Origin of the sequence: Amycolatopsis sp. NPDC058278, assembly GCF_042881395.1 — a bacterium.
Lineage (GTDB): Bacteria > Actinomycetota > Actinomycetes > Mycobacteriales > Pseudonocardiaceae > Amycolatopsis.
This window is the reverse complement of the sequence record NZ_JBHVXZ010000086.1, coordinates 1-43,701: the sequence shown is the minus strand read 5'-3', so window position 1 is coordinate 43,701 and position 43,701 is coordinate 1. Positions and strand designations below refer to the sequence as shown.

Below are 43,701 nucleotides of genomic sequence, written 5' to 3'. Positions count from 1 at the left end.
GGCTCACCGCGGAGCAGCTGGCCCGCTACCTGGCGCCGGTCAAGCGGTTCGTCGGCAACCCGAACCTGCGCGCCAACAACCCGTCGGTGGTCGAAACCGGCGCCAACCGCGCGGACAAGGCACTCATCTCGATCGTCTCGGGCGCGATGCTCGGCGACACGGCGTGGATCAAAACCGGCATCGACGCGCTCACCGACGTCGTGGGCGGGGGTGCGGCGAGCGTCGTCGCGAAGCTGGACCGCGCGGCGGGCGACGGCTTCCACGTCGACGGTTCCTTCATCCAGCACGACACCATCCCGTACCCCGGGCACTACGGCATCGTGCTGCTGACCGCGCTCGCCGGCGCCATCCACGTCACGCAGGGCACCGCGTACGCGCTCCCGCAGCCGCTCAAGGACAAGATCTACGCGCTCGTCGCCGACAGCTTCGCGCCCTTCGTCTACGCGGGCGCGCTGATGGAGCCGGTGCGCGGGCGGATGCTGTCGCGCCAGGGGGAGACCGGCCACGACATCGGCCACCAGCTCACCGTCGCGACGCTGGTGCTGGCCCGGACGGCGGCGGGCAGGACGAAGACCGACCTCAACGCCCTGGCCGCGAAGTGGATCAAGGAAGGCGAGTACGCGCCGTTCCTGAAGATCCCGGACCCGGAGCGGTTCGCGCCCGGCCCGGACCTGGTGGCGACGCCGGGCATCGAGTTCGCGCAGGACATGCTGGCGTCGGGCGCGCGCCCGGCGCGGGTGGTGGCGGCGCACCGGATCTTCGGCCAGCAGGACCGGATGGTCCACGTCACCGACGGCTGGTCGGCGTCCCTGGGCGTCAGCTCGACGCGGATCTCGCGCTACGAATCCATCAACGGCCAGAACCTCAAGGGCTACCACGTCGGCGACGGCGTGCTCTACACGTTCCTCCCGAACGCCAAGGGCCACTACACCGACGCCTACTGGCCGACGGTGGACCCGCTGCTGCTGCCGGGCACGACCGAGCACGACGGCCCGGTCGACCCGAAGTTCGGCGGCGTGCCGGTCGGCCCGAACCCGCACACCGGCGGCGTCCGTTGGGACGCGCGGCACGGCGCGTACGGGTTCGACTTCGAGAACTGGGACGGCTCGCTGGTCGCGAAGAAGTCGTGGTTCTTCACCCCGGACGGGATCCTCTGCCTCGGCGCCGGGATCACCAGCACGTCTCCCCACGCGGTGCGCACGACGATCGAGAACCGCAACCTCGGCGAGGGCGGCCGCGGGACGCTGCTGGCCGACGGCCGGCGCGTGGCCACCGACCTCGGCAAGGCGACGGCGCTGCGGCGGCCGCGCTGGGCGCACCTGGAGAACGTCGGCGGGTACGCGCTGCTCGACGACGCTTCGGTGACGGCCTTGCGCGAGGACCGGACAGGCGCGTGGCGCGACATCGACACGGGCGCCAACACCAAGGGCACCACGACACCGAACACACGCCGGTACCAGAAGCTGATCCTGGAACACGGCGTGCAGCCGACGGACGCGAAGTACGCGTACGCGGTGCTCCCGGGTGCTTCGGTGATCGACACGCTCACGGCGTCCTGGGCGTGGCGGGTGCTCGCGAACACCCCGGTGGTGCAGGCGATCCGGACCGCCGACGGCACGGTGCTGGCGAACTTCTTCGCGGCGGGCTCGGCCGGTGAGCTGAGCGTGTCGGGTCCGGCATCGGTCGCGATCGGGCGCTGCGGCATCCGGACCCAGCTCGCGGTGTCGGATCCGACGCAGCTGCAGGACAGCGTCACGGTGACGGTGCGCGGCCGGTCCGTGGTGGTGCCGCTGAAGGGCACGTTCGGCGGGACGAAGCTGGTCGCGTTGTAAGCAGGCCTCCTCGCCGGGCCGGTGCCCCGACCCGGTCCGGCGGGGTTCTCAGCCTTCGTGTTCGCGCAGCAGCCTGCGGACCGCGTTCCGGTCGCCCTCGATCGTCAGCCTGCGGTCGGCGATGGCGTCCTCGAGGTGGGAAGGCTGTTCGAGCAAAGCGTTCAGGGTCGCGGGATCGGTCCGGATCGTCGCGTCCGGGGCGCCGGGCTCGCCCGGCTCGATCGTCAGGCGGCCCGGCTCGGTGCGGACCGTCCACACGCGGGCGTCCAGCTCGACGCGGTAGCACGCGGTGCCGCGCGGGCGGGCGGACCCGCGGAGGAACAGCAGCACGGAGGTGACGCCGAGGGACGCGGCCCGGGGGAGCGGGACTCGCGCGCCCCACGCGCCCAGCGCCAGCACGACCGGCTCCAGTTCGCGGCCCCAGTCGGTGAGCTCGTAGACGGTCGAGGCGGCCGGGGGTGGCAGCTGCCGGCGCGTCACGACGCCGTGGCCTTCGAGCTCGCGGAGCCGGTCGGTGACCAGGTTCGAGCTGGCGCCGGGCAGCGCGCGGCGGACGTCGGAGAACCGCTGCGGCCCGAGCAGCAGCTCACGCACCACGAGCAGGGCCCAGCGTTCCCCGACGACGTCCAGGGCACGCGCGATGGTGCAGGCGTCCCGGTAGCTGCGGCTCGTCGGCATGGACTCAATGTACAACTGAGTGGTTGTTTTTAACAACTGGATGCGCGTACGGTCGGCCGGGTCCGGATGTCGACGGGAAGGAACGGTCATGGGCCGGTCAGTCGTGCACTTCGAGATCATCGGCACCGACCCGGCGCGGCTGCGCGGGTACTACGGCGAGCTGTTCGGCTGGGAGTTCGACACGTCCGGGCCGGTGTCGGACCAGGTGTCGGAACCGGGTGGCTACGGGTTCGTGGAGACGGACACCATCCCGGGCGGCGTCGGCGGCGGCGCGGCTCACGAGCGTCACGTCGTGTTCTACGTGGGCGTCCCGGACGTCGCGGCGGCGCTGGCCGAGGCCGAACGTCTCGGCGGCACCCGCCGGATGGGCCCGGACCGCGCCCCGGGACGGGACCTGGTGGTCGCCCACTTCGCCGACCCGGAGGGCAATCTCGTCGGCCTCGCGGGCCCGGCCTGACGAAACGCGACCGGGTCCGGAACCACGCGGTTCCGGGCCCGGCGGCCGTCGTCCCGGTCAGCCCTGGCGGGCCTTCGAGCGCGGGTTGTCCTTGTTGATCACCAGGACCTTCGTCCCCCGGCGGATGACCTGGGCGCCCGGCTGGCGGGCGAGCGAACGGATCGAGCTGCGGACCTTCATGGCGAGCCGTCCTTCCTGCGGGAGCTGCTGTCCCACGTTCGCTTCAACCGCCGGGCTGTCAGTTTCATTCCGCAACTCAGCTGCTCTCCCGGGCCGCCCAGCTCTGCAGGTCGTCGCCGCGGATGGCTGCGGCCATCAGCTCCGGGAACTGGTCGGGCGTGCACGCGAAGGCCGGGATGCCCAGCTCGGCCAGTGCCGCCGCGTTCTCGTGGTCGTACGACGGTGCGCCCGAGTCCGACAGCGCCAGCAGCGTCACCACCTGGACCCCCGCGCCGGCCAGCTCGGCGATCCGGCGCAGCAGTTCGTCCTCGTCGCCGCCCTCGTAGAGGTCGCTGATCAGCACCAGCAGCGTCCGCTCCGGGCGTTCGACCAGGCCCTGGCAGTACGCGATCGCCCGGTTGATGTCCGTGCCGCCGCCCAGCTGGGTGCCGAACAGGACGTCGACCGGGTCGGTGAGGTGCTCGGTGAGGTCCGCGACCTCGGTGTCGAACGCCACGAACGACGTCTTCAACGCCCGCATCGAGGCCAGGACCGCGCCGAACAGCCCGGAGTACACCACCGACTCCGCCATCGAGCCCGACTGGTCGACGGCCAGGATCACGTCCCGCTGCACCGCCTGCTGCCGACGGCCGAAGCCGATCAGCTTCTCCGGGACGATCGTGCGCAGTTCGGGGGAGTAGTGCTTCAGGTTCGCGTGGATCGTGCGTGCCCAGTCGACGTCGCCGGGGCGGGGCCGGTGCGTCCGCGACGCCTTGTCCAGCGCGCCCCGGATCGCCGCGCGGGTGCGTTCGGCGAGCCGTTCCTCCAGCTCGGTGACGACCTTGCGGACCACCTCGCGGGCGGTCTCCTTGGTTTCCTCCGGCAGCACGCCGTTCAGCGACAGCAGCGTGCCGACGAGGTGGACGTCCGGCTCGACCGCCGACAGCAGTTCCTTCTCCAGCAGCATCCGGGTGAGCCCCAGCCGGTTGACCGCGTCGCGCTGCATCACCTGCACGACGGTGCTCGGGAAGTAGCGCCGGATGTCGCCGAGCCAGCGCGCGACCCGCGGCGCCGAGGCACCCAGGTTCGCGCTGCGCGGCCCGCCCGTGGTCTCCTCGTCGGGCTTGTCGTAGAGCGCGGCCAGCACCGCGTCCACCCCACTGTCCTCATCGGACAGCTGAGCGTCCGCCAGCCCGGACCCCGGCCCGGCGCCGTCCCCGCCCAGCACCAGCCGCCAGCGCCGCACCCGGTCGGTGTCTGCCGTCATGCTCCCACCCCCAAGAGCGTCGCCAGGACGGGCAGCACGCGCTCGGCCCGGTCCTCGTCCAGTTCATCGGCCATCGCCACGGTTCGCGCGGCGCCGGTGAGCCCGGCCGCCCGTTGCCCGATCGCCCGCTTTTCCGGCCCGCTGAACGCCCCGAAAGTGCGGCGCAGCAACGGGAGCACCTCGGTGAAGACGTCGGCCGGGATCGCCGCCAGCCACGCGTCGATCACCCGCAGCAGGCCTTCGTCGTGCACCAGCAGCAGTGCTCCGCCGTCGAAGAAGCCTTCGACGTAGGCCGCGCCCGCCGACGGCGTGACGCCCGGCGTGAGGGCCCGGCCCAGCCGCAGTTCGATGTCGAGCGCGTCGAGCAGCCCGGCGTCGTGCAGGATCCGGGTGAGCCGTCCGGCCAGCAGCGGGGGCAGCGACGGCCGTTCCGCCAGCCGGGCCAGCGCCGTCAGCCAGCGTTCCTTCGCCTCGTCGCCCAGCAGCGAGGTGGCGTCGTGCACTCCGTCGACGAGCTTGGCCAGCCGGGCCGCGGCGTCGTCGTCGATGCCGTGGGCGGCCGGGGGCAGGCCGGCGCAGATCCGGTCGAGCATCCGGTCGGCGACCGCCCGGAGCGCGCCGGTGTCCGTGCCGCGGACGTTGCCGTACCGGGTTGCCCTGGCCAGCGCGGGCAGGGCCGACATCAGCCGGGCGACGTCCGCGTCCGCCGCCGCCCGCGCGTCGAGCGCCGCGAGCGCTTCGGGCAGCGCTTCCGGCAGGTCGGCGAGCAGGCAGTTCTCGACGGCCGTGGTGACCTCGTCCAGCGGTGGCGTGCCTTCGACGGTGGCCCGGACCGCGGCGGTGGCCGCCGACGGCACGGTGGTGCCGTACACGGCCGCCGCGACCAGGTCCACCTCGAACGACGGTTCCCAGGCCAGCGCCCAGGTTTCGCGGAAGGTGCCCTTGTTCCGCCGCGCCGACGCCTCCCGGCTGCCCCACTCGATGCCGAGGATCCGCAGCCGGTGCAGCAGCTTCGAGCGGTCGAGCCCGCCCGGCGTCCGCAGGTCGAGGTCGAGCTCCTTGACGACCGGGTCCTTTTTGAGCCGCAGGCGCTTCGCGGTCGCGGTGAGGTCCGCGGCCAGCGGTGGCTGCGGGACGTGGTCGGGCACCTCGCCGAGCCGTTCCCCGACCACCAGCCGCCGCGTGACGAGCTCGACCTGCACCTCGTCCCCGCCGCACAGCACGGAGCGGGTGGCTTCGGTGACCTCGGCGAGCCCGGCCGACGACCGCCCCCGCAGCGTGGCCAGGGTCTCGGCCAGGCGGACCGCCTCGATGACGTGCGCGGTCGAGACGGGCAGGTCCTCCTCCCGCAGCACTCCGGCGACGCCGGTCAGCCAGCGCGTGGTGACGTCTTCGGGGGTGGTGAACAGGTGGTGGTACCAGCCCGGCGACCGCACGCCGGCGCCGTAGCCGCTCGCCGTGGCGAGGCGCCCGTGCGTCCACGGCACCCAGGTGCACGCGACCTTCCGCTTCGGGAGTCCTTTGAGGACGGCCTGGTCGTGCGACGCCGGTGGCAGCGGATCCGCCAGCGCGGGCACGTGCCAGGCACCGCAGACGACGGCGATGTTCTCGAAGCCGTCCTTGCGGGTGCGGCGCAGCACCGAGCGCATGTAGGCCTCGCGGCGGGCTTCGCTACCCTGCGGGGGTTCTTCGTCCTCCCGGACCGCGCTCATCGCCTCGGCGATCACTTCGAACGGGCTTTCGGTGTCCCGCCGCGATTCGACGACGTCGTCCCACCAGCGTTCCGGGTCGTCGTACCCGCCGGCCGAGGCCAGCAGGGCCAGGGGGTCGACCGGCGGGCCCGCGTGCTCGTCCGGCCCCGCGGCGAACGTGTGCGCGGCCGGGAGGTCGCAGAACCGCACCGGGATGCCGGCTTCGCGGGCGTAGGTGAGCGCCTGCCATTCGGGGCTGAAGACGGCGAACGGCCAGAACGCGGCGCGTGAGACGTCGTCGGTCGCGTAGGCCAGGAGCGCGACCGGGGGTGCCATGGCCGGGTCTTCGGTGAGCTCGACCAGGGCGTCGGCTTCGGGTGGTCCCTCGATGAGGACGACGTCGGGTTCGAGCTCGGCGAGCCGCGCCGCCACGGCCCTGGCGGATCCCGGGCCGTGGTGGCGGATGCCGAGCAGGTGGGTCGCCGTCACGAAAGCTCCTGGCCCGCCCGGTAGAAGTCGGCCCAGCCGTCGCGTTCGCGGACCACGGTCTCCAGGTATTCGATCCAGATCGCGCGGTCGGCCACGGGGTCCTTGACCACCGCGCCGTGGATGCCCGCCGCGATGTCGTGCGGGCGCAGGACGCCGTCGCCGAAGTGGGTGGCCAGGGCGAGCCCGCCGGTGAGCACGCTGATCGCCTCCGCGGTCGACAGCGTGCCGGACGGCGACTTCACCGCCGTGCGGCCGTCTTCGGTGCGGCCCGAGCGCAGCTCGCGGAACACCGTGACGACGCGGCGGATCTCGGCCAGCTCGGCGGCTTCCACCGGCAGCTGCAGCGACGTGCCGAGCTCGGCGACCCGCCGGCTGACGATCTCGACCTCCGCCTCGGCGCTGTCCGGCAGCGGCAGCACGACCGTGTTGAACCGCCGCCGCAGCGCGCTGGACAGTTCGTTGACGCCCTTGTCGCGGTTGTTCGCCGTCGCGATCAGGTTGAAGCCCGGCCGGGCCTGGACCTCGGTGCCCAGTTCCGGGATCGGCAGCGTCTTCTCGGAGAGGATCGTGATCAGCGAGTCCTGGACGTCGGCGGGGATGCGCGTCAGCTCCTCCAGGCGGGCGAGCTTGCCGTCCCGCATCGCGTGCACCAGCGGGCTTTCGACGAGGGCGGCGGCGCTCGGGCCCTCGGCGATCAGCCGGGCGTAGTTCCAGCCGTAGCGGATCGACTCCTCGGACGTGCCCGCGGTGCCCTGCACCAGCAGCGTCGAATCGCCGCTGATGGCCGCGCAGAGGTGTTCCGACACCCACGTCTTCGCCGTGCCGGGCACGCCGAGCAGCAGCAGCGCGCGGTCGGTGGCGAGCGTGGCGACGGCGACCTCGATCAGCCGCCGCGGGCCGACGTACTTCGGCGTGATCACCGTGCCGTCGGCCAGGGTGCCGCCGAGCAGGTACTCGACGACGGCCCAGGGCGAGAGGTTCCAGTTCGGCGGCTTCGTCCGGTCGTCGGCGGCGGCCAGCGCGGCCAGCTCGGCGGCGTGGTCCTGTTCGGCGTGCGGCCGGAGGACGGTGGCGGGGGCGGTCATGCGAGCTCCTCGTACATTTCGCGGCGGAAGTTCAGCGTTTCGGTGAGCGCCCGGCGCCACGGCCCGGCGTCCATGGTCAGGCGGGTGGTGGCGAGCGGGTGGCGCAGGCACTGCGGCGGCACCGCGCGCGCGATCACGACGGCGGCGTGCGAGACGAGGCGGTGGTCGTCCTGGCGGGCGATCCAGTCGAGCAGCGCGGTGCCGAGTTCCTTCGTCCACGGGCGGGGCAGTTCGTGCACCAGCCGCGCGAACGACTCGACGGGCAGCCGGCTCACCAGGTGCCCGACGGTGGCGGCCTGGCCGGCCGGGCTCAGCACCCCGAGCAGCGGCGGCGTGGTGCGCCCGCCGGGGTCGGCGCCGATGAGGGCCTGCGCCCAGGTTTCGTCACGCTGGCGCAGGGCGGCGGCGGCCCAGGAGTCCCGCAGCACGGCCGCGGGGCAGCCTTCGACGGCCATCCGCACGACCTCGGCCGGCGGGCCGAACTCGGCCCAGAAGGAGAGCGGCGCGGCTGCGACGAGGGTGCGCAGCCGGACGGTGCCGTCGCCGCGTTCGCCGTGGGGCAGGGCGACGGTGAGCACCCGGTTCCGGCGGTGGACCAGCGGTCGCAGCCGTTCGGCCATGCTCTGGCCGTAGCGCGTGCCCGGCAGCCGGCCGAGCAGATCGGCGGCCTGTTCGCGGACGGCGGCGGCCCGATCGGTGAGCGCGGCCTCGAGGAAGGCTTCGTCGCCGCCTCGGACGTGCCCGGCGAGGACGCCGAGGAAGTCGGCCCGGACGTCGGCGGGCTCGGTCTTCCACGACGTGGCCAGCGCTTCGCGGGCGGCGTCGGGATCCTGGACGAGTTTGGCGGCGAGCCACCGGCGGCGCTGGGCGAGGCTGCCGTACTGCCAGACGTCCCCGGATTCTTCGGCAGGTGCGGCCAGGAAGGCCCAGTCGGGGTTGCGCTGCCCGAGCCAGGCGCCGACGGGCCCGGCGACGGCGGCCAGCGGCCCGCGCAGGGCCGCCTTGGTGCGCGCGGCCTCGGCGAGCAGCGGCAGGGTTTCCGGGGGGACGCGGTAGCCGGTGCCGGCGACGATGCCGAGCCACTCGAGCAGGAGGTCGGGGTGGCTGGCGGCGAGCAGCCGGCCGAGCCGCTCCCGGGCGAGCGGCGGGACGAAGGGCCGTTCGTCGCTTGCGGCCACGGGAAGTGGCCGGACGTCGTGCAGCGGCTGCCGCCCGGCCCGCCGGTAGGTGCTGAGCACGGCCGCGGCGGCGAGCAGCTGTTCGGCGGGATCGGCGCGGCCGGCGATGAGCTCTTGGACGGCGGCCGGCTGGGCGGCGGGGTCCAAGGTGCGCCGCCGGGTGCCGAGCAGGGCGGTGCCGACGAGGTCTTCCCAGGCTTTCATCGGGACACCTCGGATTCCTGGTGGTAGTGGGGGAAAACGTTCACAGCCGCACCGCCCGGTTCTCGTGCCAGCACGTCAGCGGCCGCAACCCCGCCGGGCTCCACTCGCCGGCCACCGTCAAGGGGCGGCCCGCCGAAAGGGCCAGCAGTGACCACGGGAACGCGTACGGCACCAGCGGCATCGCCGTTCCGTCCTGTTCGGACAGACACCAGCCGCCCGCGTGCTCGGCCGGGGTGACGCCCGACAACAGCACCGGCCAGCGCTCCAGCCACGGGTCCGCCGCCATCGCCCGCGTGTGCGCCGCCAGGGCGTCCGCGATCGAACCACCTTCGGCGGCCGGGGCCGCGAGGGGGATTCCGCGCTCCGCCACCAGGGCCCGCAGTGGCGCCGCGCCCGGGTAGAACGCCAGTTCCGCCGTCAGCCGGTGGCCCGGTGGCAACGTCGCGTCCAGGGGACGGCCCGGCGGGGCGAACGACAGCACCAGCGCGTCCCGGCCCGTGCGCAGGCCCCGCAACCACGTCCGGCGGGTGAGCAGCCGGTCGTTCTCCTCGTCCGCCGCGCCCGTGATCAGCCAGTCGTCCGCGACGCGCTCGCCGGCCTCCAGCACCCGGGCCGTCTCCACCGAAAACCCCAGCCGCGTGCGGACGGTCTCCGCCAGCGCGGGTGGCAGCGACTCCAGGCGCGTTGCCGCGTCGGCGAGCAGGTACAGCTGGGACAGCTCGGCCAGCAGCGCCTCCGGCCAGTCGCGGCGGCCGACGATCCCCGCCGCCCGGCGCAAGCCGCCGGCGAGACCCGACGCCTGTGCGTCGACCATTCGCGCCGCGACCGTACGCAGCTCTTCGCCGCCGTTGCGTTCGAAGCCCGCGAACCCGGCCCCGATCCGGTCGGTCAGCCAGACTTTCAGCTCCGCGACGCCGCTTTCGACGCGCGCCACCCGCTCGGCAGCGCGCCGGGCGGCCGCCTCCTCGTCCTTCGGGCCGGCCGTCTCGGCGCGGTTCTCCGCCCGGCGGGCGCGGTCGGCGCGTTCGGACAGCCACGCGTGCACCCAGTCCGGCGCCGGACCCGCGTCGACGCGCCCGGCCGCCCAGAGCAGCAGCAGCCCCAGCGCGTGCTTGCACGGGAATTTCCGGCTGGGACAGGAACACCGGAACGCGGGCTCGGCCAGCTCGACGCACGTCTGGTACGGCTTCTTGCCACTGCCCTGGCAGAAGCCCCACACGGCGTCTTCGGACGCACCCGCGCCCGTCCACTTCGCCGGCGTGGCGAGCGCCCGGCCCGCCTTCTCCGAAGCGGGATCCGGCGCCAGCCCGGCCACGCGTTCCGCGGTCCACGGCACCGCCGTCACCACCTGTCCCCCCACTGTGCTCCCTCGCTTTCCGGTACGAGGTGAAGCATGCCAGCACCCACCGACATTTTTCGGGGGGCTCGGGTGGCGGAGCCCCCCGACCTGGGGCGAAGCCCCGGATGTCACCGCAATTTCCGGAAGCTGACTATTCTAGTGCTAGAGTACCGGCGTGCTGACCGACGCGGAACTGACCGTGCTCGGCCTGGTGGTCGAGCGGCCGAGGCACGGCTACGAGCTGGACGAGGTCGTCTCGGAGCGCGGCATGCGCGACTGGACGGCGCTCGGCTTCAGCTCGATCTACTACGTCCTGGGCAAACTCCGCGACCGCGGCCTGGTCGCCGAGGTCGCCGGGGAACGCGCGCACCCCAAGGCCAAGAAGACGTTCACGGCCACCGAAGCGGGCCGCAAGGCGTGCGCGGCGGCCGCCGAAGCCGCCGTCGCGGAGCTGCGCCCGCTGCACCCGCCGGTGCTCGTCGGACTGGCGAACAGCCCGGCCGTCCCGCCCGAACGCCTCGCGGCCGCGCTGGCCCGGCGCGCGGAAGCGGTCGGGGAGCGGCTGGCCGAGGTCCGCCGCGCCGCCGCGGCCCAGCGGACCGCCCCGCCGTTCGTCCGCGCGATCTTCGACTACTCCATCGCCCAACTCGAGGCGGAAGCCCGGTGGCTGGAAGGAATGACCTGATGCCGTACGACGTCAAAAAGGACCTGAAGCAGCTCTACGCGCCCAAGAACACCGACTGGGCCTTGGTGGACGTCCCCGGACAGCGGTTCCTCGCGATCGACGGCCGCGGCAACCCGAACACGGCGGAGAGCTACCGGAAAGCCGTCGAAGCGCTCTACGCCTTCGCGTACACGATCAAGATGACGGCGAAGCAGCGTGGTGAGGACTTCGTCGTGGGTCCGCTGGAGGGCCTGTGGTGGGCCGAGGACTACGCGGCGTTCACCGTGCGCGCCAAGGATTCCTGGCAGTGGACCATGCTCATCGCGCAGCCGTCGTGGATCGGGGAGGCCGCCGTCGAGGAGGCCAGGGAAACGGTGCGGCGCAAGAAGAAGCTTGAGGCACCGGTCCGGTTGGAGGAGCTGCACGAGGGCCGCTGCGCGCAGGCGCTGCACGTCGGGTCGTACGACGACGAAGGTCCGCTGCTGGCCCGCCTGCACGACGAATACCTGGCGGCGCAAGGCTTGAAGCCGACCGGCTTGCACCACGAGGTGTACCTCGGCGACCCGCGGCGCGTCGAGCCCGCGAAGCTCCGGACGGTGCTGCGTCAGCCGGTCGGCTGATCCGGCTCGGCGAGGCCGCGCTCCCACCGCGCCCGGCGTTGCGCGGACGTCGTCGGGGCTCTCGGATCCGTCGCGCGCCAGCGGCGGCCGTTCACGACGGTGTACCGGCCGTCCGGCGTGTGCTCGGGCATCAGTATTCGCTGGTCGCCGGCCAGGTGTCGTCGTGGAGGAGGCGCTTGAGGATCTTGCCCGTCGCGTTGCGGGGCAGGTCCGGGACGAAGTACACGTCCCGTGGCACCGCGAACCGGGCCAGGCGGTGGTGGATGTACTGCCGGATGTCCTCCGCGTGCAGCGACGCGCCCCGGCGCGGGACGACGTACGCCGCCAGGCGCTGGCCCCACTCCGCGTCCGCCACGCCGACCACCGCCGCGTCGTGGACGCCCGGGAGCGCCACCAGCGCCTCTTCCACCGGGCGCGGGAACACGTTCTCGCCGCCCGAGACGATCATTTCGTCGGCTCGGCCGGTGACGAACAGGCGGCCCGCCGCGTCGAGATAGCCGACGTCGCCGCTGGCCATCATGTCCGCCGCGCGGGCCGGGTCGGTTCCGCTCGTGTAGCCCTCGAACAGCATGTCGTTGCCGACGAAGATCTGGCCCTCGCCGCCCGGCGGCACCGGCTTGCGGTCCTCGTCCAGGATCGCCAGCCGGGTGCCCAGCGGGCAGCGGCCGGCCGTCGTCGGCGCCGCGCGCAGGTCGGCCGGGTCGGCGATGCTCGCCCAGGAGACCTCGGTCGAGCCGTAGAAGTTGTAGAGGACGTCGCCGAAGGTGTCCATGAACTGCGTGACGAACGGCCCGGACATCGCCGAGCCGCTGCTGGCCACGATCCGCAGCGAGGACAGGTCGTAGCGCGTGCGGACCCGCTCGGGCAGGTCCATGATCCGCTGCAGCATGATCGGCACGGCGAACAGCGCGTCGCACTTCTGCTCGGCGATCGTCCGCAGCGTCTCTTCGGCGTCGAACTTGCGGATCAGCGCGAGCGACGCCCGCAGCGCCATCCCGATCTGCATCGCGGCGAGGCCCCACGTGTGGAACAGCGGCGCGGCCACCAGCAGCCGGTCGCCGGCGCGCAGCGGGATCCGGTCGAGGATCGCCGCGGCGGTGCCGAGGCCCTTCGGCGTGGGGCGCCGCGCGCCCTTCGGCGTCCCGGTGGTGCCGGAGGTGAGCACGATCAGCCGGCCCGGCCGTTCGACCGGCTTCGGACGGTCGGCGGGTGCGGCGTGGATCAGCTCGTCGACGGTCGGGTAGCCGGTGTCGGCGTCCGGCCAGGTGCTGATCCGGGCGAAGTCGCCCGGCACGTTCGCGATGGTCTGCGCGAACTCGTCGTCGGCCAGCACGGCGGACGGCTGGTGCTCGGCGAGCACGTCCTTGACCGAGGCTGCGGAAAGGCCGGTGTTCAGCAGGATCACGTCGGCGCCGAGCTTGCTGGCCGCGACGAACGACTCGATCATCGCGGCGTGGTTGCGGCACATCAGCGCGATCCGGTCGCGCTCGACGACGCCGAGTTCGCTCAGCGCGTTGGCGAGCCGGTCGCTGCGCTCCTGGACCTGGCGAAAGGTGCGGACGCTGCGCTCGTCGTGCAGGGCGAGCTCGTCCGGGACACGGGCGGCGGCGGCCTGGTAGCCGCCCGCGACCGTGGCGCCCCACTGCGCGAGGGAGTTCAGCTGGCGCGCGAGCTTGTCCGGCCGCCCGGCGCTGAGCACGCCGGCGCGCAGCAGGATGCTCGTGGTGCGCAGCTTGGTGGCCTTGTTGGTCTCGCTGTCGGTGTCGGGGTCGTGTTCCCCGGCCAGGTGCAGGTCGAGGCGCCGGGCGAGGGCGCGGACGTCCTTCTTGATCGACGACACCAGTTCCAGGTGCGACGGCGGCAGCATCATCCGCACGAACAGCTCGGTCCGGCCGCCGGCCAGCGGTCTCAGCTCCAGGGAGACCCAGGTGCCCTCGTCGGGGACGCCGCACCAAACGACGTGCTCGCCCGGCCGGTAGACGACGGCCTGCATCTGCGTCTCGAGCATCGGTCCCCGCGCCGGGACGATCCGGACCACGCCCTTCGGGCCGCGCCCGCGCCCGGCCGGCTCCTGGATCTCGCACCAGCTGATCTCCGGCACGAACCGCGAGTACCACTCCGGCGATCCGACGATCTGCCACACCACGTCGGGCGGGTGTCCGACCACGGCACTCGCCTCGACCACATCGTCACGCATTGTCTGCCCTCACCGAAGTGTCGCCGAACGCACGTTCAGGTCACGGAGGCGTCACAATAGCAGCAAACGGGTGATCAGGGATACTCCGAACGGCCAGATACCGGCGGGTAACGGACACTCCGAGTGTTCTCGTCCGGTGTCCATTGTAGACCGATGAACGGCGTTCACCAAGCTGAGGGGTGATCACGGCCATTCGACATGATCGACGAGCAAGGTTCGAAAAGTGTGCAAGTGCTTTCGGGAGGCGTGGAGGCCGGACGGCGCGTTTACGACATAAGGTGTCATAGCGGGCGGCGATCACGTCCCGTAGCGGGCCACCAGCTCCGCGCCGAGCCGCGCCAGTTCCGCCTTCACCGACTCCGGGCCCTCGACCTCGACCAGCGCACCCCACCCCGCCAGCTCTTGCGCGATCATGACCGGCGCCGGCGCGGCCACCCGCGCGCGGACCCGCTCCCCGGGCAGCTCCGCGACCAGCGCGCAGTGCCGTCCGAACCGGTCCTGGAGCACCCCGAAGTGCCGGCGGCCGAGCACCACGTCCGCGCTGAGCAGCGAACGGCGCTTCTCCATCTCCTCGACGACCTCCCGCCAGACCGCCGCCAGCTCGAAGTCCGACGGGCGGTCCGCCGGTTCTTCGGTCGGGGTGGCGGAGACGATCCGGTCGACGCGAAAGGTGCGGCGGCCCTTCGCCGTCCCCGCGACCAGGTACCAGACGTCGTCCTTGTCGACCAGGCCCCACGGGTCCACGAGCCGCTCGGACCGCTCGCGCCCGGCGTAGGTGAGCCGGACCCGGCGGCGGGCGATGACGGCGTCCCGCAGCAGCGAGACCATCGGCGGCCGTTCCTTCGGGCGCTCGCCCCAGCCGGCCTGGTCGACGACGACCGCGTCCGCCGCCGCCTCGGCGTCCGCCCGGAACGTGCCCGGCAGCGCGCCCATCAGCTTCCGCAGCGCCGATTTGACCTCCGGTGCGCCCGCCGCGGCCGGACCGGCCAGCAGGAACAGCGCCTGCGCCTCTTGGGCGCTCAGGCCGGACAGATCGGTGCGCGCGCCGCCGACGAGCTGCCAGCCCCCGCCGCGGCCCGCCTGGGGGTAGACGGGCACCCCGGCCGCCGAGAGGGCTTCCAGGTCGCGGCGCGCGGTGGCGACGGAGACTTCCAGCTCCGCCGCCAGTTCGGCGGCCGTGACGCGGCCGCGCGTCTGCATCAGCAGGAGGGTGGCCACGAGGCGGTCGGCGCGCATGGGAGGAGTGTCGCAAACAAAGTGGTCACTCGGTGAGCACTTTTACCCCGCATGATGACTCCACATCGCTCGACCGAGACGGAACAGAGGAGCAGGACATGCTGCGAGGAATGGCCACCGTGACGTACTACGCCGAAGACCTCGAGGCCGCGAAGGCCTGGTACACGGAGTTCCTGGGGGCCGAGCCGTACTTCAACGTCCCCGGCTACTCGGAGTTCCGGATCGGCGACTACCAGCACGAACTCGGCATCATCGACCGCAGCTACGCCCCTTTCACGCACACCGAACCGGGCGGCGAGATCGTCCGCTGGCACGTCGACAACCTCGAAGCGACGTTCGCGCGCCTCCTGGAGCTGGGCGCCAAGGAGTACGAGCCGATCACCGAACGCGGGCCCGGGTTCGTGACGGCCTCGGTCGTCGACCCGTTCGGCAACGTCCTCGGGATCATGACGAACGTGCACTATCTCGCGGTGCTGGCGGAACGCTCATGAGCCGGTACGCCTCCTTGACGCACTTTTCGCACCGCTCGTGCCGCTCGGTCTTGCCCGCCGGATCGGTGCCGTAGAAGGGGAAGCACCCCGCGCCGCAGCTCGCGAAGTAGATCAGGCCGAGCCGCACCTCGCCGCGGCCGACGTAGTGGCTGAGCCGGCGGCGCGGCTCCGGCCCGCACTCGGGGATCCAGCCGTGGGCGGGCAGGCGGGCGGCGGCGATCTCGTCGAGCACGCCCGCGCGGCCGATCAGGTCCGCGCCGAGGCAGCTGAGACGTTCGCCGAGGTCGCGCAGGCCGTCCGCGCGCAGGGGCGGGCCGGTGAGCCAGGCGACGTCGCCGGGGAGGGTTTCGGCGAGGTCGCGGAGACGGGTCAGAAGTGCGTGGTCCGGGTCCATGACCAGCAGCGAACCTGACGCGGATCCGCGACACCAGCCGCCGGGCGGCGAAGGGAAATGTCGGGCCCCGATGACAGAATGCGGTCATGGCGACACCCTTCGCGACACCCCGGGCGAGAGCGCTCGGGTTCGGGCTGCGCACCTGCCGGGAAGCGCGGAATCTGGGCGTGCGGCAGCTGGCGCGGAAGATCGGCGTGCATGCGCAGGAGCTGTCCAACTGGGAGTACGGGAAGCGGATCCCGAAGATCGAGCAGGTGGCGCTGCTGATGGGGGCGCTGGTCGTGGAGCCGGAGGAGCGAAAGCGGTTGCTGGAGCTGGCTCGTTTCGCTCACGAACCGAGCTGGCTCGAGAAAGCGGTGCCGGGCGTCGCGTCGGGTGCTGTGACCTTTGCCGAGCACGAGCGCGAGGCAACCGAGCTGTTCGACTGGGAACCCGCGCTGATCCCCGGGCTTTTGCAGACCCCGGACTACTGTCGCGCGCTGCTGAGCACTTGGGAGGTGTCGCCGGACCGGATCGAAAAGGTCGCGCAGGCGCGGATCGCGCGGCGCCAGGTCCTCACGAGGTATCGGCCGCTCGACTACCACGTGCTCGTTGGGGAAAGCGCCTTGCGTTCCGAGATCGGCGGCGAACAGGTGATGGTCGAGCAGCTCCGCTACCTGCGGGAAGCCTCCGTGCGCCGGAACGTGAGGCTGCAGGTTCTCCCCGACCGGGCGGGATTGCACGCCGGCCTGTTCAGCAATTTCGCGTTGCTCGACTTCCCCACTCTTCCGCCGATCGTCTTCATCGAGCTCTTCCAGGCGAGTGCCTACCTCTACGATGCTGATCAGGTGGCCGGCTACCGCGCGGCGGCGAAGAACATGGCGGCGCTGGCGATGGACGAGTGGGAAAGCGGCGAGTTCATCGGGGAGGTGATCGCCGAGCTGGGAGGCAAAGCATGACCTTGTGGCAGACGTCCAGCTACTCCGCCGAGGAGAAATGCGTGGAAGTGGCGCTCGGACCTGCGGCAAAAATCCGCGACACCAAGGACCGCTCCGGCGGCACCCTCGAAATCTCCACCCGATCGTGGGACGCCTTACTCTCCGCGTTGTGTCGGCCGACCACACTGGATCTTCCGAAGGTGTAGTCGCTCCGCACATAGCTAGCGACCGGGGTCACGCTTACCGTTCCCGTCCATGACCAGCGATCTGGACGGGCGCACCGCCCTCGTCACCGGCGGTGCGAGCGGCATCGGCCTCGCCTGCGTCCGCGCCCTCGCCGCGGCCGGGGCGAAGGTGCACGTCGTCGATATCGACGCGCCACGCACCGAAGCCGCCGCCTCCGAAGTGGGCGGCTGGGCGCACGTCGCCGACCTCACCGACCCCACCTCGATCGACGCTCTGCCCGCCGAAGTCGACGTCCTGGTCAACAACGCGGGGATCCAGCACGTCGCGCCCCTCGAAGACTTCCCGCCCGAGGTCTTCACGCGGATCCAGGCCCTGATGGTCACCGCCCCCTTCCTGCTCGTCCGGCGCACGCTCCCGTCGATGTACGCGCGGGGGTGGGGGCGGATCGTCAACATGTCGAGCGTCCACGGGCTGCGCGCCTCCGCCTTCAAAGCCGCTTACGTCGCCGCCAAGCACGGCCTCGAAGGCCTCTCGAAAGTCGCCGCCCTGGAAGGTGCCGAACACGGCGTCACGAGCAACTGCGTGAACCCCGGGTACGTCCGCACTCCGCTGGTCGACGGGCAGATCGACGCCCAGGCCGCCGAGCACGACATCCCGCGTGAGGACGTCGTCGCCGAGGTCCTCCTCAAACGGGCCGCGATCAAGAAGCTCATCGAACCCGAGGACGTCGCTTCCCTGGTGGTGTGGCTGTGCTCCCCGCACGCCGGCCACATCACCGGGGCCTCCATCCCGCTCGACGGCGGCTGGACCGCCGCCTAAGTCCCGTCACCACAAGGAAGTGGAGCCCGCAGTGAGCCAACCCCAGCGGTCGGCGATCGCCAAGATCGTCGGCGCGAGCCTGATCGGCACCACCATCGAGTGGTACGACTTCTTCCTCTACACCTCGGCCGCCGCCCTCGTCTTCAACAAGCTGTTCTTCCCGACGGCGAGCCCGCTCACCGGCACGCTGCTGGCGTTCCTGACCTACGCCGTCGGCTTCCTCGCCCGGCCGGTCGGCGGGCTGGTCTTCGGCCACTTCGGCGACCGGCTCGGCCGGAAGAAACTCCTGATCGTCAGCCTCACGCTGATGGGCGGGTCGACCTGCCTGATGGGCGTCCTGCCGACGTACGCCACCGCGGGTGTGCTGGCTCCGCTGCTGCTCACGCTGCTCCGGCTCGTCCAGGGCTTCGCGCTGGGCGGCGAATGGGGTGGCGCCGTCCTGATCGTCTCCGAACACGGCGATGACCGCCGTCGCGGCTTCTGGGCGAGCTGGCCGCAGTGCGGCGCGCCCGGCGGGAACCTCCTGGCCACCGCCGTGCTGGCGATCCTTTCGGCCACCCAGTCCGACGCCACGTTCATGTCCTGGGGCTGGCGCGTCCCGTTCCTGCTCTCGGGCGTGCTGCTGCTGATCGGCCTGTGGATCCGGCTGGCCGTCGCCGAGTCGCCCGTCTTCCTCGCGGCTCAGCGCCAGGCCGAGGCACGCGCCGAGAAGCACGTGCCGGTCGTCGACGTCTTCCGCAACAGCCGGCGCCAGGTGCTGATCACCATCGGCGCGCGGATGGCCGAGAACGTCTCGTACTACGTGATCACCGCGTTCATCCTGGTGTACGTCACGACCGGGCTGCACCTGCCGAAGGGCGTCGGCCTGACCGCGGTGCTCATCGGCTCGGCCGTCCACTTCGTGACGATCCCGGTGTGGGGCGCGCTGTCGGACCGCGTCGGGCGCCGTCCGGTCTACCTGTTCGGCGCGATCGGGATGGCCTTGTGGAGCTTCGCGTTCTTCGCGCTGCTCGACACGAAGTCGTCGGCGGTGATCGTGCTGGCCACGACCGTCGGGCTGGTGCTGCACGGCGCGATGTACGGCCCGCAGGCCGCGTTCTTCGCCGAGCAGTTCCCGACCCGGGTGCGCTACACCGGCCTTTCCGTCGGCGGGCAGCTGTCGTCGATCGCCGCCGGGGCCGTCGCGCCGCTGATCGCCGTCGCGCTGTTCTCCAGCTGGGGCAGCACCGTGCCGGTGTCGCTGTACGTCGCGGCGATGTGCCTGATCACCGTGATCGCACTGCTGTCCGCCCGCGAAACCCGCGGCGAATCGCTGCACGACGACGTCGAGGCGGAGAAGGCGGCCGTCTCGCCCTAGCATGACGGCCGTGACCGCACCCTCGGACGCGCTGCGCCGGCTGCTCGACCTGCTCGCCTCCGGGGCGAGCACTGAGCAGCTGGCGCACGTCGTCGTGGCCGCCCGGGCCGAAGGCGCCCTCGACGCGGCCGACCTGGCCGCGCTGGCCAGCGCGGGCGAGCTGGCCCTGCGGATCCGCGAGACGCTGGCCGAGCACCGGCGGCGCGAGGCCCGGCTCACCGCGCTGTTCGAGACCGCGAGCGAGCTCGCCGCACTGTCCGATCCGGACACTGTGCTGCGTTCGATCGTCCGGCGCGCGCGGGCCCTGCTCGGCGTCGACGTCTCCTACCTCAGCCTCAACGACGAAGCCGAGGGCAAGACCTACATCCGGGTCAGCGACGGCTCGGTGTCGGCGGAGTTCCAGCAGATCGTGCTGGGCATGGGGGAGGGCCTCGGCGGGCTGGTCGCGCAGACCGCGCGGCCGTACGCGACCTCGGACTACTTCAACGACGACCGGTTCAAGCACACCCGGCACATCGACTCCGGCGTCGAAGACGAGGGCCTGACCGCCATCCTCGGCGTCCCGCTGGCCATCGGCCCGAAGGTGCTGGGCGTGCTGTTCGCGTCCGACCGCGCCGCCCGGGAGTTCTCCGCCGACGAGGTGGCGCTGCTGTCGTCGCTCGCCGACCACGCGGCGATCGCCCTGGACAGCGCGAACCTCCTCGACCAGACCCGCCGCGCGGTCGCGGAACTCAACGAGGCCAACGCGACGATGGAACGCGCCGAGGACGCCCACGACCGGCTCACCGACCTCGTCCTGCGCGGGGGCGACCTGCCGGACGTGGCCGACGCGGTCGCGGCCGTGCTGCACGGAGAGCTCACGGTGTACGACGCCGACGGCACGCTCCTGGCGAGTTCGGCGGATCCGACGGCACTCGACCCGGACGCGCTGGCCGCGGCCCGCGCCACCGGGCGCGCGGTGTCCACAAAGGACAACTGGGTGTGCGCGGTGCAGGCGGGACCGGAACTGCTCGGCTGCCTGGTGCTGGCCGGCCGCGCCGGGCTGAGCGACCCCGACCGGCGGCTGTTCGAACGCGCCGGCGTCGTGACGGCGTTGCTGCTGATGCTGCGGCGGTCGGTGGTGCGCGCCGAGGACGAGGTCCGCGGCGAGCTACTGACCGACCTGCTCACCGCACCCGGCCGCAACCCCCGGGCGCTGCTGGCCCGCGGCCGCCGGCTGGGCATCGACCTGTCGGCCCCGCACGCGGTGCTGGTCGCCCACGCCGACGGCGGCTCCCGGCGGCGCGTCGCGAGTGCGGCCGCCCGGCACGCGACGCTGGTCGGGGTGCACGCGGAGGAGGTCGTGCTGCTCGCCACCGGCGACCCGGACGAGCTGGCCCGCCGCGTCGCGGCCGACCTCGGCTCGGCGACCGGCCGCCCGGTCACGGTGGGCGCGGCGGGTCCGGCGAGCGGCCCTTCGGCGATCGCCGAGGCCCACGCGGAGGCGGCGCGCTGCGTGCGGGCGTTGCTGGCGCTCGGCCGGACGGGCGAAGGCGCGGCGATGGCGGGGCTGGGCTTCCTCGGCCAGCTCCTCGGCGACCGCGCGGACCTGGACGCGTTCGTCCGCCGGACGCTGGGGCCGGTCCTGGACTACGACGAGCGCCGCGGCACGGAGCTGGTCGCGACGTTGCGTGCCTACTTCGCGAACGGTGCGCAGCTGGCGCGGACGAAGGACGTGCTGCACGTGCACGTGAACACGGTGGTGCAGCGGCTGGAGCGGGTGGCGTCGCTGCTGGGGGAGGACTGGCAGGCGCCGGACCGGGCGTTGGAGATCCAGCTGGCGTTGCGGCTGCACCGGCTCGGCGTGCCGCGGTGATGCCTTCGATTTCTTCGAGAGTGCCGCGGACCAGTACCTGTTCAGCCGCTCGGCAGTCCGGTACGTCGGCCGCCCGGGTCTAGCGGACCGGGGCGCGGTCAGGCACCGTGAAAGGCGACGGATACCGCATCTGGTGGCCGAGCCGGTGACCGCGGCGACGCGGTCTGCGTGCTGTCCGAAGACGGTGCGACAGCGCTGCGCGGGCCGCACCTGGAGTCCCTGGTTCCGTTGCTGGACGGCACCAGGGACTTCGCGGCCCTGCGCAGCGAACTGCCCGCGGACGTCCCCGCGGAAGAGGCGTCCGGGGTGCTGACCCGGCTCGCCGAAGCCGGGCTGATCGGCCTGCGAAGACCTCAACCCGATGCGGATCTTCCTTTGACACTGCCGTCTTGCGGAGCCCCGGTCAACACTGCCCGTCGGCGAGGATCCAGTAACCCGGGGACGTCTCCCGCAGCGCGTGGACGGTGAAGGTGTTCCACAGGCCCATGGCCTGGTTCGAACCGTTCGCGTAGGTCTGGCCGGCGCTCTGGTGCGCGCGGCCGGCCTGCGTGTGGGCGTAGTTGCTGGCGCTCACGCAGGTGCCCGACGGCGTGGTCGTGGTGGTGGTCGTCGTCGGCACGGCCGTCGTCGTCGTGCCCGATCCCTTGTCCAGGCCGAAGAACACGCCCGTGTGGTAGCTGGAGCAGATCCCGGCGAGGAAGTACGCGCCGGTGCTGCCGCACTGCGCCGGGCCGGTGCCGGGGTCGACCGCGGTGCCGTGGCCCATGCCCGCGATCGAGTACAGCCGGACCTGGCCGGCGTAGTCGGTCAGGGTCGTGCCGCCGGGCAGGGACTGCGTGCTCGTCGGCGTCGGGGAGACACCGTGCACCGCGGTCCACTGGTCGCGCAGCTCGGTGCCGTTGACCGGGTAGACGGTGTAGTCGGCGGTGCCCTGCCAGATCGCGACCCGCGGCCACGGACCGCCGTAACCGGGGTACTGCGCCTTGACCTTCGACGCCCACTGCGCCGGCGTCAGGTGCTGGTCGTTCTGCTGGCAGTTCGTCGCCTCGACGACGCTCGTGGCGCACTGGGCGGGCAGCCCGGCGTTGATCCCGCCCGCGGCGAAGACGTCCGGGTACGCGGCGAGCAGGTCGGCGGTCATCCCGCCGCCGGCCGACAAGCCGGTGACGAACACCCGGGAGGGGTCCGAGCCGTGGTCGGCGATCGCCTTGTCCACCATGGACTTGACGGAGGCGGCTTCGCCGTTGCCGCGGGTGTCGTCGGCGGTGGAGAACCAGTTGAAGCACTTCAGCGAGTTGTTCGCCGTCGACTGCTGCGGGAACACGACCTCGAAGCGCCAGCGGTCGGCCAGCTCGGGCCAGCCCGAGTGGGCGTAGTAGTCCGCCGCGCTCTGCGTGCAGCCGTGCAGCGCGACGACCACCGGACGGCCGGTCCCGAGCCCGGCGGGGGTGTAGGTGTACATCGCCAGCGCGCCGGGATTGGCGCCGAACGACGGGATCTGGACGAGGGACGACGGCGGCGGATCGGCGGCGGCCACCCCGACGGTGGTGAGCACGGCGGCGGTGATCGCGGCGAGTCCGGCGAAAGCGAGTTTGCGCATGGTGAGTTCCTTCTCGTCGTTGAGAGGGGTCCCAGCGACGCTAGGACGGCCTCGCCGCCGGAGACCATGTGGCCGTCCACCACATCGGCTCGCCCGTTCATGGTGACCGGCGGGATGGCTCCGGGGCGCCGCACGCGGTTGGGTTCGGGTATCGCGAAGAGGCGGAGGTGAACCGTGCGGGGTTGGCTGGCTTGGGTTCTGGCGGGAGCGCTCGCGGCGGCGCTGCCCGCACCGGCGTCGGCTTCGGCCGGGCGCTGCTCGGTGCACGTGCCCGGCGCCGAGCGGTCCGTGGCCGCGTGCCTGGACGACCTGACGACGACCGGCACCGTCGCGTCCGGGCACACCGTCGAGGCCGACTGGGCCGGGCTGACCTCGGCCGGGCTGCCGGCTTTCCGCGGGGTGCCCGGCGTGCAGGTCGACGGGTACTTCCCGGACACGTCCACGGCGAACACCAACCACGGCTGGAACCACGACGCGCAGTTCGTGCTGCGCCTGCCGGACCGGTGGAACGGCGGCCTGGTCGTCTCCGGCTCGCCCGGCGTGCGGCGCCAGTACGCGAACGACCGCGCGATCGGCGACCAGGCGCTGGCGGAAGGCTACGCGTTCGCCGCCACCGACAAGGGCAACACCGGCGCGGCGTTCTTCACCGACGGCGTCCGGCCGGGGGACGCACTGGCGGAGTGGAACTCCCGCGTCACGCAGCTGACGCTCGCCGCTCGTGCCGCCGCGGCCCGGCACTACGGCCGTCCGGTCGCGAAGACCCTCGCGGCCGGGCTGTCCAACGGTGGCTACCTCGTGCGGTGGCAGCTGGAGAACCGGCCGTGGCTCTACGACGGCGGCGTCGACTGGGAAGGGACGCTGTGGCGGGCCGACGGGCCGAACCTGCTCACCTTCCTGCCACCGGCGCTGCGCGCGTACCCGGCGTACGCGGCGGGATCGCCGTCGGCGCACCAGTCCATTCTGGACGCCGGATTCGCGCCGGGGTCGGAGTTCCTGTGGGACTACCACTACCGCGTCTACTGGGACCTGACGCAGCGGATCTACCGCGAGGAGGTCGACCCGTCGTTCGACGGGCCGCTGGAGGCGGGAACCCCGTTCTGCGCTTCGGGAACGCCGTCCTGCGACGCGGACTACGCGTATGCGTCCCGGCCGCCTTCGGTGGCGCGGGCGGTCGAGCGGATCTCGCTGACCGGCCGGATCGGCAAGCCGCTGCTGACCTTGCACGGCACGCTCGACACGCTGCTGCCGATCACCCGCGACTCCGACGTCTACGACCGGATGATCACGGCCGCGGGGCGCGGAGCACTGCACCGGTACTACCGGATCGAGGGCGGCAACCACGTCGACGGGCTGGTCGACGCCTTCCCGGACCGGCTGCGCCCGCTGGGCCCGTGCTTCCGGACGGCGTTCGACGCCCTCGGCGGCTGGCTGCGCGGCACCCGCCCGCCGGCCTCGGCGACGATCGCCCGTCCCGCCGGGGCGACCCCGGCGGAGCTGGCGACGTCCTGCGACCTGGTCAGTCGCCCTTGATGAGGTGGCCGGCCAGGTCCGGGCTGAACGTGCCCGCCGGGACGCCCGAGCCGTAGCCGCAGCTGCCGTCGGAGTCGCCCGGGACCTTGATCCACAGCTGCATCTCCGGGCCGCCGCCGAGCTGGGCCGTCGCGCCCAGCTTGCGCTTCGGCGGATTGCACCACTCGGTGTCCGTGCCGTGGCCGTTGCCGTTGCGGCTGGTGTCGACCACGAACGGGGCCGCGTAACCCAGCGAAGAGCCCACGGCCTTGCCGTACGTCGTCGACTCGGCCGTGGTGTGGAAGTTGGACACGTTCAAGACGAACCCGTGGATGGACTGCACGCCTGCCGACTTCAGCCGCGCGGCCATCGTCGCGGCCGGGATCCAGGTGGCGTTGCCGCCGTCCAGGTAGGCCCACGTGTTCGGGGCCTTCTGGGCGAACTGCGTCGCGGCGAACTCCAGCAGGTCGATCCGCGTCTGGCGGGCGTCGCCGGGCAGGCAGTCGAGCTGGGCGAGCGCGTCCGGCTCGATGACCACGATCGCCGGCTTGCCGCCGATGCCGTCGGCGAACGCCGAGATCCAGTCGCGGTAGGCCTGTGGGCTGCCGGCGCCGCCGGTCGACGCGCCGCCGCAGTCGCGGCCGGGGATGTTGTAGGCGACCAGAACGGGCAGCTTGTCGGCGACGTCAGCGGCGTAGGTGTACTTGTCGACAGCGGCGCGGACGTCGCCGCTCCAGGTGCCTAACCAGCGGGCGCCGGGCTTGGCCGCGATCGCGGTCCGGATCGGGCCCGCGAGGCTGTCGCCGGGGTGGTCGCGGACCCACGTCGCCGGATTCGAGTCCGGGTCGACGTAGAAGCCGTCGGTCTTTTCGAGGGGGTTGCCGTCCGCGGCGAGGGCCGGGGACGCGGTGGCGAGCCCGGTGAGCGCCAGCACAGCGGCCACGAGCCAGGTCTGGGTGCGCATTTCCCCAGTTTCCCGCCGCGACGTACACGAATCGTACAAAAATGCGGTGAACCGGATCGAACCCGCAGCCGTATTACTGGGTGAGGGGCGCGGTCTACCCGCCGCGAAACCCACTCTGAGCTGCAGTTTTACCGTCCGGACGGCCGACCCCGTTCGGCCGCTTGCGGGAGCGCCGACCGTCATTCATGATGGACTTCGGGGTCCGCGAAAATTCGTCGAAGTCGAATATCCAGGTGTCGGCCATGTTGCGGAAGAACCGTCCGTCCGGAAGTGAACGTCATGCTCCTACCTGTGCCCGGGGCCGCCTGATGGCCGTCGACCTGCCGGGTCTCGCGATCGTCGCCGGGCTGCTGTTGCCGGCCCTCGCCGCGGCGGCCTGGGCGATCGCCCTGGAACGGCGGCCGCGCCGTTCCCCGGCCGCCGCCCCCGACCCGGAGCCGGACTTCACCGTGGCCGGGATCCAAACGCGCCTCCGCCGCGAGCTGGCCGCGCGGAAGCTGGCCGACGCGGGCACGGTCGCCCTGCCGACGATGCCGATCCCGGCGCAGACCCGCCGCGAAGCGGCCCCGGCCCGGCTGCCGTGCCGCGTGGCGGGCCTGCTCCCGCCGCCGGCCCCGGCGACCGTCGGGTTCGCGGCCCCGCGGTTCGCGTTCGCGCCGCCGGACTCGGACTTGATGCGCCGCATCCTCGACGGATTGCGCCAACTGGACTGACCGGCCGGTTGCCGGCGGTCACGAACCCAGGGCCGCCGGGGACTCGGCGTCCGGGATCAGCAGCCGGGAGGCGCCGGAGCCGTCGGCCGGGACCGACCAGACGTCCGCGTGGCCCGGGCCGCGGGGCACGCCGTAGCCGATCGTGTGGTCGTCGAGCCAGGCGGGCTGGTCGTCGACGCTGCGGGTCTCGGCCATCGGCGTCACCCGCAAGCCCGCCAGGTCGAGCACCGACAACCGCCACCCGCGAGCCGGGTCGCCGTCCACCGCCGCCTTGAACGCCACCCGCGTGCCGTCCGGGGACAGCGACGGGCACTCGACGTTCTCGCGCAGCGTGCGGATCGTGTGCGCGGCGAAGTCGCCCGCGACCAGGTAGCGGTGGCCGGCCGTCGACATCGTCGCGGAGAAGTGGCGGTCGTCGCCGGTGAACGTCACGCCCCAGAAGTTGAGGTCGGCGGCCTGGTACGGCCTCCCGTCGAGCGTCACCGCGTAGTCCTCCAGCGTGCCCGCGAGGTCGCCGGTCGCCGTGTCGAGGATGCCGGCGCGGGTGGAGAACATGCCGCCGTTGTACGAATCGCCGGTGACGAAGACCGTCCACGCGAGCATCCGGCCGCTCGCCGACACCCGCGCCCGGTTCGGCAGCCCGACCAGCGGGATCTCCCGCCGCACCGCCAGCCCCCGGTCGAGCACCGCCAGCTGGTAGGTGGTCAGGTCGCCGTCCTGGCGCAGGCAGAGCCCGGTGCCGCCGGCGGCGTACACCCGCGCGCACGACAGCGGCGACACCGTCCGCGGACCGCCGGGGTCGGTAGCGGACACCGTGGCGACGTGCCCGCGGTCGGCGTCACCGGTGCTGCGGAACAGCAGCCGCGGGCCCGGGTCGAGGCTGACGACGCCGGTCGCGGTGACGTCGTGGCTGCGCGCGCCGGCGAACCCGACGTACGCGACCGCCGCCCCGGCGAGCACGAGCACGCCGATGACCGCGACGAGGATCCGGGTTTTCACGCCGTCACCTTCCGCGGGGAAAGCACCACGAACGTGACGGCGATCGCGACCACGGCCCCGCCGGCGGCGACCGCGATCGCGAGGTCCGCGCCCCAGAACTGCCACGCCAGTCCGAACAGGACGGACGAGGTGAAGTAGGCGAGCGCCTGCGTGGTCTGGACGAGCGAAATCCCCGTGGTGCGCAACGACTCCGGCAGCAGCGGGCCGGCGAGCGCCATCAGGACGCCGTCGGTCGCCGCGTAGAACGCGCCGTACAACACCAGGGCTCCGGCGATCAGCGGCCAGCCGGACACCGGCCCGGCCAGCAGCAGGTAGACCAGCGCCAGCGCGCCGTAGCCGCCGAGCACCACCGGCAGCCGCCCGACCCGGTCGGCGAGCACGCCCAGCGGCGCGGCGAGCAGCAGGTAGCTGAGGTTCGTGCCCACCGCGAGCAGCGGGAACCAGCCGGTGGCGATGTCCTCCTCGTGCTGCAGCAGCAGGTAGACGAACCCGTCGCCGACCGTGGCCAGCCCGAGCACGCCCGCGGCCACCAGCAGCCGCCGCACGCCGCTGCCGCGCAGCAACGCGGCCGCCGCTCGCGGCGAGACCGGCGTCCCGGCCGCTTTCGGCGTCCGCCGGTCGCGGACGAACAGCACCAGCAGCAGCACCCCGATCGCGGCGATGCAGAAACTGACGACGAACACGGCGTCGAACGCTCCGGGGTCGGTGGCCCCGACGGCGGCCAGCACGGCCAGCGCGACCAGCGGCCCGGCGAACGCGCCCACGCTGTCCATCGCGCGGTGCACGCCGAAGGCCCGCCCGAGCAGCGGTTCGGGTGCCGACAGCGTGATCAGCGCGTCCCGGGGCGCCGTCCGCAGGCCCTTGCCGGTGCGGTCGAGCGTGATCACCGCGCCGATCGCGGCCGCCGACGCCCCGGCGGCGAGCAGCCCGAGCTTCGCCACCGCGGACAGCGCGTAGCCGACGCCGGCGACGACCTTGCGCCGCCGGACCCGGTCGGCGACGTACCCGCCGACGATCCGCAGCAACGCCGTCGCGCCGGTGTACAGGCCGTCGAACACCCCGTACGCGGCGGGGCTCAGGTGCAGCCCGAGGACCAGGTACACCGGCAGGACCGCGGTGACCATCTCCGAGGAGACGTCGGTGACGAGGCTGACGGCACCCAGCGCGAAGACGTTCGCGCCGACCGCCGAGAGCTTGCGCCGGGACACCGTCCCAGCATGCTCCCGGCGACCGATGGTGGACAGGTACACGCGGTTACTGCCAGACGTCGAGGATCGGCGACTTGCTCGCGGCGTTGCCGATGCCGGGCAGGCCGTAGGCCGCCTCGATGGTGCGCAGGACGGTGTAGTGGCTGATCGACTCGCTGTAGCTGCCGACCTTGACGTTTGCGCCGGTGAACGTCGTGAAGATCTGGTTGACCGAGGTGCCGCTGTCCTCGTCGAAGGTGGTGATCAGCAGGCTGTTGTGGGTCTTGGCCCACTGGGCGTAGGCGTCGAGGTTCTTCTTCAGCCAGGTGTCGCCGGTGCCGACGCCGCAGTCGTGCATGTCGTTGCACATATCGGGCGTGACGAACGAAACGGTCGGCAGCTGGGTGAAGTCGGCCGGGAAGGCCGAGAACCGGACGTTGCTCGCGGCGGGGACGTTCGAGAAGTCCACCCAGCTGTTGTGCTTGCGCCGGTAGGTGCCGCTGGAGCAGCCGGTGTAGCCGTCCGAGGGCATGGCTTCGGAGAAGCCCTTGAAGGTCTTGCCCGCGTCGATCAGCTGGCGGCCGAGGTTGGCCTTCGCGCCGAGGTTGGCCGGGCAGCTGTCGTCGGTGACGCCCTGCGTCGCGCCGGAGAAGAGGGCGACGTAGTTCGGCTGGCTGGGGTGGGTGATCGCGAAGGAGTTCGTGAACTTCGCGCTCTGCGAGGCGAGGGTGTTGAAGTAGGGCGCGCTGGAACTGCCGTTGATCGAGGAGTACTTCTTGTTCTCGAACATCACGAGGACGATGTGGTCGAACGCCGGCACGGCCGCGGCCGTCGGCCGGACGGCGGCGGACTCGTCCGTTCCGGTGACGACGGCCGCCGTGGCGGCGCCGGCGGTGACCAGGGTGGCCGCGGCGAACGCGGCGAAGATCCGCTTGCGGATCATGGGTCCTCCAGCACTGAGGGGGTGGGCGCCTCATGGTGCCCACGGCAGGGGACCGGTTCGTGAGGTGCTGTGGTCCGGTTCGTGAACACCAGGAAACCTCCGGCAGACAACGGAAAGAGTGGGTGAATGGCTTTCCGGTGTCAACCTCCTTTGGTGGGGGCGTCAGGGCTTTGACAGGTCGTTCCCAGCTCGTTCAAAGGAACGGCGCCGACACTCGGTGCCATGGAACCCACCACCCCGGCCGGACCCGCCCGCCGCGAGCAGGGACGCCGCAAGGCCGCACTGGCGACGGCGGCCGCCGCGGTACTGGGCGCGGCCGCGGTCGGCGCCATCGGCTTCGGCCTGTCGGTGGCCTCGGCCGACACGACGCAGAACTCCACGACCACGACTGATCCGCAGGACCAGCTCCAGGCGCCGGACAGCGGCCTGAGCAGCGGCTCCGGCCACGCCCACACCGGCTCGGGGGCGTCGTGACCACGGCCTTCCCGGCGCTGGGCACGACGGCGGAGCTGCTGGTGACCGACCCCGCCCGGCTCGGGGCGGCGGTCGCGGTGCTCCGGGAGGAACTGGCGGCCATCGACGCGGCGTGCAGCCGGTTCCGGCCGGATTCGGAGATCTCGCGGCTGCACGAGGCGGCCGGGCGTGAGGTCCGGGTGGGACCGCTGCTCGCGGAGGCAGTGGGGGTGGCGTTGCGTGCGGCCCGCTTGACGGAGGGCCTGGTCGACCCGACGGTGGGGGCCGCGGTGCGCGCGCTGGGGTACGACCGCGATTTCGCTTTCGTCGCCGGTGATCGGTACACGGAGGAACTCGGCGGTGCCGATGATCGGGACAGCGCGACGGGTCTCGGCTGGGTGCCCGCTGATGCCGCTGCCCGGTACCCGGCTGGTTCCGGGGCGGCCGGGCTCGGCCGTGCGCCCGCCGATGCCGCTGACCGGTACCCCGCCACCGTCCCCGCGCCCGGCTGGCACCGGATCCTCTTCGACCCCGTCCGGCGGCTCGTCGTCGTCCCCCGGGGTGTCCACCTCGACCTCGGCGCGACCGCCAAGGCCCTCGCCGCCGATCGGGCCGCCCGGCGGATCCACGCCACCGTCGGCTGCGGCACCGTCGTGAACCTCGGCGGCGATCTGCGCGCCGCCGGGCCGCCTCCGACCGGCGGCTGGCTGGTCGCGCTCGGCGATGATCACGCCGACGCCGTCACCCGGCCGGACGCCACCGTCGCCCTCCACCGTGACGGCGCGCTGGCCACCTCCGGGACCACCCGGCGACGCTGGCGCCACGGCGGCCGGACCGTGCACCACATCGTCGATCCGCGCACCGGCGACGTTCCCGAAGCGCGGTGGCGCACCGTCACCGTCGCCGCCAAGTCCACAGTGGACGCCAACACCGCGAGCACCGCGGCGATCGTCCTCGGCGCCGGCGCACCCGCCTGGCTCGAGCAACGACACCTCCCGGCGCGGCTGGCCGGCGTCGACGGCGACGTCGTCACGACACCAGGCTGGCCCGGAGAGCGAGCGGCGGCATGAGCTCCGCGGTGTGGTACTTCAGCCGCGCGACCGGGCTCGTTTCGCTGGCGCTGTTCACCGGCGTCGTCGTCCTCGGCGCGCTCGGCGCCGGCCGGTTCGCCACGCGCGGGTGGCCGCGGTTCACCGTTGCCGCCGTGCACCGGAACCTCGCGCTGACCAGCCTCGCGTTCCTCGCCGCGCACATCGCGTCGGCGATCCTCGACGGCTACGTCCCGCTCGGCTGGCTCGACGTCGTCGTCCCGTTCGGCGCCGGTTACCAGCCGCTGTGGGTCGGGCTCGGCGCCGTCGCGATCGACCTGGTGCTCGCGATCGTCGTCACCAGTCTCGTGCGCACCCGCCTGCCGGCGCGGGCGTGGCGCGCCGTGCACTGGCTGGCCTACCTGTGCTGGCCGGTCGCGCTGGTGCACGGCTTCGGCATGGCCGAGGACGACGCCGCGTACGGCTGGATCGCCGCCCTCGACGCGCTGTGCGTGCTGGCGGTGCTCGGTTCCGCCGGCTACCGCGCGGCCCGCGTCCGCAAGTTCGCTGCCCTGGGAGGCACCCGATGAGCATCCTGCCCCCGCACCGGCTCGACCTGGCCGGCCACCGGCGCCGCAACGGCGTCGTGCCGTGGGTCGCCTACCACGGTGACGACGGCCGCGACCGGCTGATCGAAGCCGTCGAGGCGGCGGACCTGCGCGGCCGCGGCGGCGCGGGCTTCCCGACGGCGGTGAAGCTGCGCGCGGCCCGGTCGAAACGCTCGATCGTCGTCGCGAACGGGTGTGAAGGCGATCCGCTGAGCCGAAAGGACGTTGCCCTGCTGACGCTTTCGCCACACCTCGTGCTCGACGGCCTGCAGCTGGCCGCGCACGCCATCGGTGCCGCCGAAGCCGTCCTCTGCGTGCACGCGGGCAGCCCGGCGCTGCCGGGTGTCGCCGCCGCCCTCGCCGAGCGCGAAGACCGGGTGCCGGTGCGAGTCGCGGAGGTTCCACGCCGCTACGTCGCCAGCGAGGAGACCGCGCTCGTCCGGTACCTGACGTCGGGGGACGCGCGGCCGCTCGGCAAACGGCCGCGGCCCGCCGAACGCGGCGTGCGCGGGCGCCCGACGCTCGTGTCCAATGTGGAGACACTGGCGCAGCTGGCGTCGGTGGTGCTCCTGGGGCCGCACCACTACCGCGCGTCCCGGACCGAACTCGTCACCGTCACCGGTGCGGTCCGGCGGCCCGGCGTCGTCGAAGTGACCGCCGGGACGTCCCTGGCCGGCGTGCTGGCCGCGGCCGGCGGCGAAGCGGAGCCGGTGCAGGCGGTGCTCACCGGCGGTTACGGCGGAACGTGGACGGCCGAGCTCGATGGTGGTGTAACGGGTATTGCGGCGGTCCACGCCTTGCCGGTGCGTGCGTGCGGGCTCGAGTACACGGCGAAGGTGCTGGCGTTCCTGGCGGCCGAGTCGGCCCGGCAGTGCGGGCCGTGCACGTTCGGGTTGCCGTCGATCGCGGCCGACTTCGCGGAGCTGATCCGCGGCGGCCCGTCGGCGCCCCGGCTGGCCCGCCGCCTCCCGCTGCTCACCGGCCGGGGCGCGTGCGCCCACCCGGACGGCGCGGCCCGCCTCGCCGCGAGCGCGCTGCGGGTGTTCGACGCCGACGTCCGCGCCCACCAGGCCGGCGGCCGGTGCCGGGTCCCGGCGGGTGTCGCATGAAGGTGACGGTCGACCCGATCAGGTGTCGTGCGCACGGGCTGTGCGCGGATCTGCTGCCGGAACTGGTGCGGCTCGACGAGTGGGGCTATCCGGTGGTCGCTCCGGGCCCGGTGCCGGCGGGACTGGCGGCGGAGGCGCGTGGCGCGGCCGCGGCGTGCCCGGCGTTGGCGTTGCGGCTGCGGAAGGACGGTAATCCGGTCGTGCCGCCGCGGCGAAGCCATTAGCCTTCGCCACCATGGACGGCAAGCTCATCGACCGGATCCGCGGCGCCCGGCGGATCGCCGCGCTGACCGGCGCGGGCATCTCCACCGCGTCCGGGATTCCCGACTACCGGGGCCCCGAAGGCGTCTGGACGCGCACGCCGAGCGCCGTGAACGCCTTCACGCTCGAGAACTTCATGACCGACGCCGGCGTGCGCCGGGAATTCTGGCGCACGTACGCGGGGCACGCTGCCTGGCGCGCCGAACCGAACGCGGCCCACCGCGCGCTGGCGGAACTCGACAGCGCGGGGGCCGCCGTCCGGGTGCTCACCCAGAACGTCGACGGGCTGCACCAGCGGGCCGGCCTCGCCGCCCGCAAGGTCCTCGAACTGCACGGCAGCATGCACACCACGCGGTGCACCGGGTGCGCGGCCGGCTTCCCGACCGTCGAGATCCTCGCGGCGGGCGACGACGACCCGTTGTGCCCGCACTGCGGTGGGATTCTCAAGCTCGACATCGTCCTTTTCGGACAGATGCTGGACGGTGACGTCCTCGGTCAGGCGAGGACCATCGCGGCGGCGAGCGGGCTCTTCCTGGCCATCGGCAGTTCGCTGCAGGTGGAGCCGGCGGCGTCGTTGTGCATGGTCGCCGTGCAGGCCAGAGCGACGCTGGTCGTCGTCAACCGCGACCCGACGCCCTACGACGACGATGCCGATTTCGTGCTGCGGGAGGACATCGAGGCCGTCGTGCCGGAACTCTGCGCCGCGGTGACCCGGTGATCCGCGAAGCCCGTGAGGAGGACTGGCCCGCGATCTGGCCGATCATCCACGACGTCGTCACCGAGCAGCGGACGTTCCCCTACGACCCGGCGATGACCGAGCAGGACGCCCGGCGGATGTGGCTGCGCGATCCGCCGGCCCGGGTGGTCGTCGCGCTGGACGGCGACCGGGTGACGGGCACGGCGAACATGTACGCCAACCGGCCGGGGCCCGGCAGCCACGTCGCTTCCGGCAGCTTGATGGTCGCGAAGGAGGCACGCGGCGCGGGCGTCGGACGGGCCTTGACGACGGACCTGATCGGCTGGGCCCGGCGGAGCGGGTTCGCGGCGATCCAGTTCAACGCGGTCGTCGACGTGAACGTGGCCGCGATCGGCCTGTACGAGAGCCTGGGGTTCGTGACGCTCGGAACGGCCCCGGGAGCGTTCCGCCACCCGGCCGAGGGCGACGTCGGGCTGCGCATCATGTGGCTGGACCTGCGGTGACCCGCCCGCCGAACCGCCAGGTGCGCACCTCGATGGCGGCGTACCCACCGGCCTGGTAGGTGGGCTCGTCGAAGGCGAATGCGCGGGCCGCGGCCAGTGGAAGCAGAAGAAGTCCATGGACCGCACATCAGCCTTCCGCCGTCGCCCGGCCGGCCGGCCGGGGAATGATCGAATGGCGCGCTTTCGTTCAACGCCGGTCCGATCCGGTCAGTTCTTCGGCGAAGATGGTGTCGATCTTCCGGGCCGCCGTGCGCAATTTCGCGACGCTCGCGACGAGCAGCGCGAATGCGGCCGCCGGCACCACGAGCAGCACGGGCGGCCACCCGAAGCCGGCGACGGCGACGGCGCAGACCAGTGCGGAGATCAGGAAGACTGCCCGGCCGGCGACCCGCGGCCACGCGGGACGGGGCTTGGCGTGCCGGCCGCGCGGGGTGCGGAAAACCGGCCGCGCGAGGGCAGCGTTGACACTCATCGAAACCTCCGGAAACATCGTCGAGCCGGCGGGAGGGGATTCCCGGCGGCAGCGCCCGGCGCGGTGCGAAGCGCAGCTGGCACGTGGTGTGTGTCGGCTCGGACGCAGCTCCGGTTACCTGTCGTTATTGGTTCGAGTCCCAATTCGGGAAATGTAATTACCGTGCGTTCCGGATGGTATTCCGCACTAGGGCCGTTGGACCCGGTTTCGCGTGCCGGAGGTCCCGGGCCGCCGCTCAGGAGTCGTGGCCGGGGCCCTTGCCTTTGCCCTTGCCGGGGTTCTCGGGTTTCTCGGGCTTGCCCTGCTTCGGGGGCTGGACGACGGTCGCCGGGGTCTCGTGGGTGACGGCGGCGGGCTCGAGGGACGCCGCCCCGCTGGTGGCCGGACCCCGGCCGCCGGCGTCGGAGTGCGGCGCGGGGGTTCCGGATTCGGCGAGCGGGGTGGACGAAGGCGTGGCGGTGGCGACGGGAGTGTGCGCGGCCGGTGGCTGGGCGGGGGAGCTGGTCCCGTCTTGCTGCTCGACCAGCAGCAACGCGGACACGGCGGCAACGGCGGCGGCGGTCAGCCCGGCCGCGGCGGTCAGCCGGCGGCGTTTCGGGCTGTCGGCCGGGGGCGCGGTGGTGGCCGTGACGGCGTGGAACTGGGTCGGCGCCTCGGCGGCGGCCCGGTCGTGGCCGGTCGAGGGGCTGCGGTGGGCGGGCGCCGGGTCGGCGAGCGCCGGGTCGGCGGCCGGTAGGCCGTAGCCCGCCGAGCCGGAAGCCGCGAGCGCCGCGTCGGCGGCCGGACTCGCGCCGGTCGCGGCCCGGCCGAGGCCACCCGGGGCCGGGGCGGAACCCGCATCCTGGCGTGCCGGGCGGCGACGCCACCGCGGGCTGCGCTCCACCCGGCTCCACGGCAGCGTCGGCGGCGGGGCGTGCAACATGTCCAGGACCTTCGCGGCCGTCGGCCGGTCGGCGGGCTCGCGCTGCGTCATCCGGCGCAACGTGTACGCCAGCGCCGCCGGTGCGTCCTCCGGGATCCGCGGCGGTCTCGTCAGCCGGGCCATGGCCGCCTCGACCATCGTGCCCGGGTACTCCCGTTGTCCCGTCAGGCATTCCAGCAGGATCAAGCCCAGCGCGTACACGTCCGCCGGCGGGCCCGCCGGCTCGCCCGACACCTGCTCCGGCGCCAGGTACGCCGCCGTCCCCGGGATCAGGCCCGTGCCCGTGATGTGGGTGGTGTCGAGGGCGTGGGCGATGCCGAAGTCGCCGATCAGGGGACCGTCCGCGGACAGGAACACGTTGGCCGGCTTCAGGTCGCGGTGCACGATCCGCCGCGCGTGGACGTGGGCCAGTGCCTCGGCGAGCCCGTCGGCCAGCGCCGTCACGTCCGCCGCCGGCATCGGGCCGCTCAGCAGGCGCTCCGCGAGGTTCTCGCCCTCGACGAGCTGCATCACCAGGTACGTCCGGCCGTTCTCGTCGCCGCTGTCCAGCAGCGCCACCACGCCCGGGTGGCTGATGCTGCCCTGGATCGTCATCTCGCGCAGCCGGCGCCGCTGGTCGAGCGCCACCGCGTCCCGGTCGTAGATCTTGACGGCGACCTCGCGGGTCAGCCGGACGTCGTAGGCCCGGTAGACGCGGGCCGTGGCGCCGCTGCCGATCAGCCTGCCGACCTCGTAGCGCCCGCCCAGCAGCCCCGGCGGCCGCTCGTCGTCCAGGGGGCTGCGCGGGGTGATGGTGAATTCACCGAGGGCGTAACGGCCACAGGTGACCCCCGCCCCGTCGCTCGTCGGCGGGTGCCCCGTTCTCCCGGCTTCGTCGGCCACGGGCGGCAGGTACCCCGGTCCCGTGACCGGCAAACGTCGGAAGATCACGAACAAAGTATCGTCCGGGGCCCCGCCGACGTGACAATCAGGGCGCGATCATCGCTGCGCGAACGCGTCCACGCCGGTGAGCTGGGCCGACAGCGTCCACAGGCGCGCGGCCTGCTCGCGGTCGACGGCGTACCGGCGGACCCCGGACTCGGCGAGGCCTTCGGCGCCGTCGGGCGCGAGCTCGGCGACGTCGCAGTCCTCCAGGTACAGCCCGCCGAGCCCGGCCAGCTGCGGCGAGGTCGCCGCCCAGACCGTGGTCGCGGCGCCCTGCTCGGGAGTCTTGAACCGCACCAGGTAGTTGCCGGCCTCGTCGATCCAGCCGCGTTCGATCATCTCCGCCCGCGGCAGGTGCCGCTGCAGCGGCGTCATGATGCCGCCGGGGTGCAGCGCGAACGCGTGGACATCCTTCTCGGCGCCCAGCTGGTCGAGCTGGACGGCGAAGAGCACGTTGGCCGTCTTGGCCTGCCCGTAGGCCTGCCACTTCTCGTAGCCGGTCTCGAAGTGGACGTCGTCCCACCGGATCGGCGAGTAGTGGTGACCGCGCGAGGACAGCGAAACCACGCGGGCGCCCTCGGCGACCGCCGGCCACAGCCGGTTGACCAACGCGAAGTGGCCGAGGTGGTTGGTGGCGAACTGGGCTTCCCAGCCCGGCCCGATGCGGGTCTCGGGGCAGGCCATGACGCCGGCGTTGGCGATGAGGAGGTCGATCCGCCGTCCGGTCGCCAGGAAGCGCCCGGCGAAGGCGCGGACGCTCTCCAGGTCGCCCAGGTCCAGCTCGTCGACCTCGGCGCCGTCGATGCCGGCGAGCGCTTCCTCGGCGGTCTCCCGGCGGCGGGCCGGGACGACGACGTGGGCGCCGGCGCCGGTCAGCGCGCGGGTGGTTTCGAGGCCGATCCCGGAGTACCCGCCGGTGACGACGGCGAGCTTCCCGGTGAGGTCCACGCCTGCGACGGCTTCGGCGGCCGTGGTGGTGGCGCCGAAGCCCGAACCGATCTTGTGCTGTGCGGTGGTCATGGATCCGACGCTACGAGCTGGAGTGCACTCCAGCGCAAATCGCGGCCGGGGCCGAAACGGGGGACAATCGGGGTGAGAGGCGCAGCCGACCCAGGAAGGCTCTGATGTCCGACTACTACGGGAACCAGCCCCAGGACGTCCGCCCGGGGATCGACGCGCGCCGCCTGTGGGCGGGCGGCGTGGCGACGGCGGTGGTCGCGGCCCTGCTCGCGGTCGTCGGGCTGCTGATCGCACGCGGGATCTTCGAGGTCGAAGTGCTCGCCCCAAAAGGCGAGGGCGTCTGGGGCAACGCGAGCACCACGACGTACGCACTGGTCGCCGCCGCGGTGGCCCTGCTCGCCACCGGGCTGATGCACCTGCTGAGCGTGGCGACGCCGGCGCCGTCCCAGTTCTTCGGCTGGATCATGGTGCTGGTGACGTTGATCGCGGTGGTGCTGCCGCTGACCCTGACGGTGGCGCCGAGCGCGAAGATCGCCACGGCGGTGATCAACCTGGTGATCGGCCTGGTCATCGCCGCGGTGGTGAACAGCATGGCGGCCAGCGCCCGCACCCTGCACCGGCGTCGCAGCCAGCAGAGCGCGGCACCCCCGCCGACCCGACAGCAGTGGACCCAGCAGGACCCGCCGACCCGGTACTACGACCGGTGACCGTCGTGGACGTCCGGGAGACCAACCGCCGGGTGATCGAGCAGTTTCGCGCGGGCGGCGAGGTCGAGGGCATGCACCGCGAGCGCCTGGCGCTGCTGACCACGACGGGCCGGCTTTCCGGCGAGCCCCGGACGGTCCCGATGATGGTGCACCGCGACGGCTCCCGGTGGCTGGTGGTGGCGTCCAACATCGGCGCGCCCCGTCACCCGGACTGGTACCTGAACCTCGAGGCCGACTCCCGGGTGCGGGTCGAGGTGGACGGCCGATCGTTCGACGCGGAGGCACTGCCCCTGCTGGGGGCGGATTACGTGCGGACGTGGACGGAGCTGGAGAAGCACTACCCGTTCCTCGCGGACCACCAGGCGAAGGCCCGGCAGGCCAGGCGGGTGATCCCGATCGTGGAGCTGTCCGAAGAGGACTGACTACGAACGTACAGCGGAGCAGAACCTTGCCCGGCGACGTGTTCTCGGCAAAAGACGAGTTCTTCTCGCCCGAGCCGCGCGGGCGTTGGACGCCGCGGCCGCGCGGATCGACTTGGCTTTCACACAGCATCCGATCGCCTCGATCCTGCGCGCCTGCAGCGGCCGGATCCATGCGTTCCTCGCGGGAACGAAGGCCCTGGCCCGGGCGTGCCCAGACGAGATGACCGCGATGCTCAAGGATGTGGTCGCCGTCCTGGCCGGTCCGGCCGATCCCCGTCTCCCGGCGGCCGTGGCGCAGGCAGTCGGGGCTTTCGACCAGGACGGCGTCCCAGTGCAGCACGCGGCTCCGAAACGGCACTGGATTTCGCTCGCCGCCCGAACTGCCGACGCCGTCGACCGGTATTCCCGGCTCGCGGCCTCCCTCTGGCTCCTGTGCTACTTCGCGGTCGCGATCACGCTCCTCCTGCTCGGCAGCCTCAGCCTGACCAAGCTCCCGCTGCAGAAGTAGCCGCGGCCTACTTGCTCGCCACCCGGCGGTAGCGCGCCGTCGCCAGTGGGGCGAAGATCGCGATGATCGCCAGACAGCACAAGATCGCGTACAGCGCCGCGTGCTCCGCCGGCCAGCCCGTCGGCGGGGCGCCGAAGCGGTTGCCGAACAAGTCGCGAGTCGCGTTGATCACCGCCGTGAACGGGTTCCAGTCCGCGATCGCCTTCAGGAACGCCGGGAGCGTGTCCGTCGGGACGAACGCCGACGAAATGAAGCTCAGCGGGAACATCCAGATCAGGCCCGCGCTCTGCGCCACCTCCACGCTGCGCGCCGCCAGGCCGATCAGGGCGCCGACCCAGGACAGGGCCCACGCGAACATCAGCATCACCAGGTAGCCGAGCAGCGCGTCCCAGAAGCTGCCGCGGATGCGCCAGCCGACCAGCAGCCCGCACGCCGACATCACGATCAGCGCCACCACGCTGACCACCAGGTCCGACGTCGTGCGGCCGAGGACCACCGCGATGCGGGACATCGGCAGCGAGCGGAACCGGTCGATGATGCCCTTCTGCAGGTCGTTGGCGAAGCCGATGACCGTGAACGCCGAGTTGAACGCCACCGTCTGGGCGAAGATCCCGGCGATCAGGAACTCGCGGTACGCCGCGCCGCCCGCTTCGCCGCCGATCGCGTTGCCGAAGACGTAGGCGAACAGCAGCACGAACATGATCGGCTGCAGCGTCGCCGCCATCAGCCAGTCGGGGTTGCGGCGGACGTTCATCAGGTTGCGCCACGTGACGATGCCGCCGTCGGAAATGCCCTTCGCGAGCGCATTCACTTCGAGACCCCCTCGGTCGACGAGGCGCCGTGGCCGGTCAGGGACAGGAAGACGTCGTCCAGCGTCGGGCGGTGCAGGCCGACGTCCTGGACCGTGATGCCGTGGGAATCGAGCCGCCGCAAGGCCTCGATCAGCGCCTTCGGCCCGGTGTCGACCAGGATTTCGGCCCGCCGCGTGTGGTCGTCGCCGGACGGCTCGCCGGTGCCCACCTCGCGCAGGACCTCCAGGGTGGCCGGCAGGTCCGCGGCCGAGGCGACGACCAGCTCCAGGCGTTCGCCGCCGATCTGGGCCTTCAGCTCGTCCGCCGTACCTCGCGCTATCACCCGGCCGTGGTCGATCACCACGATCGAGTCGGCGAGCTGGTCGGCTTCTTCGAGGTACTGCGTGGTCAGCAGCACGGTCGTGCCGTCGGCGACGAGCTCCTTGATGACCTGCCAGGTGTCGAGCCGCCCGCCCGGGTCGAGGCCGGTGGTTGGCTCGTCCAGCACGACGACGGTCGGCTCGGCGACCAGCGCGCCGGCCAGGTCGAGACGCCGCCGCATCCCGCCGGAGTAGCCCTTCGCCGGCCGGTCGGCGGCCTCCTCGAGCCGGAACCGCGTGAGCAGCTCCCGGGCGCGCGAGCGGGCCGCGGCCTTCTTCCGGCCGTAGAGCCGCCCGACCATGTACAGGTTCTCGAACCCGGTGAGGTTCTCGTCGACGGCGGCGTACTGACCGGACAGCCCGATCCGCTGCCGCACCTCGTCCGGCTCGGCCAGCACGTCGTACCCGGCCACGTGCGCCGACCCGGAGTCCGGGCGCAGCAGCGTGGTCAGGATGCGCACGGTGGTGGTCTTCCCGGCGCCGTTCGGGCCGAGCAGGCCGAGCACCTGCCCGGCCGGGATGTCGAGGTCGACGCCGTCGAGCGCGCGCGTCGTCCCGTAGGTCTTCACGAGCCCGCGTACCCGGACGGCTGGGTCCGGTCCCGGCTGTGGCATGGCGGCTCCCCCTTCAGGTGACCCCGACAAGCTAGGCCACGCTGCCCGGTTTGTCCTCCGGGTTTCTCCCTGAGCCGGCTCAGTTCGCCGAAAGCGTGACGGCGAACTCCGGGGGCGTCCGCAGCGACTGGAACACGACGCAGTAGCGCTCGGTCAGCTTCTTGAGCGTCGCCAGCTGGTCCTCGCTCGCGTCGGTGTCGAGGTCGAACGACAGCCGGATGGCGCGGAAGCCCACCGGGGCGTCCTTCGCCACGGCGAGGGTGCCGCGGAAGTCGAGGTCGCCCTCGGCCCGGACGCGCCCGCCCCGGACGGTCAGGCCCAGCGACGTCGCGACGGCCCGCAGTGTCACGCCCGCGCACGCGACGAGCGCTTCGAGCAGCATGTCGCCCGAACAGGCGAGGGTGCCGTCGCCGCCGGTGGCCGGGTGCAGCCCGGCTTCGACGACCGCGCGTCCCGTTTCGACCTTGCACGAGATGCCGAGGCCGTCGAGTTCGGCGTCGGCGTGCAGCGTGACGAGCGCGCTCTCCGGATCTTCGCGGTACTTGTCCTTCAGCGGCGCCTGGGTCGCTCGCAGCTCTTCGGTGTCCATCCGCCGATTCTGCTCCGGAAAAACGCGAAGCGGGGAGGCCGGTTCACCCGGCCTCCCCGCGTCAGTGATTCAGCGTCAGCTCAGGGTGACGGCCACGTCGTCGATGACGAACGAGGTCTGCAGCGAGCTGTCTTCGGTGCCGGTGAACTTCAGCGCGAGGGTGCCGCCGGCCGCCGACGAGACGTCGATGGTCTTGAGCGCGTACCCGGACGCCTTGTTCAGGTTGGAGTAGCTGCCCAGCGTCGTGCTGCCGTTGGCCACGGTCAGCTTGTCGTAGGCGGTGGAGGTGGTCGTCTCCGCGGTGTCGATGTGCAGGTAGAACGTCAGGCTGGCGTGGCAGCCCGCCGGGATGCTCACCGACTGCGCGATCGACTCGGTGGTGGTGGAGCCGTAGCCGTCGAGCCAGGACGAGTAGGTGCCGCCGTGCGCGGCCTGGCCCTGCGAACCCCACTGGCCGATGGAGCCGGTGGTACCGGTCCAGCTGCCGCTGCCCGACTCGAAGCCGCCGTTGACGATCTTCTGGCCGGAGCAGCCGCCGGTGGTGCCGACGGTCCAGGTGAACGACGCCGAGCCGGTCTTGTTGGCCGCGTCCTTCGCCGTCACCGTGACGTTCGAGGTCCCCGCGGTGGTCGCGGTGCCCGAGATCGTGCCGGTGGAGGCGTTGATCGACAGGCCGGCCGGCAGGCCGGTGGCCGACCAGGTGTAGGGCGCGGTGCCGCCGGAAGCCGACAGCGGCAGGTTCACCGAACCACCGGTCGTGGTGGACTGGTTGCCCGGGTTGGACACGGTGACCGTGCCGGTCGCCGAGCACGTCGGGTCGGCCGACTGCGCCGGCACGCTGATCGCGTCCCACGCCGCCTTGACGGTGTTGAACTCGGTGCAGCTGCCCGGGAACAGGTTCTTCGCCGCGGTCAGCGTCCAGGTGCGGTACTTCAGGTACGAGCTGCTGGAGGTCTTGAGCAGCATCGCGTTGTAGAAGATCTTCACCGCGGTCTGCACGCCGAGGCCGGTGACGGTGGAGCTGTTGCACGTGCTGCTGGTCGGCTGCCCGTTGGTCGGGTTCGTGCCCTCGGCCAGCAGGTAGAACCAGTGGTTGCCGGGGCCGGCGGCCGCGTGCACCTCACCGTTGGGAACGCTGCTGTCGTAGCAGTTCTTGTCGCCCAGCGCCGACGGGTTGTACATGTTGCGGATCGGGCCGGAACCGACCAGGTTCACCTGCTCGCCGACGAGGAAGTCCGGCTGGTCGTAGGGAGCGGGCTCGTTCGCGAACCACTCGGTCGAGGCGCCGAAGACGTCCGCGACGAACTCCTGGGTACCCGCACCCGAGATGCCACCCGGGGTGTGGTCGTCGATGCCGTGGCCGTGCTCGTGCGCCACGACGTCGATCGAGCCGATCCAGCCGCCGGCGGTGTTCTTGCCGATCTGGACCTGGGTGCCGTCGTAGTAGGCGTTCTGGTCGTTCAGGCCGACGCGGATCGGCCAGCCGCCGCCGTTGCCGTCGAAACCGTTGCGCCCCAGCCACTGCGAGAGCATCTTGTTCTCGGTCTGGGCCGCGTACAGCGCGTCGACGCAGCCGGTTTCGCGGTTGCTGGCGGTGCCGTTGCCCCAGAGGTCGTCCGGTCCGCTGAAGGTCGTGTTGTTGGCCGCGTCCTGGCAGGACGTGTTGGTGATGGCGGGGTCCTTCAGCGAGTACGTGCTGCCCGAGTGCGTGGTGTCGAGGTGCACGGGGTTCGGCCCGTTCCACGCGCTGGTGCCGTCACCGTTGAGGACGTGCTCCTGGGTCTTGAGGACCTTCCCGGTGGCGGCGTCGACGATGACGTCGAGCCGGCTCGGCCCTTCGGCGTCGCGGCCGACGACGGTGCTCTTCCACGCCAGCGTCGGGGCGCCGAGCGCGAAGACGACCTGCTGTGCCGGGCTCACGCTGTCCACCGCGGACAGCTGCTGCCGCGCGGTCGCCTCGGCCGCGGCCTTCGAGACCTTCGCGGTGGTGTCGGCGAGGTTGATCGTCTGGTCCTGGGCGACGGAGGTGCCGAGCACCTGGCCGGTCGAGTCGGTCGCCACCACGAAGTCACCGCCCACCACGGGCAGGCCCTTGTAGCTGCGCTCGTAGGGGATGTACTTCAGGCCGTTGGTCGCGGAAATCGCCTTCTGGGCCAGGAAAACGTCGTCCGCGCTCGCGTGCAGCGCGGCGGGCCGGCTCGCCACGAGCCCGGCCGCCGCCGACACGGCCAGGGTCTGGGCGTCCGGCACGGCGTTCGGGGTGGCGGGCTGGGCCTGGGCGGCGGTGGTCGTGCACACCGCGGCGATCAGGGCGCCGCTCGCGGCCAAGACGAATGGACGTCTCAGGTGCATCGGGGGATCTCCTCCGGGCAGGGCGAACCGGCCCGGGGTCGAGCCGGGCCGAGAACGGGGACGACGGGGAAAAATGGTGCGGCTTAGCGGAAATCAGCATCCGGTGTGAAAGCCCCGTGAACAAGCGACGAACGTACGGTCTTATCGGCAAGTAGCAATACGTCCCAAATAGGACATTCAGCGCTATTGGGATCGGAGGTGTTGTGTCTGTCCATTGAGGACTTACGGTGGATCACCGCCGTTCGGACGATCTTCACTGCGTCCGAGACGACGAAGGGCCCGCTACCCGGGGTCGGGGGAGGGGGCCGTACGGGGGGGGGTGTAAGGCCGGGATGTACCGCTTCTGGCGCATCCACACCGCGCGCCCCAAA

General features: G+C 72.4%; 45 protein-coding genes. 22 read left to right on the top strand and 23 right to left on the bottom strand.

What is annotated here, in order from left to right:
- A partial coding sequence (locus ACFVYA_RS34335; RefSeq protein ID WP_387050954.1) for a polysaccharide lyase family 8 super-sandwich domain-containing protein occupies positions 1 to 1,832 on the top strand: 1,832 nt, incomplete at its 5' end.
- 48 nt (positions 1,833 to 1,880) lie between these two features.
- On the opposite strand, the gene ACFVYA_RS34330 is transcribed toward ACFVYA_RS34335, so the two are convergent.
- Positions 1,881 to 2,510, bottom strand: a complete 630-nt coding sequence (locus tag ACFVYA_RS34330; RefSeq protein ID WP_387050953.1) for a winged helix-turn-helix transcriptional regulator — start codon at positions 2,508 to 2,510, stop codon at positions 1,881 to 1,883.
- Positions 2,511 to 2,598: 88 nt separating this feature from the next.
- Between ACFVYA_RS34330 and ACFVYA_RS34325 the strand changes: the two genes are divergently transcribed.
- Positions 2,599 to 2,967 carry a VOC family protein gene (locus tag ACFVYA_RS34325; protein ID WP_285993203.1) on the top strand — a complete coding sequence of 123 codons (369 nt, stop codon included), beginning with the start codon at positions 2,599 to 2,601 and terminating at the stop codon, positions 2,965 to 2,967.
- A 57-nt stretch (positions 2,968 to 3,024) separates the two neighbouring features.
- On the opposite strand, the gene ACFVYA_RS34320 is transcribed toward ACFVYA_RS34325, so the two are convergent.
- From ACFVYA_RS34320 to ACFVYA_RS34295, 6 genes are read right to left on the bottom strand one after another with little or no spacing between them, the layout of a single operon-like run.
- Entirely contained in the window at positions 3,025 to 3,183 is a 159-nt protein-coding gene (locus ACFVYA_RS34320) for a 50S ribosomal protein L36 (RefSeq protein ID WP_387050952.1), read from the bottom strand.
- 40 nt (positions 3,184 to 3,223) lie between these two features.
- Positions 3,224 to 4,393 carry a VWA domain-containing protein gene (locus tag ACFVYA_RS34315; RefSeq protein WP_387050951.1) on the bottom strand — a complete coding sequence of 390 codons (1,170 nt, stop codon included), beginning with the start codon at positions 4,391 to 4,393 and terminating at the stop codon, positions 3,224 to 3,226.
- The gene (locus tag ACFVYA_RS34310; RefSeq protein WP_387050949.1) at positions 4,390 to 6,573 is read right to left on the bottom strand and encodes a DUF5682 family protein; all 2,184 of its coding nucleotides are present in this window, start codon (positions 6,571 to 6,573) and stop codon (positions 4,390 to 4,392) included. The genes ACFVYA_RS34315 and ACFVYA_RS34310 overlap by 4 nt, the downstream gene beginning before the upstream one ends.
- A complete protein-coding gene (locus ACFVYA_RS34305; RefSeq protein WP_285993200.1) occupies positions 6,570 to 7,658 on the bottom strand; it encodes an AAA family ATPase in 1,089 nt (362 codons plus the stop codon). The genes ACFVYA_RS34310 and ACFVYA_RS34305 overlap by 4 nt, the downstream gene beginning before the upstream one ends.
- A complete protein-coding gene (locus ACFVYA_RS34300) occupies positions 7,655 to 9,040 on the bottom strand; it encodes a DUF5691 domain-containing protein (RefSeq protein ID WP_387050948.1) in 1,386 nt (461 codons plus the stop codon). The genes ACFVYA_RS34305 and ACFVYA_RS34300 overlap by 4 nt, the downstream gene beginning before the upstream one ends.
- 40 nt (positions 9,041 to 9,080) lie before the next feature.
- Positions 9,081 to 10,388, bottom strand: a complete 1,308-nt coding sequence (locus ACFVYA_RS34295) for an SWIM zinc finger family protein (protein ID WP_353069572.1) — start codon at positions 10,386 to 10,388, stop codon at positions 9,081 to 9,083.
- Between the two features lie 166 nt (positions 10,389 to 10,554).
- Between ACFVYA_RS34295 and ACFVYA_RS34290 the strand changes: the two genes are divergently transcribed.
- Together ACFVYA_RS34290 and ACFVYA_RS34285 are read left to right on the top strand one after the other, a co-directional pair.
- Positions 10,555 to 11,064: a PadR family transcriptional regulator gene (locus ACFVYA_RS34290; RefSeq protein WP_387050947.1), complete on the top strand. Its 510-nt coding sequence runs from the start codon at positions 10,555 to 10,557 to the stop codon at positions 11,062 to 11,064.
- The gene (locus tag ACFVYA_RS34285) at positions 11,064 to 11,663 is read left to right on the top strand and encodes a GyrI-like domain-containing protein (RefSeq protein ID WP_387050945.1); all 600 of its coding nucleotides are present in this window, start codon (positions 11,064 to 11,066) and stop codon (positions 11,661 to 11,663) included. Before ACFVYA_RS34290 ends, ACFVYA_RS34285 begins: the two co-directional genes overlap by 1 nt.
- On the opposite strand, the gene ACFVYA_RS34280 is transcribed toward ACFVYA_RS34285, so the two are convergent.
- From ACFVYA_RS34280 to ACFVYA_RS34270, 3 genes are all read right to left on the bottom strand, one after another.
- On the bottom strand, positions 11,648 to 11,794 hold the full coding sequence (locus ACFVYA_RS34280) for a hypothetical protein (RefSeq protein ID WP_387050943.1): 147 nt from the start codon (positions 11,792 to 11,794) through the stop codon (positions 11,648 to 11,650). The two genes, ACFVYA_RS34285 and ACFVYA_RS34280, sit on opposite strands and share 16 nt — an antisense overlap.
- Positions 11,794 to 13,860: an AMP-binding protein gene (locus ACFVYA_RS34275; RefSeq protein WP_387050942.1), complete on the bottom strand. Its 2,067-nt coding sequence runs from the start codon at positions 13,858 to 13,860 to the stop codon at positions 11,794 to 11,796. Before ACFVYA_RS34275 ends, ACFVYA_RS34280 begins: the two co-directional genes overlap by 1 nt.
- A gap of 297 nt (positions 13,861 to 14,157) precedes the next feature.
- Positions 14,158 to 15,096 carry a helix-turn-helix transcriptional regulator gene (locus ACFVYA_RS34270; protein WP_387050941.1) on the bottom strand — a complete coding sequence of 313 codons (939 nt, stop codon included), beginning with the start codon at positions 15,094 to 15,096 and terminating at the stop codon, positions 14,158 to 14,160.
- 98 nt (positions 15,097 to 15,194) lie between these two features.
- Here ACFVYA_RS34270 and ACFVYA_RS34265 point away from each other — a divergent pair, with 98 nt between their 5' ends.
- Entirely contained in the window at positions 15,195 to 15,587 is a 393-nt protein-coding gene (locus ACFVYA_RS34265; RefSeq protein WP_285993191.1) for a VOC family protein, read from the top strand.
- On the opposite strand, the gene ACFVYA_RS34260 is transcribed toward ACFVYA_RS34265, so the two are convergent.
- On the bottom strand, positions 15,541 to 15,981 hold the full coding sequence (locus ACFVYA_RS34260) for a hypothetical protein (protein ID WP_285993190.1): 441 nt from the start codon (positions 15,979 to 15,981) through the stop codon (positions 15,541 to 15,543). The two genes, ACFVYA_RS34265 and ACFVYA_RS34260, sit on opposite strands and share 47 nt — an antisense overlap.
- A gap of 86 nt (positions 15,982 to 16,067) precedes the next feature.
- Between ACFVYA_RS34260 and ACFVYA_RS34255 the strand changes: the two genes are divergently transcribed.
- The 5 genes from ACFVYA_RS34255 to ACFVYA_RS34235 are packed head-to-tail and all read left to right on the top strand — an operon-like array spanning position 16,068 to position 21,115.
- Positions 16,068 to 16,919, top strand: coding sequence for a helix-turn-helix transcriptional regulator (locus ACFVYA_RS34255; RefSeq protein WP_387050939.1), 852 nt, complete (start codon positions 16,068 to 16,070; stop codon positions 16,917 to 16,919).
- A complete protein-coding gene (locus ACFVYA_RS34250; protein WP_387050937.1) occupies positions 16,916 to 17,104 on the top strand; it encodes a DUF397 domain-containing protein in 189 nt (62 codons plus the stop codon). Before ACFVYA_RS34255 ends, ACFVYA_RS34250 begins: the two co-directional genes overlap by 4 nt.
- Before the next feature lie 49 nt (positions 17,105 to 17,153).
- Complete coding sequence (locus ACFVYA_RS34245; protein ID WP_387050936.1) at positions 17,154 to 17,903, top strand: 3-hydroxybutyrate dehydrogenase; 750 nt, start codon at positions 17,154 to 17,156, stop codon at positions 17,901 to 17,903.
- Between the two features lie 31 nt (positions 17,904 to 17,934).
- Positions 17,935 to 19,260 carry an MFS transporter gene (locus ACFVYA_RS34240; protein WP_387050935.1) on the top strand — a complete coding sequence of 442 codons (1,326 nt, stop codon included), beginning with the start codon at positions 17,935 to 17,937 and terminating at the stop codon, positions 19,258 to 19,260.
- A gap of 1 nt (position 19,261) precedes the next feature.
- Positions 19,262 to 21,115: a helix-turn-helix domain-containing protein gene (locus tag ACFVYA_RS34235; RefSeq protein WP_387050934.1), complete on the top strand. Its 1,854-nt coding sequence runs from the start codon at positions 19,262 to 19,264 to the stop codon at positions 21,113 to 21,115.
- A 403-nt stretch (positions 21,116 to 21,518) separates the two neighbouring features.
- Here the strand turns inward: ACFVYA_RS34235 and ACFVYA_RS34230 are convergent, their stop codons facing one another.
- Positions 21,519 to 22,715 (bottom strand): alpha/beta hydrolase family esterase, encoded by a 1,197-nt coding sequence (locus ACFVYA_RS34230; RefSeq protein WP_387050932.1) that lies wholly within the window; start codon positions 22,713 to 22,715, stop codon positions 21,519 to 21,521.
- A gap of 174 nt (positions 22,716 to 22,889) precedes the next feature.
- On the opposite strand from ACFVYA_RS34230, the gene ACFVYA_RS34225 reads away from it, so the two are divergent.
- Positions 22,890 to 24,245: a 3-hydroxybutyrate oligomer hydrolase family protein gene (locus tag ACFVYA_RS34225; protein WP_387050931.1), complete on the top strand. Its 1,356-nt coding sequence runs from the start codon at positions 22,890 to 22,892 to the stop codon at positions 24,243 to 24,245.
- On the opposite strand, the gene ACFVYA_RS34220 is transcribed toward ACFVYA_RS34225, so the two are convergent.
- Positions 24,232 to 25,188: a glycoside hydrolase family 6 protein gene (locus ACFVYA_RS34220; protein WP_387050929.1), complete on the bottom strand. Its 957-nt coding sequence runs from the start codon at positions 25,186 to 25,188 to the stop codon at positions 24,232 to 24,234. The genes ACFVYA_RS34225 and ACFVYA_RS34220 overlap by 14 nt on opposite strands.
- 308 nt (positions 25,189 to 25,496) lie before the next feature.
- On the opposite strand from ACFVYA_RS34220, the gene ACFVYA_RS34215 reads away from it, so the two are divergent.
- A complete protein-coding gene (locus tag ACFVYA_RS34215) occupies positions 25,497 to 25,901 on the top strand; it encodes a hypothetical protein (protein ID WP_387050927.1) in 405 nt (134 codons plus the stop codon).
- An 18-nt stretch (positions 25,902 to 25,919) separates the two neighbouring features.
- Here the strand turns inward: ACFVYA_RS34215 and ACFVYA_RS34210 are convergent, their stop codons facing one another.
- Genes ACFVYA_RS34210 through ACFVYA_RS34200 form a run of 3 tightly spaced genes read right to left on the bottom strand, consistent with a single transcriptional unit; the run spans position 25,920 to position 29,030 of the window.
- Positions 25,920 to 26,900 (bottom strand): hypothetical protein, encoded by a 981-nt coding sequence (locus ACFVYA_RS34210; RefSeq protein ID WP_387050926.1) that lies wholly within the window; start codon positions 26,898 to 26,900, stop codon positions 25,920 to 25,922.
- Positions 26,897 to 28,150, bottom strand: coding sequence for an MFS transporter (locus ACFVYA_RS34205; RefSeq protein WP_387050925.1), 1,254 nt, complete (start codon positions 28,148 to 28,150; stop codon positions 26,897 to 26,899). Before ACFVYA_RS34205 ends, ACFVYA_RS34210 begins: the two co-directional genes overlap by 4 nt.
- 4 nt (positions 28,151 to 28,154) lie before the next feature.
- Positions 28,155 to 29,030 carry an alkaline phosphatase family protein gene (locus ACFVYA_RS34200; protein WP_285993179.1) on the bottom strand — a complete coding sequence of 292 codons (876 nt, stop codon included), beginning with the start codon at positions 29,028 to 29,030 and terminating at the stop codon, positions 28,155 to 28,157.
- A 222-nt stretch (positions 29,031 to 29,252) separates the two neighbouring features.
- Between ACFVYA_RS34200 and ACFVYA_RS34195 the strand changes: the two genes are divergently transcribed.
- From ACFVYA_RS34195 to ACFVYA_RS34165, 7 genes are read left to right on the top strand one after another with little or no spacing between them, the layout of a single operon-like run.
- Positions 29,253 to 29,504: a hypothetical protein gene (locus ACFVYA_RS34195; protein WP_387050923.1), complete on the top strand. Its 252-nt coding sequence runs from the start codon at positions 29,253 to 29,255 to the stop codon at positions 29,502 to 29,504.
- Entirely contained in the window at positions 29,501 to 30,553 is a 1,053-nt protein-coding gene (locus ACFVYA_RS34190) for an FAD:protein FMN transferase (protein WP_387050921.1), read from the top strand. Before ACFVYA_RS34195 ends, ACFVYA_RS34190 begins: the two co-directional genes overlap by 4 nt.
- Positions 30,550 to 31,101, top strand: coding sequence for a ferric reductase-like transmembrane domain-containing protein (locus ACFVYA_RS34185; protein ID WP_387050919.1), 552 nt, complete (start codon positions 30,550 to 30,552; stop codon positions 31,099 to 31,101). Before ACFVYA_RS34190 ends, ACFVYA_RS34185 begins: the two co-directional genes overlap by 4 nt.
- Positions 31,098 to 32,228, top strand: a complete 1,131-nt coding sequence (locus ACFVYA_RS34180; protein WP_387050918.1) for an NADH-ubiquinone oxidoreductase-F iron-sulfur binding region domain-containing protein — start codon at positions 31,098 to 31,100, stop codon at positions 32,226 to 32,228. The genes ACFVYA_RS34185 and ACFVYA_RS34180 overlap by 4 nt, the downstream gene beginning before the upstream one ends.
- Positions 32,225 to 32,452: a ferredoxin gene (locus ACFVYA_RS34175; protein WP_387050916.1), complete on the top strand. Its 228-nt coding sequence runs from the start codon at positions 32,225 to 32,227 to the stop codon at positions 32,450 to 32,452. Before ACFVYA_RS34180 ends, ACFVYA_RS34175 begins: the two co-directional genes overlap by 4 nt.
- Positions 32,453 to 32,463: 11 nt before the next feature.
- Complete coding sequence (locus tag ACFVYA_RS34170; RefSeq protein WP_387050914.1) at positions 32,464 to 33,207, top strand: NAD-dependent deacetylase; 744 nt, start codon at positions 32,464 to 32,466, stop codon at positions 33,205 to 33,207.
- On the top strand, positions 33,204 to 33,689 hold the full coding sequence (locus ACFVYA_RS34165; protein WP_387050913.1) for a GNAT family N-acetyltransferase: 486 nt from the start codon (positions 33,204 to 33,206) through the stop codon (positions 33,687 to 33,689). The genes ACFVYA_RS34170 and ACFVYA_RS34165 overlap by 4 nt, the downstream gene beginning before the upstream one ends.
- A gap of 187 nt (positions 33,690 to 33,876) precedes the next feature.
- On the opposite strand, the gene ACFVYA_RS34160 is transcribed toward ACFVYA_RS34165, so the two are convergent.
- The 3 genes from ACFVYA_RS34160 to ACFVYA_RS34150 all read right to left on the bottom strand — a co-directional run bounded on the left by ACFVYA_RS34160 (position 33,877) and on the right by ACFVYA_RS34150 (position 37,027).
- Positions 33,877 to 34,161, bottom strand: a complete 285-nt coding sequence (locus tag ACFVYA_RS34160; protein ID WP_285993170.1) for a hypothetical protein — start codon at positions 34,159 to 34,161, stop codon at positions 33,877 to 33,879.
- Positions 34,162 to 34,396: 235 nt separating this feature from the next.
- Complete coding sequence (locus ACFVYA_RS34155; protein WP_387050911.1) at positions 34,397 to 36,013, bottom strand: protein kinase; 1,617 nt, start codon at positions 36,011 to 36,013, stop codon at positions 34,397 to 34,399.
- Positions 36,014 to 36,061: 48 nt separating this feature from the next.
- Positions 36,062 to 37,027 carry an SDR family NAD(P)-dependent oxidoreductase gene (locus tag ACFVYA_RS34150; protein ID WP_387050909.1) on the bottom strand — a complete coding sequence of 322 codons (966 nt, stop codon included), beginning with the start codon at positions 37,025 to 37,027 and terminating at the stop codon, positions 36,062 to 36,064.
- A gap of 104 nt (positions 37,028 to 37,131) precedes the next feature.
- On the opposite strand from ACFVYA_RS34150, the gene ACFVYA_RS34145 reads away from it, so the two are divergent.
- The 3 genes from ACFVYA_RS34145 (at position 37,132) to ACFVYA_RS34135 (ending at position 38,604) form a co-directional block, all read left to right on the top strand.
- The gene (locus ACFVYA_RS34145) at positions 37,132 to 37,674 is read left to right on the top strand and encodes a DUF6069 family protein (RefSeq protein WP_387050907.1); all 543 of its coding nucleotides are present in this window, start codon (positions 37,132 to 37,134) and stop codon (positions 37,672 to 37,674) included.
- Positions 37,671 to 38,096 (top strand): nitroreductase/quinone reductase family protein, encoded by a 426-nt coding sequence (locus tag ACFVYA_RS34140; protein WP_387050906.1) that lies wholly within the window; start codon positions 37,671 to 37,673, stop codon positions 38,094 to 38,096. The genes ACFVYA_RS34145 and ACFVYA_RS34140 overlap by 4 nt, the downstream gene beginning before the upstream one ends.
- An 85-nt stretch (positions 38,097 to 38,181) precedes the next feature.
- Positions 38,182 to 38,604: a hypothetical protein gene (locus ACFVYA_RS34135; protein WP_387050904.1), complete on the top strand. Its 423-nt coding sequence runs from the start codon at positions 38,182 to 38,184 to the stop codon at positions 38,602 to 38,604.
- Between the two features lie 7 nt (positions 38,605 to 38,611).
- On the opposite strand, the gene ACFVYA_RS34130 is transcribed toward ACFVYA_RS34135, so the two are convergent.
- From ACFVYA_RS34130 to ACFVYA_RS34115, 4 genes are all read right to left on the bottom strand, one after another.
- The gene (locus ACFVYA_RS34130) at positions 38,612 to 39,415 is read right to left on the bottom strand and encodes an ABC transporter permease (protein WP_387050902.1); all 804 of its coding nucleotides are present in this window, start codon (positions 39,413 to 39,415) and stop codon (positions 38,612 to 38,614) included.
- Entirely contained in the window at positions 39,412 to 40,389 is a 978-nt protein-coding gene (locus tag ACFVYA_RS34125) for an ATP-binding cassette domain-containing protein (RefSeq protein WP_285993164.1), read from the bottom strand. Before ACFVYA_RS34125 ends, ACFVYA_RS34130 begins: the two co-directional genes overlap by 4 nt.
- Positions 40,390 to 40,468: 79 nt before the next feature.
- Positions 40,469 to 40,978 carry an OsmC family protein gene (locus ACFVYA_RS34120; RefSeq protein ID WP_285993163.1) on the bottom strand — a complete coding sequence of 170 codons (510 nt, stop codon included), beginning with the start codon at positions 40,976 to 40,978 and terminating at the stop codon, positions 40,469 to 40,471.
- 75 nt (positions 40,979 to 41,053) lie between these two features.
- Positions 41,054 to 43,330 carry a M4 family metallopeptidase gene (locus ACFVYA_RS34115; protein ID WP_387050900.1) on the bottom strand — a complete coding sequence of 759 codons (2,277 nt, stop codon included), beginning with the start codon at positions 43,328 to 43,330 and terminating at the stop codon, positions 41,054 to 41,056.
- Positions 43,331 to 43,701: the final 371 nt, after the last annotated feature.

Excerpts from the sequence above, each read along its gene's own strand:
- ACFVYA_RS34330 (WP_387050953.1), bottom strand. The coding sequence starts at position 2,510 with ATGCCGACGAGCCGCAGCTACCGGGACGCCTGCACCATCGCGCGTGCC.
- ACFVYA_RS34325 (WP_285993203.1), top strand. The coding sequence starts at position 2,599 with ATGGGCCGGTCAGTCGTGCACTTCGAGATCATCGGCACCGACCCGGCG.
- ACFVYA_RS34315 (WP_387050951.1), bottom strand. The coding sequence starts at position 4,393 with ATGACGGCAGACACCGACCGGGTGCGGCGCTGGCGGCTGGTGCTGGGC.
- ACFVYA_RS34305 (WP_285993200.1), bottom strand. The coding sequence starts at position 7,658 with ATGACCGCCCCCGCCACCGTCCTCCGGCCGCACGCCGAACAGGACCAC.
- ACFVYA_RS34300 (WP_387050948.1), bottom strand. The coding sequence starts at position 9,040 with ATGAAAGCCTGGGAAGACCTCGTCGGCACCGCCCTGCTCGGCACCCGG.
- ACFVYA_RS34285 (WP_387050945.1), top strand. The coding sequence starts at position 11,064 with ATGCCGTACGACGTCAAAAAGGACCTGAAGCAGCTCTACGCGCCCAAG.
- ACFVYA_RS34280 (WP_387050943.1), bottom strand. The coding sequence starts at position 11,794 with ATGCCCGAGCACACGCCGGACGGCCGGTACACCGTCGTGAACGGCCGC.
- ACFVYA_RS34275 (WP_387050942.1), bottom strand. The coding sequence starts at position 13,860 with ATGCGTGACGATGTGGTCGAGGCGAGTGCCGTGGTCGGACACCCGCCC.
- ACFVYA_RS34270 (WP_387050941.1), bottom strand. The coding sequence starts at position 15,096 with ATGCGCGCCGACCGCCTCGTGGCCACCCTCCTGCTGATGCAGACGCGC.
- ACFVYA_RS34265 (WP_285993191.1), top strand. The coding sequence starts at position 15,195 with ATGCTGCGAGGAATGGCCACCGTGACGTACTACGCCGAAGACCTCGAG.
- ACFVYA_RS34260 (WP_285993190.1), bottom strand. The coding sequence starts at position 15,981 with ATGGACCCGGACCACGCACTTCTGACCCGTCTCCGCGACCTCGCCGAA.
- ACFVYA_RS34255 (WP_387050939.1), top strand. The coding sequence starts at position 16,068 with ATGGCGACACCCTTCGCGACACCCCGGGCGAGAGCGCTCGGGTTCGGG.
- ACFVYA_RS34250 (WP_387050937.1), top strand. The coding sequence starts at position 16,916 with ATGACCTTGTGGCAGACGTCCAGCTACTCCGCCGAGGAGAAATGCGTG.
- ACFVYA_RS34245 (WP_387050936.1), top strand. The coding sequence starts at position 17,154 with ATGACCAGCGATCTGGACGGGCGCACCGCCCTCGTCACCGGCGGTGCG.
- ACFVYA_RS34235 (WP_387050934.1), top strand. The coding sequence starts at position 19,262 with ATGACGGCCGTGACCGCACCCTCGGACGCGCTGCGCCGGCTGCTCGAC.
- ACFVYA_RS34230 (WP_387050932.1), bottom strand. The coding sequence starts at position 22,715 with ATGCGCAAACTCGCTTTCGCCGGACTCGCCGCGATCACCGCCGCCGTG.
- ACFVYA_RS34220 (WP_387050929.1), bottom strand. The coding sequence starts at position 25,188 with ATGCGCACCCAGACCTGGCTCGTGGCCGCTGTGCTGGCGCTCACCGGG.
- ACFVYA_RS34215 (WP_387050927.1), top strand. The coding sequence starts at position 25,497 with ATGGCCGTCGACCTGCCGGGTCTCGCGATCGTCGCCGGGCTGCTGTTG.
- ACFVYA_RS34200 (WP_285993179.1), bottom strand. The coding sequence starts at position 29,030 with ATGATCCGCAAGCGGATCTTCGCCGCGTTCGCCGCGGCCACCCTGGTC.
- ACFVYA_RS34195 (WP_387050923.1), top strand. The coding sequence starts at position 29,253 with ATGGAACCCACCACCCCGGCCGGACCCGCCCGCCGCGAGCAGGGACGC.
- ACFVYA_RS34185 (WP_387050919.1), top strand. The coding sequence starts at position 30,550 with ATGAGCTCCGCGGTGTGGTACTTCAGCCGCGCGACCGGGCTCGTTTCG.
- ACFVYA_RS34180 (WP_387050918.1), top strand. The coding sequence starts at position 31,098 with ATGAGCATCCTGCCCCCGCACCGGCTCGACCTGGCCGGCCACCGGCGC.
- ACFVYA_RS34175 (WP_387050916.1), top strand. The coding sequence starts at position 32,225 with ATGAAGGTGACGGTCGACCCGATCAGGTGTCGTGCGCACGGGCTGTGC.
- ACFVYA_RS34170 (WP_387050914.1), top strand. The coding sequence starts at position 32,464 with ATGGACGGCAAGCTCATCGACCGGATCCGCGGCGCCCGGCGGATCGCC.
- ACFVYA_RS34160 (WP_285993170.1), bottom strand. The coding sequence starts at position 34,161 with ATGAGTGTCAACGCTGCCCTCGCGCGGCCGGTTTTCCGCACCCCGCGC.
- ACFVYA_RS34150 (WP_387050909.1), bottom strand. The coding sequence starts at position 37,027 with ATGACCACCGCACAGCACAAGATCGGTTCGGGCTTCGGCGCCACCACC.
- ACFVYA_RS34145 (WP_387050907.1), top strand. The coding sequence starts at position 37,132 with ATGTCCGACTACTACGGGAACCAGCCCCAGGACGTCCGCCCGGGGATC.
- ACFVYA_RS34125 (WP_285993164.1), bottom strand. The coding sequence starts at position 40,389 with ATGCCACAGCCGGGACCGGACCCAGCCGTCCGGGTACGCGGGCTCGTG.
- ACFVYA_RS34120 (WP_285993163.1), bottom strand. The coding sequence starts at position 40,978 with ATGGACACCGAAGAGCTGCGAGCGACCCAGGCGCCGCTGAAGGACAAG.
- ACFVYA_RS34115 (WP_387050900.1), bottom strand. The coding sequence starts at position 43,330 with ATGCACCTGAGACGTCCATTCGTCTTGGCCGCGAGCGGCGCCCTGATC.